This is a genomic window from Pseudomonas sp. SDO52101_S400, from assembly GCF_054071635.1.
On the sequence record NZ_JBSVWF010000031.1, the window covers coordinates 1 to 54,150 of the forward strand.

The following is a 54,150-nucleotide window of genomic DNA, read 5'->3' on the forward strand; positions in this document are numbered from 1 at the left end:
CTCCACGCTGACTGGCGGCGACGACTCCACGCTGACTGGCGGCTACGACTCCACGCTGACTGGCGGCGAAAAAGCCGAATTGCGCGTCCGCAAGTGGTGCAGCAAAACAGAACGCTACCGAACTTACAACGCCTATGTTGGCGAGGATGGAATCGAGCCAGAAATCGCCTACCGCCTGGACGAGAACAACAAATTCGTGAAGGCCTAACTCTCCGTCGTCCGCCGTACGCAACGGCCCGATATCTCTCTGGGGAAACTCGTTTAGAGAGGGTATTGGGTTGTGATCTGAATGCGCAGGCTGATGCGTTGATAGCGGCTACAGCAGCCCCAGTTGCTTGGGAAACTCTTGAAAAGACGCCGTTTAAAAGTCTGTAAAGCAACCAGACTAAAAAGTCGGAGATCAGCACCGGCTAGATCACAACCCAATACCCACCCCGCAACGCAAGGAGAAGAGCATGAAGCGATGTCGCCAATCTAAATCTGATATCTGAATCCAGGACGCCGGGCGTTGAGCCACTGAAGTTTTAAACCAGCTGATGGGTATACCGCCCCAGCCTTGGAACCATACACGGAGGATTTTCAGCCATGTAACAGACAGCCAAGCCCTCCATCAGGAGGCAAACATCCCCTGACGTAGGGAGGTCTACTTCAGGAATAAAGCCCGGTCAGTGATCGGGATTTTTATTGCGTCATTGCTGGAGATAATCGCCATGGAAAAGCTTCAGGTCAGAACTGAGTCAGGATGGGCGTACGTGATGTGTGCAATCGGCAAAGCTCGGGTTGAAACGACGGAGCTCAGAAAAAATGCGCTACCTCGCAACTGTCCAGAACTTGCCTATGCAATCTTGAGTGAGTTTGAGAAAACTTTCCCTGATCGCCAATTCAGGCTGGTATCGCAGCCATGAAACGCACAGCCCCACCCCTCCCCCGAAAGCCCCGCCCCGACGTCCACGACTGCGCCAAAGGTCGGATGCATGATGCACCGAGGAAAATAGTTACCACTATGCCGGGCGGGTATATCGCCTAACCCTAAACACTGGAGGTCGCCATGAGCGATTCAAGCAGGACTGTCATCTGTCCAGATTGCTCAGGTGACGGAAAAGAAACGTGTCACAACCCTGACCACGGTTTTCTCGGTGCCCTCGGCTTCCACGAAATCGGGCGCATTGGCTGCCCATGCTGCGGCCATGACCCGCAGCACAAAGTGGTTAAAGGGGGCTGTTGCGATACCTGTTCTGGATCTGGTCGAGCCACTGTTGACCAAGCGCAAGAATTCTGCGGTGACGAGTTCGAAGATCGCATGTTTCTGCTTGCATACCCATAACCCGCCACTCTGGAGGCGATCATGAACGCATTTGCTGCAGCGCAGTCCCGCTGGGACAACATGAGTCCTGCTGACACATCAGCCCGCGACGAGGCCGCTGATGAGTGGGCCTACAACGCAGCAGAACAATTGGTACTTGGCTGTGATGTTGTAATTCGTACTCGCCGCCAGACGAAGGTGATCAGTTATGCCGACTTTCTAGGCGCGGTCCAAGCGCAGCTGAATCAGCGCCAGATCAATGGAGAGGACGACGAAGACAGCTTCGCGCAACTAGTGATAGCCGCACTCCATGGTGGCAGTGGCAAAGAATTCGCGCAGAGGCTGCTCGGCCCGAAAGATCCTCATGAGATAGCGCTTGAGATGACCGCACCATGGTTCGACCTCGCCATGGAACAGGCCGCAGAGGAGTTCTACTAGTGAGCCCGTACATCGCCATCGACGAAGACCTAGACGAACTCAGCCACGCCGGCTGCCCGGACAAGTACGAGATCCTGGTACTGCGCAACATCACGGCCTTCTTCACCGCCAAGGCCATAACCGAAGAAGAATTCGACCACTACTGCAAACGGCTGAACGCGATCGTCGCGAACCGGCCAAGGAGTGCGGCATGACGATCATCGCCACCGATTACAAAGCAATGAACAGAGCCCTGACGAATCAGGGCTTTTTTCTGGTCGCCGATCTGCCACGGCGCATTCAAATTCAGACCAGGCGCGGCATGCTGGTTGCGAGAATCTCATGAAAACACTTATCGCCTTACTCGCATTACTGGCCATCGCCGGCTGCGAGCCAACGGAAGACAGTATTCAGCGCAGCAAGGCTGAACCGATCACCTACAAAAGTAGTGGGCGGTTCAAGGTTGATCGTGTCGGGGTCTTTTATGACGCGCTGTCCTACAACGAAAAGCGCGGCATCTACGTCATCACTGATACCGAAACGAATCAGGAATTCGTCGGCGTGAGCGGTGTTGGAATATCTGAACTGGCAGCTCATCAGGTTGGCAAGACTCGCCGATCTGACGAGCGTTAAAGGTGAAGTCATGAAACGCCTAGCCACCCGCGTCTACACCTTCCGCGAACTCATGAAGCGACTGGACTCCGATGTTTTCTACGTTGTCGAGTCTGAAGAAGAACCAGATCAGCACTTCACCTTCGTGCCGATCCAGTACAAGGGGAAATGAGATGAAGCCAATCTTCTGGATTCTCGCCTTCGGCCTCTGCGTCCTGATGCTTCAGTACAGCCTGTTCAAGGAGAACGGCGAACCTCGAAGCCTTCCTGCTATGGCGGTGGCGAAATGAGCCGCTATCAGCGCGCTCGCCGCCTGTATGTGTGGCGCGGCTCAGCCATCGTCCTCCTCGGCACAACTTTCGTAATGCTGGCCAGCGCATACGTCGGTCAGCTCACTCAATAACCCGAACTCACACGCCGCCTGCATGGCGGGGAGAGCCGTCATGTCCGATAAAAACATGAGCATCTGGGAGAAGGTCGAGAAGACCGATACCCGATATACCAAAGACGCCAAAGTCGGCGGCCAACAGATCACCAGTCTGAACGGCACGGCGATGATCATGAAGGCCACCGAGGTATTCGGCCCGGCTGGCATCGGCTTCGGCTGGAAGGTGCTGGAAGAACGCTTCGACAAGGGCGCTGAAATCTTCGTCGGCGAGGGCGAAAAGCGAGCAAGCCTTGGTTTCGAGCTCAACCACACCGTGAAAATCTTGTTTTGGATCAAGCAGGACGGCGAGCGCGGCGAGTTCGAACAGTACGGCTGCACGCCATACCTCTACAAGTCGAAGTACGGCACCACGACGGACGGAGAAGCACCGAAAAAGTCCCTCACCGATGCCATCAAGAAATCCCTGTCGATGCTTGGCTTCAGCGCCGACGTGTTCCTTGGCCTGTTCGACGACAAAGATTACGTAAGTGCACTGGTCGACGAGCAGACGATTGAACAGGCCGAGGACAAGGCGGTCGAAGAAGAGCGCCAGAAGCAAGAGCGCCTTGACTACATCGCCTCGGTCATCCAGTCGCTGAAAGACGCCAAGACACCTAAAGAACTCAAGGCCTTCCATGACGTCGCCGTCCGCCGGCTGACGCTGCGCAATGACACCAAGGCTGTCACCCGCATCGTCCGCGAGTACGACGAACAAAAAGCCCGTTTTGAGGAGCAAGCAGCATGACACAGCTCTATCACATCACCGAGCAGTACAAGGAGCTTTCAGCGCTCGCCGAGACTGCTGACGAAGATCTGGCCGTCGCCCTGCGCGACACCATGGAAGGAATCGAAGGCGAGTTCCAGGAAAAGGGCAAGGCCATTGCCATGGTTGCTCTGAACATCGACGGCGACCTTGAAGCAATTCAGTCTCAGATTGATCGTCTGACTGAGCGCAAGCGGGTCATCACCAACCGCCGGGAAAGCCTGAAAGAGTACCTGCGCACGAACATGGAAGCCTCGGGGATCACCAAGATCACCCACCCGCTGTTCACCATCACCTGCGGCAAGGGCAAGCCCATCGTTGTCATCGACGATGAGAAGGCCATTCCGGACGACTACGTCAATGTCAAGGTGACCAGCGCTCCGGACAAAGCCGCGATTGCCAAGGCGATCAAGGACGGCATTGAAGTGCCGGGCGCCCATACCGAAATCGGCAAAAGCTCAATCAGCATCAAGTGAGGCCGCCATGAACGCCTACATCAGCAACGATCTGAACATGATCAAGGAGCTAGACCCAATGCGTCATGAGCTGGCCCTGCTGCAAGCGGACTGGCTTGAAAAAGGAGGGACTATTGAGGTGCTGGCCGGGCCGAGCTTTCAGCCACTGCCGAAGCGACATGAGCCGCCGCCACGGAAGAAGGTGGCCCAGCCGCAGCAAAAGCCGGCAGAACCCTGGTTCGACAAGTTCGCACGCCGAGAAATTGAACGAGAAGAACGCGCCAAAGCACGCGCCGCCGAAAAACAGGCCGAGATAGACCGTATTCGCGAAATTGCAGCAAAATCGACCATGGCCGAAGCCGTCGAGCGAACCGGAATGAATCGAGGCACTCTGTTCCGGATCGCCAAGAAAGGCGGCTTCAACTTCATACCGGTCAGCAGTGCCGACTACAAGAACTTCAGAAGCAGAACGCCGGACGATGCCAAGGACGCGAAAGACGCCGAGCGAATTCTCGCATTCAAGGAGTTGGGCCTGACGCGAAATCAGGCACGCGAGAAAGTCGGATCGACCTACCGCAACTTCATCCGCCTACTCGACAAGTTCAACATCGACTATCCAAAGGCTTTTTCTAAGCCGGCTTTCTTCCCGAAAGCGCCGAAGCAGTAACCCATCCAACCTGCTGCATCCGGTTTCGGATGGCGGCGCCTGACTGGAAATAAACAATGACTCTCATCCGAATCGGGCGGATCGACTTATCTCGTCCGCGAATCAGAAAGCGCCGATTGAGCGCGATCAAGAAAAGCTTCCGGCTCGATGGTGGGCCAATCTCTCGCGCATGGCTCTGCACCCCTGGAACTCTTGTTTTTCAGCTCGGCGAGTGGCGCGGCTTCTACAACAGCAAAAACGAATGGGTGGCGATATGACGCCTTTTGAGTTCATCGAAAAAAACGTTCACGACGAGTTGCGCAAGCTGAAGTATCCGTAAGGTATTTGCTTCAGCGTGGCAAGGGACTCGATCGACTACTACAAGCAGCGCAGTGTTTTCAGCAAAAGCGCGGTGCTTGACGTGATCGCTTGGTCGAAGAGGCGCGCAAAGACTCTATCCAAATAATCCATTCCCTGGAGGCCTCATGTCATCCAAAGGAAAGCTCAAGGCTGGCTATTTGGAGCTGAACTACAGCTGCAGCATCTGTGGCCGACCGCGAAACAAGTGTCGCAACGATAAATGTTCGAAAGCCAGGCAGCAGGAACACGCTCGGAGGAATAGCCATGACAGCGAAACTGTCGCCTGACTCGATCGGGCTGATCTTCACCATGCACGCCGCCGGCCATGAGGTCGATGCAATCGCAGATGCGGCGGGATGCTCCTACCCAACCGTGGTGCGCTATCTGAACAACGCCGGGATTGTACTCGGCAACAAGGGTCGCAAGCGTGAACTCACCGACGACTACCTGAATATGGCGCTGGACATGCGCGCCCAGGGTAAAAAGTGGGACGACATCGAGGCGCACATTGGATTCTGCCGGCAGACATTCCAGACATGGATCAGGGCCTCGAGGGCTTCGGCATGATTACTCAATGCGTGATGTTCTGCGTCATGTTCGTTTGGCTACCACTCGGATGGTGGCTGACATGATCCCTCAAACCCTCTTCGCCATCTTCCTCGGCCTGGCCAACACTGGCCTTCCGCAACTTATTCAATGGGGTATTGAAAAATGGATGATGTGAAACAGTGCAAGCACGGTCGTAATTTCTGTGTTGATTGCCATATGTCTAGCGATCAGATGTACACGGCAGCTGAAGCACTTAAGCCTGAAAACCAACGCGTCTATCCAATCGGAACCGAACGCGACTGGCAGGCTGAACTCGACACCCAACGCCTGCGCGCCGATACGGCTGAGGCTGAGAACCGTATTCTGCGCCACAGCAACTCGTCGTTTCTTGAGACGGTTGCCAAGGTGTGTGACCTGCTCGGGATCGACCTTGACGACGCCAAGCATGCAGACGGCCAGCCTAGCGACGTTCTGTTCAGTCATGCAAAAGATCAGGCAGAGAAACTCGCCGCCGCCGAGCAGCGCATTTCGGGTCTGAAAGCGCGTTACAACTTCCTGAGCAAGGTTACGCCGTACAAATTCAGAAAGATGCAAGAGGCTGCATCAACGGACGGCGGCGACGTTATCTATTTTCATGCTGATCGATTTGACGCGCAGATTGACGCCGCCCTCAACCCCAACCCCGAGGCAGAAAGTCATGAGTAAGGAAAAACTGCGCGAAGGTCATGTACTGGTCGAGGTGGTTCGAGGCGTAGAAGGGAATTGTCTTTGCATCGGGGACTTCGATACAGGTGAGCGTGTTGCAGGGCCAAAGCCATGGGGCGGCGGCACGACAATCCATAAATTCCAAGTCAAGGCGTCAGATTTGATCCGTCTTGCAAAAGAGTACGAGGCAAAGCCATGACCAATAACCCAACGATTGACGGCGTGCCGCGCTGGTTACCTGGATGCGATGAGCCAAAAACGTTCAGCGATGCTAAAGGACAGCTTGCTGATGCTATGCGAATGGTAGCCCAGCTACAGGCGCGGGTTGCTCAACTTGAGGGCGAGAAAGAACTGATGTTGCGCGGAGCTGAGGTCTACAAAGAGCGCATCGCTGAGCTGGAGAATCTGCACGCAGAGGTGTATCAGGTTCTCGGCGCTCTCGATGCCTCTGAACAGGTTCTCGACAAGGTATCAGCCGCAGCAAATTCTGAACCAATTCCGGAAATCGAGCTGCTCCCGTACACCGCACCGCCAGCGCCGGTATCCGCCGAAATGGTTCGCCTGCTCACCCGGGCCGGGAAATACGCCCAAGGTGAATTCCGCGCCGAGATTGCTGCATGCCTGGAGAAGGTCAAGGATGCGCCGGTCGCGGTGGTGCCTGACGGTTGGAAACTGGTTCCAGTTGAACCAACCACAGCAATGATCGAAGCAGCCATTAATACCCCGGTCGAAGACACTGGTGATGACGAGGTCGACCAATCGCAAGATTACAAAAATATGTGGTGCTCCATGCTGAACTCCTGCCTCGACGCCACCGCTGCGCTGAATGGGCCAGCCAAATGATCGCCCTCACCTGGTTCTACCTCGTCTACGTCCGCTGATTCATCCCTTCTGTTGTAAACCCCCCCCTACTCAACAGCCTGCCGGTGTACGGCGGGCGAGGAATTCGTATGTCTGAGAAAAATATCAAAGCCATCATGGACCAGGCCCAAGTGTTCGCCAGCAGTTGGTCAATGGTCGGCGGGCCATTCGCCGCCGACGATCAGCTCGAACGCGCTGAAGAGGAGAAAGCGGAACTGAAGAAACTCGTCACCGGCGCACTGGAGGGGTCGGTGAATGCCCCGCAGGACGTGGGCGAAATGATCCAGTCGTTACTGGCTTGGCACAAGCGGCAGGCCGACCAGGTACAGATGATCATCGATAACGCAAAGGAGGGTGTGACGCTGCAGCTCGGCATCGACGACCCTGTCGAGATTGCCCTAACAAAAGACATGGCCAAGGGATTGCGGATCGGTCTAGTGCTGGCCATCGAACGCCTCGGCAAGCTCCCGATCAGCGTCAGTCAGGACGACGATGACGAAATCGATCAGGGCGAAGACGAGTAGCCCACAACCACCTTCTGCCGACCCGCGCGGCACCGCCCAACCGGGCAAGGAAGTGCGTCATGTCTCATATCGAAGAAAGAGAGGGCCGGCTGTACGCGGCCGAAATGCTTGCGTCTGCCGTCTATATGCCGCGCTGCATGTTCGACGAGCGCGGGCCGGTGGAAACGATGGCCTGCAATCTTGAGCTGACGGCTCAGGTCAGGCCGGCGGACTACGCCAAGGGGATCAAGCAGGTTTTGGAGGTGGTTCGCCATGGCAACTGCTGAGCTGCACGGCCAGAAGATCAACCCGTTCGAGCAGGGTTACGCAGCATTCCTGCGCGGCGTCGACTTGAAGCAGAACCCGTTCGATGCAGAGAACGACCCTACCCCATATTCAAAGACACGCTGGGCCCAAGGCTGGAACAAGGCGCAACGTGAAGCGCGGAGGAAGATGGTATGAGCGAACACAAGCTACTTTCATGCCCATTCTGCGGCAGCTCCGAAGTAAGCATAGCGCTTTGGGTCGAATGCAATGGGTGCGGGGCATTTGGGCCCACTGCAAATGATGCCGGTCTGGATGCCTGGAACAAGCGCGCATCGCTTCCGCAGGTTATCCAGGCCATGCAAAACAACGGCGACCTGATTGCCTTGGAAGCCACGGTGGCCCAGCAGGCCAAGATGATCGAACACCTGCGCGGCGGTCTTGGCAACGAGCCACAACTGGTCAGCTACGCCGAAGATATGTCGACCTGCACGCTGACCACAGGCGACGGCACCGGTTACTTCTACGACCGCGTCGATCCTGACCAGCCAGCGCAGTACACCGCCGTAGACATGGCCAATGCGGCGCGGGACGAGCGGCGCGGCATCGCGGAAAACCTGATTGAGCGCCTCGCCACAGAATTTCCAGACAGCGAAACGATGATGACCGTGGAATGCTTCGCCGACTGGCTCGGCAAGGAGATGAAGTCATGACCGACCGCAGCGAATTGAAGCGACTGGCCGAGGCATTCCCAGACGATCTGGATTACGACAGCAACATCGAACCGTTCTTTAACGGGCCGTCAGGCGAGTCACTTGGCGGGGGCTCAACGGGGTTCTACTGCGTATACGGAGCGCCATTTGAAATTGATGGTGAACTGTACGATGGCCACACGTATGTCGAAACCTGCAAAGCCGACTTTGCGAAGTTCATGGTTGCGGCGCGCGGTGGAGTTCTTGAGCTGTTAGCTGAGAACGAGGTGCTGCGCAGAGCGCTGACCTACATCCGTAACACAACAGATGACTGGCACGTCGCCGAAAAGGCTGCCGACGCACTGGTCGATAGCGCGCGTAGGGAGTCGATGCCATGACAGACCACGAAGACCTCATGAAACGCTGCCAGCGCGGCGCCACGAACCTCAACGATGCCAACAACCTGCTGGCTGAGTGCTATGGGAAGCTGGGGAAGTTGGGGGCTGAGAACGAGGCGCTGCGCAAGGAGGTTTTAGAGCTTGAGGCCCAAAGGATTTATGAAAGCTGGGCACTTCACCCTGAATACGTTCCATGGGTAAAAAACGGGAATTCACTAAAACAGGACGAGGCTAGACGTTTGACTCGCGCAGCCATGAGCAAGGAGGGTTGAGATGAGTGCAGAACTTGCTCTTCTTCCGCGCTTCATCCGAGCCAAGAAGGCTCCGGCTTACCTGGGCATGTGCCGTGCGGTATTCGACGCCGAAGTGCGCCCGTACGTTCACGAATTCCCGATCGGCGAGCGCGGCGTCGGGTTCGACCGGCAGGAACTGGACGACTGGGCATCAGCATACGTCGAAGCCAAGTCGATTGATAAAAAGCGTGCGCCGGAGCAACAATTGCCCCGCAGCGAGCGCCAGGAAGGAGATAAACCATGGCGCGAAAATCGATCACAGGCCTCTCCCAAAGGAAAGGTATCTGGCATATCGACAAGAAGATCAACGGCGAAAGACTTTACGAAACTACTGGAACAACTGACCGGCAAGAAGCCGAGCGCTATCTGATTTTTAGGATGGAGCAGATTAGGCAGCAAAAGGTGTATGGCGTCAGGGAGGTAAAAACGTGGCGTGATGCGGCGATGAAGTTCCTCGTTGCGATCAAGGACCAGCCATCTTTCAAGCTTTCCGCGCACCATATTGCGCAGCTCGACCCATTCATTGGCGACATACCGCTCAATCATATTGATGACCAGGCCTTGGCGCCTTTCATCAAGGACAGGTTGGCGACTAAAAAGCTGGAGGACGGGACCATACAGAAGGGGGTCAGCAACAGGACGGTGAACATCTCGATAGAGCGTGTGGTTCGGGTGTTATCGTTGTGTGCCAGGAAGTGGCGAGATGATGAGCGAAGGCCTTGGCTGGATAACGTGCCGATGCTCACAAAGCTTGAAGAGAAGAAGTCGAGCCGCAAACCATACCCGATGTCATGGGAGGAGCAGTCGATCCTCTTTGGAGAGTTACCGGCTCACCTGCAAACGATGGCGCTGTTCAAGGTGAACACCGGCACGCGTGAGCAGGAAGTCTGCAAGCTGCGATGGGATTGGGAGATTTCGGTTCCGGAACTCGGGACCAGCGTGTTTCTGATCCCGGCGGACTTTGGTGGCAGACACGAACGGTCTGGAGTGAAGAACGGTGATGAGCGACTGGTCGTACTTAACAACGTGGCCAAGTCGATCATCGAAAAGCAGCGAGGCCTGAGTAAGGATTGGGTTTTCCCTTATAACGGAAACGCCATGCATCGGATGAATGACTCGGCTTGGAAGAAGGCGCGGGTGAGAGCGGCGAAACTCTGGCAGGAGGAAAACCTTCGCCCCGCTCACCAAGGTTATGCATCCATCAGGATTCATGACCTCAAGCACACATTTGGCCGGCGGCTTCGCGCAGCAGGCGTAACCGAGGAAGACCGTAAGGCACTTCTGGGTCACAAGAACGGCAGCATCACCAGTCACTACTCGGCCGCCGAGCTCGGGAATCTGATTGAAGCTGCAAACATGGTATCAGCAACCGATTCTCGCGGACCGGTACTTACAATATTGAAGAGGAAACAGGCTTGAAAAATCGAGTAGTCACGCAAATCTCACGCACATGAAAAAGGCCAATGCTGCGAACACTGGCCTAAGTCATTGAATTATATGGTCGGGACGGAGTGATTCGAACACTCGACCCCTAGCACCCCATGCTAGTGCGCTACCGGACTGCGCTACGCCCCGACTAGGCGTGAAACTCGTTCTCCGTCTCGAAGAACGCTCAAGAATATATCGCAAGCTTTTGAAAACTGGAAGTATTTAAAAGCAGGAAATTATTTCTTGAGAACCACCAGAACATCTTCGAGCTCGGCGATCATCTGGCGGATCATTTGCTTGTATTGGGTTGTGTCGTCTTTGGCTTCATCACCGGACAGTCGCAGACGTGCGCCGCCGATGGTGAACCCTTGATCGTAAAGGAGCGCGCGGATCTGCCGGATCATCAGCACGTCCTGTCGCTGATAATACCGGCGGTTTCCGCGGCGTTTGACGGGGTTGAGTTGAGGAAACTCCTGCTCCCAGTAGCGCAGCACGTGTGGTTTTACCGCACACAGCTCGCTGACTTCACCGATGGTGAAGTAGCGCTTGCCCGGGATGACGGGTAGTTCGTCGTTATGACTTGGTTCCAGCATAAGCCTCAACTCGGGCTTTCAACTTCTGCCCTGGACGAAAGGTGACCACACGGCGAGCCGTGATCGGGATTTCTTCCCCCGTTTTCGGGTTGCGGCCAGGCCGCTGGCGCTTGTCCCGAAGGTCGAAATTGCCGAAACCCGACAATTTGACCTGCTCGTTGTCTTCAAGAGCGTGCCTGATTTCCTCGAAAAACAGTTCGACCAATTCCTTGGCTTCCCGCTTGTTCAGGCCCAGCTCTTCATACAGACGTTCCGCCATCTCAGCTTTCGTCAAAGCCCCCATACGTCACTTCCTTAACGTGGCGTTCAACCTTTGTTCGAGCGAGGTGAGGATATTTTGCGTCGTCGAATTCACCTCATCGTCATTAAGAGTGCGCGATGGATGCTGCCAGGTCAAGCCAACTGCAAGGCTTTTTCTATCAGGATCAATACCTTTACCCTGATACACGTCAAATAGCCTGAGGTCTGTCAGCCATTCGCCTGCATTTTCACGGATTACGTCCAGTACAGCCGAGGCTGCAACGTCTTTGTGCGCAATCAGTGCAAGGTCACGACGCACTTCAGGAAAGCGCGACAACTCGTGGAATTTAGGCATTTTGCCCAACGCCACTTCAGCCAGAACCAGCTCGAAAACGAAGACCGGACGGTCGAGACCCAAGGACTTCGACAGTTCAGGGTGAATCGCACCGATAAAGCCGACCTCACGCCCTTCACGCTCGATGCGCGCGGTTTGACCCGGGTGCAGCGCCGGGTGCTTGCCCGGAGTGAAAGTGAACGAATCCAGCGCACCGGCAAAACCCAGCACCGCTTCCACGTCAGCCTTGACGTCGAAGAAGTCCACGGTATCGCGACCTTGCGCCCAGCCTTCCGGCAGACGGCTACCGCAGACCACACCGGCCAGCATCGGCTCTTGCTTCAGGCCATCCAGCTGACCAACGAAGCGCAGACCGCTCTCGAACAGACGGACGCGATCCTGCTGACGGTTGAGGTTATGCTGCAACGCCTTGACCAGACCCGGCCACAGCGACGAGCGCATGGCAGCCATGTCATTGGAGATCGGGTTCGCCAACAGCAGTGGTTCAACACCTGGGTTGAACAGCTCGAACTGTTTTGGATCGATGAAGCTGTAAGTGATCGCTTCCTGATAACCACGAGCGACCAGCAGACGGCGCAGCTCCGGCAGATCACTACGAGCTTCAGCCTTGGCTTGCGGCGCCAGACGAGCTTGCGGGTAACGAACCGGCAGACGGTTGTAACCGTACAGACGCGCCAGCTCTTCAATCAGATCGACTTCCAGACTGATATCGAAACGATGGCTTGGCACTTCTACGCGCCACTGCCCTGCTCCCTCGGCAGAAACTTTCAGACCCAAAGCGTTGAGCAGACGCTCGACTTCGGCCGAATCCATTTCCATGCCCAGCATCTGGGTGATGCGCTGGGCACGCAGGGTGATCGGCGCAATCGACGGCAGGTGCTGTTCGCTGACCGTTTCGATGATCGGGCCGGCTTCGCCACCGGTGATTTCCAGCAGCAGGCCAGTGGCGCGCTCCATGGCTTCACGGGCCAGTTGCCAGTCCACACCGCGCTCGTAGCGGTGCGAAGCATCAGTGTGCAGACCGTAAGAGCGAGCCTTACCCGCCACAGCGATCTGGTCGAAGAACGCACTTTCAAGGAATACGTCGCGAGTGGTCGCGGATACACCGCTGTGCTCGCCACCCATCACGCCGGCAATGGCCAGAGCGCGAGTGTGGTCGGCGATCACCAGCGTATCGCTACGCAGACTGACTTCCTGACCATCAAGCAGCACGAGCTTCTCGCCCTCTTCCGCCATGCGCACACGGATGCCACCATTGATTTCGGCGAGGTCGAAAGCGTGCAGCGGCTGACCCAGTTCGAGCATCACATAGTTGGTGATGTCGACCGCAGCATCAATGCTGCGCACTTCGGCACGACGCAGACGTTCAACCATCCACAGCGGCGTAGGTTTGGACAGGTCAACGTTGCGGATGACACGGCCCAGATAACGCGGGCAGGCGGCAGGTGCCAACACTTCGACCGAGCGCACTTCGTCGTGCACCGCAGGAACGGTCATCACCACCGGGCGAGTGACCGGAGCGTCGTACAACGCACCGACTTCGCGAGCCAGACCCGCCAGGGACAGGCAGTCGCCGCGGTTCGGGGTCAGGTCGACCTCGATGCTGGCGTCTTCCAGTTCCAGGTAAACACGGAAATCTTCACCCACCGGCGCATCGGCCGGCAGCTCCATCAGACCGTCATTGCCTTCACCAACCTGCAGCTCGGTTTGCGAGCACAGCATGCCGTTGGACTCGACGCCACGCAGCTTGGCTTTCTTGATCTTGAAATCGCCCGGTAGCTCGGCGCCGATCATTGCGAACGGAATCTTCAGGCCCGGACGCACGTTTGGCGCACCGCACACGACCTGGAAAGTTTCCGTGCCATTGCTCACTTGGCACACACGCAGCTTGTCGGCGTCAGGGTGTTGCTCGGTACTCAGTACCTCGCCCACTACCACACCACTGAATGCACCGGCGGCCGGCGTAACGCTATCGACCTCAAGACCGGCCATCGACAGACGGGCAACCAGCTCGTCGCGATTTACCTGCGGGCTAACCCAGCCACGCAGCCATTGTTCACTGAATTTCATCCTGCTCTCCTAAGAATTCGTTACGACTAGCGAAATTGCGCGAGGAACCGCAAGTCGTTGTCGAAGAACAGACGCAAGTCGTTCACGCCGTAACGCAGCATGGCCAGACGTTCGACACCCATGCCGAAAGCAAAGCCCGAGAACTCTTCCGGATCGATCCCGGACATGCGCAGCACATTCGGGTGAACCATGCCGCAGCCCATCACTTCCAGCCAGCCGGTCTGCTTGCAGACGCGGCAGCCTTTACCGCTGCACATCACGCATTCCATGTCGACTTCAGCGGATGGTTCGGTGAACGGGAAGTAGGAAGGACGGAAACGCACCGCCAATTCTTTTTCGAAGAACACCCGCAGGAACTCTTCGATAGTCCCTTTCAGGTCGGCAAAATTGATGTCGCGATCAACCAGCAGGCCTTCGACCTGGTGGAACATCGGCGAGTGGGTGATATCGGAGTCGCTGCGATACACACGGCCTGGGCAGACGATGCGGATTGGCGGCTGCTGCGATTCCATGGTGCGGACCTGTACCGGCGAGGTATGGGTGCGCAACAGCATGTTCGCGTTGAAATAGAAGGTGTCGTGCATCGACCGGGCCGGGTGATGGCCTGGGATGTTGAGCGCCTCGAAGTTGTGATAATCGTCTTCGACCTCAGGACCTTCGGCAATACCGTAGCCGATGTGGGTGAAGAACTGTTCGATACGTTCCAGAGTCCGGGTTACCGGATGCAGACCACCGGAGGTCTGACCACGGCCCGGCAGGGTTACGTCAATGGATTCGGCGGACAGTTTGGCAGCCAGTTGGGCTTCCTCAAACAGAGCCATGCGCGCATTGAGAACGCCTGTGACACGTTCCTTGGCAACGTTGATCAGGGCGCCGACTTGCGGACGCTCCTCTGCCGGCAAATTCCCCAGGGTCTTCATCACCTGAGTCAATTCACCCTTTTTGCCAAGGTATTGAACCCGGATTTGCTCCAGGGCATTGATATCTTCAGCGCTTTGCACAGCCTCTAGTGCTTGAGAGACCAGCGCATCCAGGTTTTCCATGTACAGACTCCAGATACAAAATAGGGGAAGAGCTTGAAGGCTCTTCCCCTATTTATGACGTTTACCACCTGACCCCACAGAGGTGAGGCCGGGTGACTGTCGGGGGTACTTAAGCCAAGGTGGCTTTAGCTTTCTCGACAATCGCGGCAAACACCGCTTTTTCGTTCACTGCCAGATCAGCCAGAACCTTACGGTCGATCTCGATGGACGCTTTTTTCAGGCCAGCGATGAAACGGCTGTAGGACAGACCGTTAACACGAGCACCAGCGTTGATACGAGCGATCCACAGAGCGCGGAACTGACGTTTTTTCTGACGACGGTCACGGTAGGCGTATTGGCCTGCCTTGATTACCGCTTGCTTGGCAACACGGAATACGCGCGAACGTGCACCGTAGTAGCCTTTAGCAAGTTTCAGAATTTTTTTGTGACGCTTACGGGCAATGACGCCACGCTTTACACGAGCCATGAGTTACTTCCTCTATTCTTGACTAAAATTAACGAAGGCGCAGCATGCGCTCGACTTTTGCCACGTCAGACGGATGCAGCAAGCTGCTACCGCGCAGTTGACGCTTACGCTTGGTCGACATTTTAGTCAGGATGTGGCTCTTGAAAGCGTGCTTGTGCTTGATACCGTTAGCAGTTTTCAGAAACCGCTTAGCAGCACCACTTTTCGTTTTCATCTTTGGCATGTTCGGATACTCCGCATTCAGTTGATAAACATAATCAGAAGGCCTGCCGTGCCCTGTTGATTACTTCTTCTTTTTCGGGGCGATGACCATGATCAGCTGGCGTCCTTCCATCTTAGGATGCTGTTCGACCGAACCGTACTCGAGCAGGTCAGCTTCAACCCGCTTGAGGAGTTCCATCCCCAGCTCCTGGTGGGCCATCTCACGGCCGCGGAATCGCAAGGATACCTTGGCCCTGTCCCCATCACTCAGGAAACGTACCAGGTTGCGCAGTTTTACCTGGTAATCCCCTTCCTCCGTCCCTGGACGAAACTTGATTTCTTTTACCTGAATCTGCTTCTGGTTCTTCTTCGCCGCAGCAATCTGCTTCTTCTTTTCGAAGATCGACTTGCCGTAGTCCATCACACGGCAAACCGGTGGGACTGCGTCTGCAGAGATTTCTACCAGATCAAGCTTTGCTTCTTCAGCAATACGAAGCGCTTCATCAATCGAGACGATGCCAATCTGCTCGCCATCAGCGCCAATTAACCGAACCTCGCGTGCCGAGATATTCTCGTTGATCGGGGCTTTCGGTGCAGCTCGTTTATCTTGTCTCATTTCACGCTTAATAATAATTACTCCGAATCTGGGCGACCACGCCGGGAAACCGCTTGCGCGAGAAACTCAGCGAACTGGGCGACGGGCATCGAGCCCAGGTCAGCACCTTCACGAGTACGCACAGCGACAGTCTGCATCTCGACTTCCTTATCCCCAATAACCAAGAGATATGGAACCTTGAGCAAAGTATGCTCGCGGATTTTAAAGCCGATCTTTTCATTTCTCAAGTCAGACTTGGCACGAAACCCGCTTTCGTTGAGAGTTTTTTCGACCTGAGCAACAAAATCTGCCTGTTTATCAGTGATATTCATGATCACTGCCTGGGTCGGCGCCAGCCACGCAGGGAATGCACCTTCATAGTGCTCGATCAAAATCCCGACGAAACGCTCGAACGAACCGAGGATCGCACGGTGCAACATGACCGGATGCTTGCGGCTGTTGTCTTCGGAGACGTATTCGGCACCGAGACGCACTGGCAGGTTGAAATCGAGCTGCAAAGTACCACATTGCCACACGCGACCGAGGCAATCTTTCAGTGAGAATTCAATCTTCGGACCATAGAAAGCGCCCTCGCCCGGCTGCAGATCGTACGGAAGGCCCGCACTATCAAGCGCCGCGGCCAAAGCAGCTTCGGCGCGATCCCACAGCTCGTCGGAGCCAACACGTTTTTCCGGACGAGTGGACAGCTTCATCTCGACATCGGTGAAGCCGAAGTCGCGGTAAACATCCATGGTCAGCTTGATGAACGCGGCGGATTCGGCCTGCATCTGTTCTTCGGTGCAGAAAATGTGGGCGTCGTCCTGGGTGAATGCACGTACACGCATGATGCCGTGCAGCGCACCCGACGGCTCGTTACGGTGGCAGGCACCGAATTCGGCCAGACGCATCGGCAGTTCGCGGTAGCTCTTCAGGCCCTGATTGAACACCTGCACGTGGCATGGGCAGTTCATCGGCTTGATGGCGTAGTCGCGGCTTTCCGACTCAGTGGTGAACATGTTGTCGGCGTAGTTGGCCCAGTGCCCGGACTTCTCCCAGAGGCTACGGTCAACGACTTGCGGCGTCTTGATCTCGAGATAGCCGTTGTCGCGCTGCACCTTGCGCATGTACTGCTCGAGTACCTGATACAGCGTCCAGCCATTCGGGTGCCAGAACACCATGCCCGGCGCTTCTTCCTGGGTGTGGAACAGGCCCAGGCGCTTGCCGATCTTGCGGTGATCGCGCTTTTCAGCTTCTTCGATTCGCTGGATGTACGCAGCCAACTGCTTCTTGTCAGCCCAGGCAGTGCCGTAAACGCGCTGCAATTGCTCGTTCTTGGCATCACCGCGCCAGTAGGCACCGGACAGCTTGGTCAACTTGAAGGATTTCAGGAAGCGAGTGTTCGGCACGTGCGGACCACGGCACATGTCGACGTATTCTTCGTGGTAGTACAGGCCCATGGCCTGCTCGTTCGGCATGTCTTCGACCAGGCGCAGCTTGTAGTCTTCGCCGCGAGCCTTGAACACTTCGATCACTTCGGCACGCGGAGTGACTTTCTTGATGACGTCGTAATCGGTATCGATCAGCTGTTGCATGCGCTGTTCGATGGCTGCCATGTCGTCCGGAGTAAAAGGACGCTCGAAGGCGATGTCGTAATAGAAGCCTTCGTCAATGACCGGACCAATGACCATTTTGGCCGTCGGGTACAACTGTTTGACCGCATGGCCAACCAGGTGGGCGCAAGAGTGGCGAATGATCTCCAGCCCCTCTTCATCCTTTGGCGTGATGATTTGCAGCGTCGCGTCGCTGTCGATGATGTCACAGGCGTCGACCAGCTTGCCGTTGACCTTGCCGGCCAGGGTGGCCTTGGCCAGGCCTGCACCGATAGATGCGGCGACCTCGGCTACGGAAACCGGATGATCGAATGAACGTTGACTGCCGTCGGGAAGAGTAATAGTTGGCATGGCGCCTCCTCTCCTAGTGGTGACCCCTACCAAAGGTCACGTGGGTTGGGATGAGCCAGTACAAGATCCGATCCAGGCCATTCAATGACGAACGCCTGCCTTACAGCGGCAGGAGCCTTGCGGCCAACCGGAAAACCGAACCAGAGTGACTGGGATTCAAATCAGAGTATTCGTACGTCGCCGCTACCGGGACTGAAGGTCGTCCGGAGCCTGCGAACGCCCGAGTCGGGCATCCTAGCACAGATGAACGGTCACAGAGGCGAACGAATTGAGCCAGCCCCTGATTGCTCATTTTAACGGTGCGCGGTGAACTTGAGATGTACGGCTAACCTCAAATGGGCTGAGAATTACCCCGAATTACTCAAACCAAGGAGTTTCAGACATGCGCCTTATCCGACTTTTTGCCTTCGCGGCTCCCCTGGCAATGCTGCTGCCACTGAGCGCTCAGGCGGCCTGGCCTGCGGGCGTGAAAGAGCAATACATGAATGACTGCACCAAAGCCGCCAGCCAAAGCGTCAACCCGACCGTAGCCAAGCAACACTGCACCTGCGGAGCCGACGTCCTTGAGAAGAAATTCACCACTCAGGAAATCGCACAACTGATGGACAAGAACACCCCGCCAAGCGGCGAACTGGGCCAACGCGCACTGAAAGAAATCTCGGTTTGCCGAGTGCAGAAATAATCTGTGATGAAGGGATTTGCGGGCGTTCCACAGGCCGGAATCGGTCAAAATGACCCTGAATCCGATATTTTACGCAGGTTTTATAGCTTTTTTTACACCCCTTCGTTTCGGCTGAAAGCCTCTGAAACCGGGGGCTCTAGCCATTCATAATGTCGAAACATCCGCAATATGAAAGCAAACAGCACGTCCGGGGGGCTACCAAAGCGAACATTTCGACTATGATACTCCGGTGTGCCCAGTTGGCCTGAGCAGCACAGTACTACTGAAAATATATGTTTCTTGGAGATACACCATGTCTAATCGCCAAACCGGCACCGTTAAATGGTTCAACGATGAAAAAGGCTTCGGCTTCATCACTCCTCAAGGTGGCGGTGACGACCTGTTCGTACACTTCAAAGCTATCGAATCCGACGGTTTCAAAAGCCTGAAAGAAGGCCAGACCGTTTCCTTCGTGGCTGAGAAAGGCCAAAAGGGTATGCAAGCTGCACAAGTTCGCCCAGAGTAATTTCTCGGCGCACTAAAAAAACCCCGTCCATGTGACGGGGTTTTTTATGGGCGTGACAAAAGTCTTTGCAACTCAGCCGCAGTTGACCCGAGTGATCACCAGATTGCTGTCGGTATTGAGGTTCAGCCGATCAGAGCGGTATTCCAGGGTGATCATGTCGTCAGGCTTGAGGAACCGGGCATTCTGCGCGCCAGCCTTTTTGCGTGCCTGCTCGAGCAATTCCGGCGAAGCCTTTTTGCCGACGGTGAACTCTGCAGCTGTTGCCTCGCAACGGCTGTGACCGGTTTCGGCCGCCACGGGCTGCTTCTGCGATTCGCTGGAAGTTGTAGTGCAGCCAGCCAGCATGGCAACCGCCATCAGAGTACCCAGTGACGCGAGCTTCCAAGGCATGAAGCCTCCTTTTTCAATAGTTGAGCGAACATCGTGCGACCGCCGATACAGCGTTTGGTTTCATGACTTGCGCCACTACCCTGCCCCACGATCAGAAAAACGGCGAGTTTGCCTGAGCTACGCCTGATACTTCATCACACAATCGTCACTGAATATGAACGGCGCTCAGTAGACGTCAATGTAGTCATAGGGCGGGTTCGGCCAGTTGTCCTTGAGCGCGTTGAATATCTGCATCACCCAGACCTCGTCGCTCGCCGCAACGTTGCCCACATAGCCCGAACCCTTGGCCCAGGTTTCCAGGCGAAACGACAAGCCATCGATGTCCTGACCGCCGGTAACGCCCGAAGAGATATACGCAATACCAGCCTTGGTCACGCGTAACTGGGTGTGCTCATCGTCACTGGCTGAAGCCAGCATCAGACGCACAGCATCCAGCGTCAGGCCGCCGGGGGAATTCAAATCGATCTGCACAGCTCGGTCCTTGGTTTTACGGAGACGACCAAGTGTCGCATAGCCCTGCGTTCATGCCTAAGTCGCAGTGCCAAACGCCAGACAAAGTGTTTAACTCAGAACTTCGATCCCGCGCTTCCCGAGCCCCATCATGACGACCGTAAGCATCTCAGCCGACATCAAGGCCCATTGGCCACAAGGGCACAGCTCTTACAGTCCGGGCAGTCCGGAAGAATTGGCATTGATCAGCATCGACCTGCTGGTCAAGACATTGGGCACGCAAGCCGCGCAATCATTTATCGCACAGTTGTTCGAGAAGTATCCGGATGACTTCAAAGGCACATCGGACATCGAGAAAGAATAATGGCCCGCAGACTGGCACCTGCGGGCCTGTCGCTTACTTCAGACGCTTCAGGCGTTCGGTCAACAGATCGAAGAAGCCCTGAGCATCACCGTTTTCCACCCAGAAGGCATTTTTCGGGGCTTTCAGGCCGTCATACCAGTCGACGATGGTCTGCCCGAAGGTCGGACCTTCACGGCTGTCGACCACCACGTTCACCGAACGACCGGTGAACAGCTCTGGTTTGAGCAGGTAAGCCACGACCGTAGCGTCATGCACCGGGCCACCCGGAATACCGTAGTGTTCCATATCGCCCTTGATGTACTCGTTGAGGATGTCGCCGACAATCTTGCTCGCATTGTTGTTCAGCGCCGCGATCTGCTTCAGGCGTGCGTCGCTTGTGAGAATCTTGTGGGTCACATCCAGCGGCAGATAAGTCAGTTTCACACCGCTTTTGAGCACGACTTCAGCTGCCTGCGGATCGGCATACAGGTTGAACTCGGCCACGGGCGTGATGTTGCCGCCGTTGAAGTGGGCGCCGCCCATGATGACCACTTCCTTGATGCCCTGGACAATCTCAGGCTCCTGGATCAGTGCCAGCGCCAGGTTGGTTTGTGGCCCAAGCATGGCAATGGTGATGCTGTGCGGCTTGGCTTTTTTCAAGGTATCGATCAGGTAGTTGACCGCATTGCCTTCAGCCAGGCCTTTTTTCGGCTCGTGCACGGTGACGCCCGACAGGCCTTCCTTGCCGTGGATGTTTTCGGCATAGATCGGCGTGCGCATCAACGGTTTCGGCGCACCAGCGTAGACCGGCACTTCTTCGCGCCCCGCCCATTCACGGGCCAGTCGCGCATTGCGAGAGGTCTTGTCGAGACGCACATTGCCAGCCACGGTGGTCAGCGCACGAATGTTCAGTTCCTCCGGCGACGCCAGAGCAAACAACAGGGCCACCACATCATCGGCACCCGGATCGGTGTCGATGATCAGATCAATCTTTCCCGCCGCCTGGGCGCCGGTCGCGGTTATCACGGACAAAAGCAGCAGACTCCGGATCAGTTGGTGCATTTTTTGAGCATAGCGGTGCATGGCGCATTCCTTGTGCATTTGAAATTGAAAGGGATTGAACCCCGTTAAAACGTAACCCCGGCCACCAGCACGATGTTGCAGTACGGCTGACATTCGCCTGTACGAACAATCGCTCGCGCCTGTCGGCTGAGAACCTTGAATTGCTCGTGACTGAGCAGATCGCGCCGCCCAAGCGCACCTTCTTCATTCAATGCGTCCAGCGAAGCCAGCGCAGTGGGTTGCTTGTCGAAGATTTCCTGGGCGAGCACATGACTCTCCACCTGCATTTCGCTGAGCACGACTTTCAAGGTGCTGACGAAATCCGGAACACCGTGGGTCAGCGCGATATCGATCAACTCGACACCAGGCGGAACGGGCAAGCCAGCGTCACCGATCACGACCATGTCGCCATGACCAAGAGAGGCAATCAGCCGAGACAGCGCAATGTTGAGCAAAGGAGTCTTTTTCATGCGGGTTTGAACGCCTGTACATCGGATGAAGTGGGAATGGACGGCTGGGCACCCGCTCGAGTAACCGACAACGCTGCGGCTATCTGACCAAAACGAATGGCCTCGACTTCGGTTTTGCCAGCAGCAAGCGCCGCTGCAAATCCGCCGACGAAGGTATCCCCGGCAGCCGTGGTATCGACCGCCTTAACTTTGGGAGCAGGAAAATGCTGGCAACCCGAACCGTTGGCAAACAATGCTCCCTTGGCACCCAGCGTAACGATCACGTTGCCGGCACCCATGGAAATCAGCTGGACAGCCGCTTTTTCAGCGCTTTCCAGCGAGTCAACCGGCAAACCGCTGAGGGCAGCGGCCTCGCTTTCATTGGGGATCAGGTAGTCGATGGAGACAAACCAGCCTGCAGGCAGCGGACGGCTGGCCGGGGCCGGGTTCAAGATGACTGTCTTGCCCAGTTCACGAGCGCGCTTGAGCGCATGACCGACAGTGGCATCGGGAATTTCCAGCTGACAAATGATCACATCCGCCGCCTGCAACACCGCGTCGAACCGATCGATTACCGCTGGCGTCATCGAACCGTTGGCCCCGGCGACGATGACGATTGCGTTCTGACTATTGTCATCGACCACAATCAGCGCTACGCCACTGGAGTCCTCGACTACGCTGACCGCCTGACAATCGATCCGCTCAGCCAGCAACGCCTCGCGCAACTGCACACCATAGTCGTCATTGCCGACACAGCCGACCATCGACACCTTCGCGCCCAACCGGGCGGCAGCCACCGCCTGGTTGGCACCCTTGCCACCGGACACAGTAGCGAACGAATGTCCGATCAGCGTCTCACCTCCTCGAGGCAAACGAGGCGCCCGGGTGACCAGGTCCATGTTCAGACTGCCTATTACCACTACATTTGCGGGCATACATCACTACTCATCAATTCGGTTTCAGCGATATTCGGTAAACACGCCAGCCATTGGCGCGGTCGACTCTCGCAAGACAATACTCGGGGTCACGATCCGCTGATCAGTGGCCAGATCCGGGGTAGCAATTCTTCGTAGCAGCACCTCCGCCGCCATCTCTCCCAGTTGCAGAATCGACTGGCCAACGGTTGTCAGCGCCGGATATACGTAGCGACTCATCTGAATATCGTCGAAACCGATCACCGACAGCTGCGCGGGCACGCGCACATTGCGCTCGGCGGCAGCTCGCAGGACACCAATGCCAATCATGTCATTGCCGGCGAAGATTGCACTGGGAGGATTGCTTTCAAGCAGAACCACAGCTGCGTTATAACCGCCCGTGCTGGTGAAATCGCTTTCCAGCATCCGCGATGGCGGCACTTCAATACCCGCCTCTTTCAACGCGCGGCAAAATCCTGCCTGACGCATTTGCGCAACACTGGTGCTCACCGGGCCGCCAATGGTGGCGATATCACGATGTCCAAGCTCGATCAGATGCCTTGTTGCCAGATAGGCGCCATATTCATGGTCGATGCGCACGAGATCGGCGTCCACACCTTCAAGACCGCGGTCAACGATCACCATTGGCGTCTTGACCCCGGCCAGGCCTTGCACCAGGCCACTGTCACCGCCAGCGGAGGCGACGATCAAGCCATCGATACGCTTCTCCAGCAACACCCGCAGATAGCTGCGCTGTTTTTCCGGATTGTCGTCGGAGTTGCAGAGAATTACGCAGTAGCCATTACGCTCACAGTAATCCTCGATTCCCCGTGCCAGCTCGGCAAAGTACGGGTTGAGGCTGTTGGGCACCAACAAGCCAATGGTGGCAGTTGTCTTGGCCTTCAGCGATCGGGCGACGGCGCTCGGCACGTAGTCGAGGCTTTTGATCGCCGCCTCGACTTTCAGCCGCACCTCCTGACTCACCGGCCGGGTATTGTTCACAACATGGGAGACGGTCGTGTAGGAAATCCCCGCAAGCGCTGCCACATCCTTGATCGTCGCCATGTCTCAGCCCCGCCGGCTTGCGCGCTGACTACGATACGTATCGAGGACTACCGCGATGACGATCACTGCACCGGTGATGATGCGCTTGGTCGGCTCGGTTGCGCCGATCTGCGCCAGACCGGCCGCCAACACGGAGATGATCAATACGCCGAAGAACGTACTGATGACCGAACCACGTCCCCCCATCAGGCTGGTACCGCCGATCACAACGGCAGCGATGACTTGCAACTCAAGGCCTGAACCGGCGTTCGGATCGGCGGCTTCCAGACGGGAAATCTGGAACAGCGCCGCGATGCCGGCCAGCAGCCCCATCAGGCTGAACACCAGAATCTTGTAGGGCTTGGGATTGATGCCCGCCAGCCGCACAGCTTCCTCATTGGTACCGATACCGATCAGGTAGCGACCGAACACGGTCCGGGTCAACACTGCTTGAGCAATGAAAATCACCAGCAAGGCGATGATGAACGACGGCGAAATACCAAAAGCGATCGGGTTCGACAGCCAGGCGAATGAATCACCGATGTAGGCTGTGCGCGAACCGGTCATCTGATAGGCCAGACCCCGTGCCATCTCCAGCACACCGAGCGAAACGATGAACGACGGGATTCGCCACGCAACCGTGATCGAGCCGGTCACCGTGCCGGCCAGTGCCGCCACTGCCATGCCAAGCAGCGCAGCCGGCAGGACACTCCAGCCCCAGCCCAGGATCGCCACACTGACAGTCGATGCCGCAAGCGCCAGCACCGAACCCACCGAAAGGTCGATCCCGCCGATAATCAGAACGAAGGTCATGCCCACCGCCAGCACCATCAGGTCGGGAATCTGGTTGGCCAGGGTGCTGAAAGTGTTATACGACAGGAAGTGGCTGCTCATGACCGAGAACAGCGCAACCATCGCCAGCAAGGCACCGGCCAGGCCCAGGTAAGTACCCAGGCCGTAGAAGTTGCCACTACGTTTACCGGCAGAAGATGCAGTTTTCATGGGAGATCCCTAGGCGCTGCTTCATTGAGCAACGCATCACGTTTTTGGTAGCCGGCGAACGCGGCGGCAAGCAAGTCATCCTGGGTCCAGCTTTCACGCTCGAACGTGTCGATCAGACGCCCCGCTGACAGCACGCCGATACGGTCGCAGATCAGCATCAACTCGCGCAGGTCACTGGAGACCACCACCAGAGCCTTGCCCTGGCGGGTCAATTCGCCGAGCAGGTTATAAATGTCGAACTTGGCACCGACGTCGATACCGCGAGTTGGCTCATCGAACAACAACACAGAACAGTCACGCTCCAGCCAGCGGCCGATCACGACTTTTTGCTGGTTGCCGCCGGACAGCTCGGACACCAGCTGAGTCGGGCTCGAACTGCGGATGCGCATGGCATCGATCTGCCGTTTGGCCAGAGAGATTTCGTCGCCATTGTTGACGAAACCGCCGCTGGAAATTTCCGGCATATTGCCCAGAGCAATGTTGGCGCTGATCGACTGGCTCAGTAGCAGGCCTTCACCCTTTCGGTCTTCCGTGATCAATGCAATGCCATTGCGCACTGCGTCGACCGGCGAGCGGATACTCACCACCTGCGCCGGCGAACCGAGGGCAACGCTGCCGCTGTCGGCCAGATCGGCGCCGAAGATCAGGCGCAACAGTTCCGTGCGCCCTGCCCCGATCAATCCGGAAATACCGAAAATCTCACCGGCGCGCACTTCGAAGGACACATCGCGCACCTTGTCGGAGCGAGTGAGGCCTTTGACCGTCAGCGCTGGGGCACCGATATTGCGCGAGCCCATGTCCATGTGCTCGCCCAGCTCGCGACCGACCATCAGGGTGACCAGTTGCTCGCTGTTGTAATTGGCCATCGGCTCGACGCAAACAAGATTGCCGTCACGCAGCACGGCAATGCGCTGCGCGACGCGGGCCAGTTCTTCGAGTCGGTGGGAGATATAGATGATCGCGACGCCGCGCGCCTGCAGCCGGGTGATCTGTTCAAAGAGCATTTCGACTTCGCGAGCGGTGAGCATCGCGGTCGGCTCGTCGAGGATCAGCACATGGCAATCACCGATCAGGTTGCGCGCGATTTCGACCATTTGCTGGTGACCGATGCCCAGTTCGCCGACCAGTGTGTCGGGATCGATGGCATCCAGGCCGACTTGAGCCATGGCTTCGATGGCCGCCTTGCGCAACTGCTTGCGGCTGATCCAGCCGCCGTTGCTCGGCAGGTTGTCGAGAAACAGGTTCTCCGCCACTGATAGGGTCGGCAGCAGATTGAGTTCTTGCATGACCATGCGCACGCCAAGCTCTTCGGCCTGGGTACGACTGCCGGGGCGATATTCCTTGCCCTGAAACTGCATCTGCCCGGTGGTCGGGGTCACCAGGCCACCAATGATCTTCGACAGGGTACTTTTACCGGCACCGTTCTCGCCGGTCAGCGCCAGCACTTCACCGCGCATCAGCGTCAAGTCGATGCCGGTGAGCACCGGTTGCGCATAGGTCTTGCCGATACCGCTGACCGAGAGGACAGCGTTCGGGGCGGAAACTGACATAAAAACTCTCCATGCGCTCGCCCGGACGGACGAGCGCCATTGTGTCGCCGAAGGACTACTTCTTGGTGACCAGCTCGACCGGGGTTTCGATGACGCCGTTGGCGCCACTGTCGACTTTCTCGCCCTTGATGATTTTCAGCGCGGTCTCAATGCCGAACACTGCCTGTTTGGCAGCAAACTGATCAGCGGTTGCAAGTACACGACCATCCTGCAGCATCGGTTTGATGGCATTGATGTTGTCGTAGCCAACGACCTGCACCTGCCCGGCCTTGCCGGCAGCACGCACAGCGGAAACAGCGCCGACGGCCATGCTGTCGTTACCGGCCAGCAGTGCCTTGACGTCCGGGTACTCGCTGAGAATCGAAGCGGCTACCTTGTTGCCCTTGTCGATTTCCCAATCGCCGGACTGCAGGGAAACAACCTTGATCTGCGCGGCCTCCATCGCATCCTTGAAGCCAGCCGTACGCTGCTGGGCGTTGGTCGTCGTGGAGACGCCTTCGATGATGCCGACTTCGTCACCGGCCTTCAGCTGCTTGGCCAGGTACTCGCCTACCAGACGTGCGCCCTTGCGGTTGTCCGGGCCTACGAACGGAACGGTGATGTTCTTGCTTTTGATGACAGCCGGATCGAGCTGGTTATCAATGTTGATCACGGTGATGCCGGCATCGACGGCTTTCTTGATCACCGGCACCATGGCCTTGGAGTCAGAAGGCGCGATGACCAGTGCATTGACCTTCGCCAGAATCATCTGCTCGACGATGCGGGTCTGGCCTGCCGTGTCGGTTTCGTCCTTGATGCCGTTGGAGATCAGGTCGAATTCGGCGGAGTGTTCTTTCTGATATGCCTTGGCGCCATCTTCCATGGTGAGGAAGAATTCGTTGGCCAGGGACTTCATGACCAGTGCGACTTTTGGTTTTTCCGGGGACTCGGCGAAAGCCGAAGAGACAGGCAGTGCGGCGGATGCGGCAGCCAACATGGCGACAGCGAGAACACGTCCAGCGAATGGCAGCTTCATGGGTTCACTCCGATCTTATGATTATTGTGAGCAACGCTTGCGCTGGCGTAAGCTTCACTGCACTCCATGACGAGTTCTACTCATCGCGAGGGCCGCGCAAACGTTTGCGTAGATCGAACTATGCGAATCCTGCCTACGTTTGTCAACAATCAGAGATCGGTTTTGATTGTAGGGCGAATCTGCAGATTCGCCCCTTGAATGCTCAAGCCGTGGTGTTGACCAGATTGCCGCCAGAGGAACCCTTGGACATTTCCTTGACCAGAGCAGCGGAGACTTCCAACAGCGCACCGCTGGTTTGAGCGATCTCCCCCTGAACGGCCATGACCGCCTGCGACTTCGCTTCCGGAGTCGGATAACTCGCTGCTTGCGCCGCGGCCAGTCGCTGTTGCTGCTCTTGCAATTGCTTCTGCAATTCCTGCATCCGCTTCAGCAGCATCTTGACGGTGAGGCTCAGGTTATCGCCATCCCCCTCCGCCTTGCTGTCTTCTTGTGCGGGACCGCCAGTCTTGACCTGATTGCTCTCTGGTTTTTCTGCGCCCAGCGCCTCGGTTGAAGCATCCGCTTGCGCTTCACTCATCGCGCTGATCGTTGCTGCAGTTTTGCCGCCGATGGTGACGGCACCGGGGTTTGAAAAACCGATCGTCAGTGACATGTGAACTCCCTCAATTCCAGTTTCCTTGAACATCCATCGGCCCGGGGGAAGTTTTCTTTAGCAGAGAATCCAAATCCGGCAACCTCACTTGTCCTGCAAAAGACGTAGTCCTTTTCGGAGAGCCGAACACGAAAGCCTCCAATGTTCGGAATACCGGATCAGCGATTCGGCCCGGGACTCACCAACCCATAAAATGTTGATATAAATCATCAGGTTAAACATTTCTCTAACGCAAAGTACGGCTGGTACAGATCCTGCTCCCTCCCTGCACCCCAGGCATTCAGATCGGCCCGGGGCGTATCTAGATGAACCTGCACCAGCACCGTCTCACTACTAGAGAGAAAAATAATGAAATCTGCTTTCAAGACATTGGTTCCGGGCGCTTTGGCCCTAATGCTGCTCCTGCCCTCTGCCCTTCAGGCAAAAGAAGTCGAAACCCAGACCAAACTGGCCAACGTGGTGGTCCTTGCCACAGGCGGCACCATTGCCGGCGCTGGCGCCAGTGCGGCCAACAGCGCTACCTATCAGGCCGCCAAGGTCGGTATCGAACAATTGATAGCCGGCATTCCTGAACTGAGCAAACTGGCGAATGTGCGTGGCGAGCAAGTCATGCAGATCGCGTCGGAAAGCATCACCAATGAAAATCTGCTGCAACTGGGTCGCCGCGTATCCGAGCTGGCCGACAGCAAAGACGTCGATGGCATCGTCATCACCCACGGCACCGACACCCTGGAAGAAACCGCTTACTTCCTGAACCTGGTAGAGAAAACCGACAAGCCGATCATCGTTGTCGGCTCGATGCGCCCAGGCACCGCCATGTCGGCGGACGGCATGCTCAACCTGTACAACGCGGTCGCCGTCGCCAGCAGCAAAGAAGCCCACGGCAAGGGTGTACTGGTGACCATGAATGATGAAATCCAGTCCGGCCGCGATGTCAGCAAAATGATCAACATCAAGACCGAAGCATTCAAAAGCCCATGGGGCCCGTTGGGTATGGTGGTCGAAGGCAAGTCCTACTGGTTCCGCTTGCCAGCCAAGCGCCACACCATGGATTCGGAATTTGATATCAAGAACATCAAGAGTCTTCCTGACGTAGAAATCGCCTATTCCTATGGCAATGTCGGCGACACCGCCTACAAGGCCCTGGCTCAATCCGGCGCCAAAGCCATCATCCACGCCGGCACCGGCAACGGCTCGGTGTCTTCCCGCGTCGTCCCGGCCCTGCAGGCCCTGCGCAAGGATGGCGTTCAGATCATTCGCTCCTCCCACGTCAATGCCGGCGGCTTCGTTCTGCGTAACGCCGAACAGCCTGACGACAAGTACGACTGGGTCGTGGCTCACGACCTGAACCCGCAAAAAGCCCGCATCCTGGCGATGGTCGCCCTGACCAAAACCAACGACAGTAAAGAGCTGCAACGGATGTTCTGGGAGTACTGATTCACCCTCGCCCGGTCTCATCTCGACCGGGCACCTGACTCACCACTCGCCGTCCTGGTGAGTGGTGCAATTACCTACACCGCCCTCACACCTTTCCTGCACAAATAATTCAGATGAGCCACATCAAAACCGGAAAACCGCTGTCAGAGGATTTTCTTGATTTTTAAGCAGTTGCGAAAATGCTTACAGTTAAATACTGTATGCACGTACAGCTTAATAAGGATAACTTCGTGGCCACTTCCTCTGATGCTCCCGATGCTTACGAACGCATGGGCATGCGTGTTCAAAAGATCATCAACTCCCCCACCGCACAAAAAGCCAAAGCGGCTCTGATCTTCCGTCTTCCGGATGAACCGATGGATGAGTGGGAGCGCCTGCTGGAAGAGATCGACGAGAACGACAACGTCACACTCGCCTATCGAGACGATGGTGGCGTGCAGATTTTCTGGGTTGTACCGAAGGAAGATTGACTCAATGATTGTCCGTTTTTTTGCTTTGCTTTTACTGTTCATTTCCCTGGGCGCCCAGGCCGGCGCGCCCCGCACGTTCTCCGAGGCCAAGAAGGTCGCCTGGAAGCTGTACGCGCCACAATCCACCGAGTTTTATTGCGGGTGCAAATACACGGGCAACAAGGTCGACCTGGCGGCTTGCGGTTATGTACCGCGCAAAAATGCCAAGCGCGCCTCCCGCATTGAGTGGGAACACATTGTCCCGGCCTGGGAGTTCGGCCATCAGCGCCAGTGCTGGCAGGAAGGCGGACGCAAGAATTGCACGCGCTATGACCCAGGCTATCAGAAAGCCGAGGCTGATCTGCACAACCTGGTACCCAGCATCGGCGAGGTCAACGGTGATCGCAGCAACTTCAGCTACGGTTGGCTACCGGTCGAAAAGGGTCAATATGGCTCCTGCCTGACCCAGGTCGACTTCAAGGCGAAAAAGGTCATGCCCCGCCCTTCGATTCGCGGCATGATCGCACGAACCTATTTCTACATGAGCAAGCAATACGGCTTGCGCCTGTCGAAACAGGATCGCCAATTGTATGAAGCGTGGGACAAGACATACCCGGTGCAAGACTGGGAGCGCCAGCGCAATCAGAGCGTGGCGTGCGTAATGGGGCGCGGCAACGAGTTTGTCGGGCCGGTGAACATGAAAGCCTGCGGCTGATCGTTCGCGCAAAAGAAAAGGCCTCGCGCTTCAAGCCCGAGGCCTTTTTTGTGGTCAACTACCAGGCTTGTTGTAACGCCAGTAACCCATCAGGTTAAGTGACTCGCGAGGAATACCGCGCTCCTTGATCAGGTATCGGCGCAGATTCATGACCGCGGCGGATTCACCGGCGATCCAGCCATAGAAACCGTCAGTGGCGGTTTCGGCGATTTCCCAGAGGATCTCCTGATCGATATCGACGTCGGCCAACTCTACAGCCTGATTGACCATCGATGCGTCTACAGGTAGCGCAGCCTTTCGCACCGCCTCCACCATCAGCGTCCCGGCAACCGCCGCTCCTGCCTGCTCCCGAACCAACCACTGCACCGACAGGCCACGCCAGTCCGGGACCGCAAGCATGTCGTGCACACTGTCGACCTCAAAGAACACTTGAGCCTGGGGCGGTTCAGCGAGTGCGGCCAGTTCATCGAGAATCCCCATAGCGGCGGGCAATGCCGTTGAATCGGCGACCAGCAAAAGCTGCTGGAGGGTTTGCGGAGGCTTCCATTCAAAGCCTCCGGCCTCTTCGGCCGAGAACCGGCTATCGGGCGCCAGGATTTGCATCGATTCGCCTGGTTGCGCCCGAAGAGCCCAACGGGAAGCAGGCCCGGTTTCACCATGCAGCACAAAATCGATATCAACTTCACCCTGGTCTGCACGCAAATGACGAATGGTGTAGGTACGCATCGCCGGGCGGCGATCAGCCCGCATGGCGCGGAAACGAGCGTACCAACCCTCCACCTGAGAAAGCCTGGCTGGCGAACCGTCCGCCGCCGGAAAAAACAGTTTGACGCGCTGATCGGGCGCCCAGGTTGCCATCTCGACAACAGCAGGACTGGCGAGCGTAGTCCGCATGAGATGCGGGCTAAGTTGATGCTTGTGACGTAAAACAACGTCGAACAACTTGTAGGGACTGGCGGAGGCCATACGGAGCTCCTTCTGAGAATCTTCGGTGACTCCTTTAACAACGAATCACACCGGACACCCTTTAGTCAGCTCCGCTGAAAGGAACATTTACTGTGCCGCAGTACGCTCGATTACCAGTGTCTCGATGTTCTGCTTTTTCGCCTTGATCAGCGCCGCGTTCACATCGGCCTGCTTCACTTCGGCTTCGGCTTTGGAATTGAATGGCCCCAGCAGGATCCGGGTCTTTCCGCTGGCGTCCTTGATGACATTGGCGATAAACGCATGCTCGATCAACCACCCGCTAAGGTCACTCACAGCCTGAGGCGTTTCGCCGCGCACCTCCAGATCCCACTGCGGTCCGGACACGACTGCCGGCGCTGCCACCGCTACCGATTTTGGCTTTTGCGCATCCACGCCCTTGCCTTCACCACATCCTGCCAATGCCAGTGCCGCGACTACCCAGACCAATTTGCGCACAACGCTTCCCTCTGAATTCTCGAAATGGGGATCTTAACATTCACGAATACTTTCAGAGCCCAGCAAAATGGGCACAAAACAACGAGATTGATGATTGCAGCACCTGTATAGTTACGCGCTGGGAATTAATGCCGCATCTGCGCGTCAGAAAGAGGCACCCAAACCGTGAGACTTCGCACTAATCTATACGTACCACCGACCTCTGCACTGTCTGAATCAGGTGCCCTACAAAGCAATCAAGGAGAAGACCATGCTGATACTCACCCGCAAAGTCGGTGAAAGCATAAACATTGGTGATGACATTACGATCACCATCCTCGGCGTAAGCGGCCAGCAGGTTCGCATCGGCATCAACGCTCCAAAGAACGTTGCCGTACACCGCGAAGAGATTTACCAGCGTATTCAGGCCGGCCTGACCGCGCCGGACAAGCCACAAACCCCCTGAGCCCTGCCGCAGTCAGTAGCCAGTCCGTTCACCTTCGCGTAATGACTGGCTAAAGATCCGAGCGCCGTATTGCCATCCCCCCACCTCATTGGTGACGGCGCAGGCTATTTCCCTCCTGCTGCAACTCCCTCTCCCCCTCTTCGCAACCGATACTAACCATCATTTCAATGGCTGGCTGTCGGACGTTTCCGAATAAAAGCAGGGAATCGCGCCCGCCTAGCCGAACGTCACCCCACGCGCCATCCCGGTGGCCGCTATCACCATCAGAACCAGCAACAACGCTTCGGCATGACTGATTCGTGCAAACACCTTTGCGCGCCCGGTGTCCAGGGGAGTGCCGCGCGCCTGGCCGACGCGCCATTTGATCAATGTAATCATCGGCGCGAGCTCCAGAAGCAGAATCAGCACAAACAGCGTCATCTTCAAATGGAACAGCGGCTGATGCAGATAGTAATCGGCGCCCTTCTCATAACTGCCGAAAGCTCGCATGCCACCCGTGACCAGCAGTACCAGCGCAGATATCCCCCATAGATTGTCAGCGAGCAGAACCCGCCGAACGTCGCCAGCTCCGGCAGCCAGGCGGCTGAATGCCGTTCCGCGTGTCAGCACAGCCCAGAAACCCAGGGCAAATGCGAGCAGATGAACCGCAGCAAGAAACCAATGAACCAGCATCGATGAACCCCCGTCAGGCAGAGATGGAAATCGGCCAGACAGTAGTAGTCGAAAAACTGTGGATTTGCCCGATGCCGCGCCGGAAAGGCACGCCGGTTGAGAGAGTTGGCAGAACGAAAGCCTGGGGAGAGGTAAATCGCAGGCAAAAAAAATCCCAAGCAGCTGATGGAAGCTTGGGATTTAAAAATGCATAAACCGTGGTGGTGAACGCGGGGCGAATATTACTGATTTTTTAAGTGTGTAACAACGTATTTTTGATAACCGGTTGGTTAAATAAAACCGTAACCCTTTAAATATCCACACTATTTACATGGCGGCTTACTTTTTCCGAGATGATCCTCCAGAAATTGCTCACTGAACGGCCGAACAGGATTCGCCAGCCGATCCTGGATGACCGCCCACGCCTGCCTGCGGAGAACATCGAGCCCCTCATCCGTGAGAGGTAGCTGTCCACTGAAATATTCATCGACGATGGCGAGCAACTCATCCCGTCGGGGCCCTGGCTCCATACGCTCTAGAGCGAAGGTGTCGAGTTCTTTGACCATCTTCCATTTCCCAAATAGCAACAAGTGACCTTTTTTAAACCAGATCACCTAACACTTATGTAGGACTATTCCGAATTGGCTGGCAGAGAACTCTCAATATCTTCCTGGAGATTTTCATCTCATCCATCAACCCCATCATCGAATGAGGCTCAAGATTTCAAAAGCCGACCGAAGCGAACATCGAGCCGGCGCAGAGAACAAAGGAAGGAGATCACAAATTACAGACAACAAAAAAGGGCCCACCTTTCGGTGAGCCCTTCTAGACCGCCCAGCAGAGCGGATTTTGTTTGGTAGGCGCGATTGGACTCGAACCAACGACCCCCACCATGTCAAGGTGGTGCTCTAACCAACTGAGCTACGTGCCTGCTGTGAGGCGGCATTCTACGGAATTCCGGAGGGGTGTCAACACCTTTTTTTCACCTAACCCTATGAATATGCAAAATATTTAATTTCGACCCGCCGCAAGAAGATTTCCCGGTGGCTGGCGGAGGTTTTTCAACTCGGGTAGGATCGTCGCACTCGTAAAATATATTAAACAGAGGCTGCAGGATGGCGAACCCCCCTTACCCAGAGTCTTATTACGCGGCGTCGGCCAACGCCGTACCACCACGCCCTGCCCTGCAAGATGATGTGGAGACGGATGTCTGCGTGATTGGCGCTGGTTATACGGGACTTTCCTCGGCCCTGTTCCTGCTGGAAAACGGTTTTCGCGTGACCGTGCTGGAAGCCGCCAAGGTCGGCTTTGGTGCCTCGGGGCGCAACGGCGGGCAAATCGTCAACAGCTATAGCCGTGACATTGATGTGATCGAGCGCAGCGTCGGCCCGAAGCAGGCTCAACTGCTCGGGCAAATGGCATTCGAGGGCGGCCGGATCATTCGTGATCGCGTCAGCGAGTACAACATCCAGTGCGACCTGAAGGACGGCGGTGTATTCGCTGCCATTACTGCCAAGCAGATGGGGCATCTGGAATCGCAGAAACGCTTGTGGGAACGCTTCGGCCATACCCAACTGGAATTGCTGGATCAACGGCGCATTCGTGAAGTGGTGGCTTGCGATCAATACGTCGGCGGCATGCTCGACATGAGCGGCGGCCACATCCACCCGCTTAACCTGGCACTCGGCGAAGCGGCCGCCGTGGAATCTTTGGGCGGCACCATCTATGAACAGTCGCCGGCCGTGCGCATCGAACGCGGCGCCAACCCGGTCGTGCACACACCGCAGGGCAAGGTCAGAGCCAAATTCATCATCGTCGCGGGCAATGCCTACCTCGGCAATCTGGTGCCGGAACTGGCAGCCAAATCGATGCCATGCGGCACCCAGGTCATCACCACCGAGCCTCTCGGTGATGAACTGGCAAAATCCCTGCTGCCGCAGGATTACTGCGTCGAAGACTGCAATTATCTGCTCGACTACTACCGCCTTACCGGCGACAAGCGCCTGATCTTCGGCGGTGGCGTGGTGTATGGCGCGCGCGATCCAGCGAACATCGAAGCGATCATCCGTCCGAAAATGCTCAAGGCCTTCCCGCAACTCAAGGACGTGAAAATCGACTACGCCTGGACCGGCAACTTCCTGCTAACGCTGTCGCGCCTGCCTCAGGTCGGGCGCCTGGGCGACAACATCTATTACTCCCAGGGCTGCAGCGGCCACGGCGTGACCTACACGCACCTGGCTGGCAAGGTGCTGGCAGAGGCACTACGCGGACAGGCCGAGCGTTTCGATGCGTTTGCCGATCTGCCGCACTACCCGTTCCCCGGCGGGCAACTGCTGCGCACGCCGTTTGCTGCGCTGGGCGCGTGGTATTACGGACTGCGCGACAAGCTCGGTTTCTGACGCGCAAAAAAAGGGCCGCTGAAAAGCGGCCCTTTTTACATTCAGCTCAAATCACAACTGATCCCGCGCAATCCCGCTGCGAATCCGCAGAATATCCGCCAGTACCGCCAAAGCAATTTCCGCCGGAGTCTTACTGCCCAGGTTAAGGCCGATCGGCGCATGAATCCGCGCCAACTCGCCCTCCCCCAGACCGCCAATCCGACGTAGACGCTCGAAGCGCTTCTGCGATGTCTGCTGCGAGCCCATCACACCGATGTAGAACGCTTCGGTGCGAACGGCCTCCATCATCGCCAGATCGTCGATACGCGGATCGTGGGTCAACGCCACCACCGCCGTATCACGGTGACAGCCGCCATCGGCGATGAACACCGACGGCAGTTGCCGGCGAATCTCCACGCCATTGAGCACTACGCCTTCCAGCACCTCATCACGCGGGTCACAGAGAATCACTTCGAAGCCGAGACCGACCGCGAACTCCGCGCAGGCCTGCGCCACGCTGGAATACCCCGCCAGCAGCAAACGCTGGGCAGCGCCGATGCGAATCCGCACGCGATCGATTTCACGCTCGATCCGCGCACCCTGTTCACGATCCGCAAACAGGCTACGCGCGCCCGTGGCCAGATCGACCTCGCGAATCAAACGGCGCTGCCCAAGCAACGCCGATTCGAGTTCACGCAGGTGAGCCTGCACATCGCAGTCGGCGTCAAATTTCTCTACCAGCACATCGAGAATGCCGCCACAGGGCAGGCTGACCCGCGAACGCGGATCGTCACCTTCGCCATAACGCACGACGTTGATTGCATCGAGAAACGCATCTTCAGCGACGCGCTCGAGAAAATCCTCCTCGACGCAACCACCGGACAGCGACCCGATCCACTGCCCGTCGTCGTTCACCGCCAACAGCGAACCCGGCGCGCGCGGCGCCGAGCCGTAGGTCGCCAGCACGGTGCAAAGCCAGATGCGCTGCCCCGCTGTCGACCACTCCAGCGCCCGCCGCACAACCTGCAGATCGAGATACTGCATGATCAGTGCGCCTTGTGCTCGATTGACGGTGCGTCAGCCTTGAGCTTCTGCACATCACTGACCGCCAACTCGGCCGACTGACCACCCCAACCCTGACGCAGGTAATTCAGCAGATCGGTCAGTTGATCGGCACTGAGCTTGTCGGCAAAACCCGGCATCGGCTGCATGTGTTCGAACCCGGCAAATTTCTGCTCGCCGATGCCATCCTCAATCACTCGCAACAGGTTGCGCGGGTCTTCCAGGCGCAGCGTGGTGTTGCCGCGCATGGCCACCGCGATGTGCGGCTTGCCCTCGCCGCCGGCCGCGTGACAGCCGGCGCAGACGTTCAAGTATTCCTGACGGCCGCGCTGAGCGCTGGCACTGAGTTTTTCCACCGGCACGTCGGCAAGCTCTTTCGCCGCTGGCGGCTTATCGCCGAGCAGGAAAGTCGCCATCGCCGCCAGATCCGGATCATTCAGACCCTGAGTGCTGTTGTGGAACACCGGGAACATCTCGTTGAACATCGTGCCCTGGGCGCTCATGCCGTGCTTGAGGAACGTGCTCAGATCCTGATGGTTCCAGCCGCGGGCCGCCAGGTCCGTCGCCAGCAGGCTCGGTGCCAGGTAGCCGTTGAGGATGCCGCCGGTCAGGCGTTTGTCCAACTGCATCGCGCCCGGCAAGCCGCGTGGCGTGTGGCATTCACCGCAGTGGCCAAGCACTTCGACCATGTATTGGCCGCGCTTCCAGGCGTCGCTTTTGCCTTCGACCGGCTCCAGTTTCAAAGCTTGGCCGTACATCATGTTCCAGCCAATCAGGCCCGGACGCACGTTGAACGGGAAGCTCAGGCTCGTCACCGGCGCTGCACGCTCGATCGGCTCGACGGTTTTCAGATACGCGTGAATCGCATCCGAATCCGCACGCGGCATCAAGTGATACGAGGTGTACGGCATCGCCGGGTACAGATTGGCGCCGTCGCGCCGCTTGCCTTCGGTGAGCGCAGCGAAGAATTCGTCATCGCTGTACAGGCCGATGCCGTGCTCTTTGCTCGGGGTGATGTTGGTGCCGTAGATCGTGCCGAATGGCGACACGATCGGCAGGCCACCGGCAAACGGTGCGCCGCCCGGAGCTGTGTGGCAAGCCATGCAGTCGGCGGCGCGGGCGAGGTATTCGCCGCGCTTGACCTGATCATCCGCATGAGCCGCCAGAACAGGCACGGCAAACCCGACCGCCAGGGTCAGGCGGGTCAATAAACGCTTCATGCTTAACCCTCCTTGACCAGGCCGAGATCGGTCAGCACATTGCGAGTGGCGTTGTAATAACGCACGTACCCGGTGCAACGGCAGATGTGATGGCCGAGGCTGTCCTCGATGACTTGCTCCAGTTTGCTTTTGACGATCGGCTGGCGTTGCAGCTTTTCCACCAGCACGGTCGCGGCGTTGACGAAGCCCGGTGCGCAGTAGCTGCACTGGAAGGCAAATTCGTCGACGAAACGCTGCTGGATCGGGTTCAGCTCGGTGACCTGGCCTTGCTCGTCACGCTTGGCATGGCCTTCGATGGTGCGGACTTTCTTGCCCTCGAAGTAATGCGCGCCGGTGATGCAGGTGCGCACTTCTTCGCTGGTGCCGTCCGGATTGTCGACGATCACCACACAGGCGTGGCAGATGCCCTGGCCGCAGCCCAGACGCGAGCCGGTGAGGTTCTTGTATTCGTGCAGGTAGTCGATCATTGGCAGGTCATCAGGGATGTCCGCCGGGCCGACGGTTTGACCGTTGAGGGTCAGTTGAAGCGGACGGTTAGCCATTGAGGGCCTCCTTGATGCGCGCAGCAGTGATTGGAAGATCGCGAACACGTTTACCGATGGCGTGGGCCACGGCGTTACCGATGGCACCGACCACCGGGATCATCACCACTTCGGCGATGCCTTTGGACGGGTCGCTTGGCGACAGCGGCGGAAGGATCTCCGATGTCTGCTTCCACACCGCCACGTGGCGCGCCATCGGCAGGCGATAACGGTTGAAGTTCCAGTCACCCTCCCCCGGCCCACCTTCGTACAGCGGCATTTCTTCCATCAAGGCGTGGCCGATGCCCATGGCGATCCCGCCTTCGAGCTGGCCACGAACCAGTTCTTCAACCAGCACCCGGCCGCATTCCAGCCACGAGTGATGGTTGAGCACTTCGACTTCTGCCGAACCTTTGTTGACCTTCAACTCGACCAGCGTCGCCACCGGGCTGTAGTAGGTCACGGCGGCGTTGTTCAGTTGAACCACTGGATAGGCGATGTTCTGCCGATCCAGCAGGTGGAAACCGTCGCTGGTCATCTGCGCCTTCTTCGCCTTAGGGGCGCCGTCGCCGTACTTCACCGCCAGACCGTCGAGCGGCAGACGCTCGCGCACGCCGTCGATGCTGTATTCGGCCTCGGCCCAGCTCCAGCGGTTGAAACCGTGAACCGTGGCGCCAGTGACCAGACCGCGCTCGTGAGCACGCTTGGCCAGTTCTTCGAAGCTCAGCGGCTGCATGCCGTTGGCAGTCAGTTTGCCGTCGACCCAATGCGCATCTTCGCGACGCACGACGTAAGGGTTGGCCTGGCCACCGTATGGGCCCTGACGCCAGATCTCCAGCGCCGCCGGCCACAGTCCGTGATTGAACAGCACGCGCGCCGCTTCACGGGTGGCGTGGCTGAAGTAGTAGGCGGAATTGGTCGCGGACGAGGCCGACGCTAGCTTGCCGACCCAGCGCGGGTTGCGCAGGAAGTTGTCCTGCTCGGCCTGACTCATGATGTAAGGGTTGCCGGCGGTGACCAGCTGCATTTCCTTCCATTCGGTCTCGCCGGTCTTCACGTCGTGAGCCGGGCTACCGAGGAAGTCGGCGACCACGAGGGCTTGCGAAGTGGACATGCCGGTGCCGATCTCGATGCCGATGTGACGCAGGGAAATGCGTCCTTCAGCGGTGAATTCGATGCTGGCCATCGGCGCTTCGGAACCGGTGCCGAAGTCTTTCTGGCAAATGGCGAAACCTACGCCATACCAGTTGTCCGGATCCGCCGCTTCGCGCTGTTTCTTGATCGCGTCGCGATTCTTCCAGACTTCGTGCAGCGAAGCCTTGTCGAGAATCTCGTGCAGGCGCAGCGCACCGGCCGGGATCGCGCCCTGGGTGTTTTTCATCCCGGAACGCAGCGCATTCTTGCGACGCAGGTCGATGGCGTCGACACCGAGGCGGTCGGCGATTTCGTCGACCATCATTTCGGTGGAAGCCATGCTCTGTAGCGTGCCGTAGCCGCGCATCGAACCCGCTTCAACCCCGCGGGAGTGGTAAGCGGTAACTTGCAGATCGTTCTGTGGCATGTAGTAGATCGACTGCGCCGCAGTGGCGCCAACCGCAGCCACCGACGGGCTGTAGTTGATCCGGCCGCCACCATCGACGCTCATCTCGGCACGGAAAATCTTGAAGCTGTGGTCGGTCTTGTCCACTGCCAACTGGTAGCGAATGTCGAACGGGTGACGCTTGATGCCGCTCTGGAACTGCTCGTAGCGATCGTTGGCCAGGCGAATCGGCACACCCGCGCCATACAACGCCGCCAGGGCCGCGTAGTAGACGAAAATGTTGTGGTCCTTGGAACCGTAACCGACGGTGTAACCCGGGTGCATGTTCAGGTTGGCCAGGCCGAAGCGCGACGGCGAGATCATCTTCGCGGTCTCGGTGGCAGCTTCCAGCGGGCACTGAGTGGCGACGACGAAATGCAGGGTCTTGGTCGCTGGGTCGTACCAGCCGTTGCCGTTGTCCGGCTCCATCGCAGCCGGCTCGATCGATGGGGTCTTGTAACGCTCGTCGAACACCAGCCAATTGTCCGGTGGCGTGTCGATCTCTTTCTTCATGCGGTCGGCGTAGAACAGGCCGCGCTCGGTCAGGTTACCGTGCAGGTTTGGCTGGGAATTCCACACCGGGCGACGGTTTTTCAGCATCGGGAACAGGATCGAATCCTTGAGGCTGGCGAACTCGTCTTCGTCTGCCGAGGTCGGTCCACCGACACGCACGTAGCGGAAACTGCCATAGGGATCGCCTTCGTAGAACGGCACTTTGGCACCGTAACGAATCGCTTTGTCATTGAATTTGAGTTTGTTCTTCGCCTGACGGAAACGCTCGAAATCGTTCCAGATCAGGATGGCCACCGGATGGCCGATGAACATCGGCACTTTGCCTTCCGGCAGCAATGGATCCGGCGCGTGCTCTTCCGGGAACACGATGCCGTCCTTGTCCAGGTCGGCAGCGGTGACGATACGGTCAGGCTGCAGATCGGCGCCGAGCCACGAAAGGTCGTAGCCACCGTAGATTCGGTCGGCCTTGATGGTTTTCAGCAACATGGCGTGGCCTTGCTGCTGGGGCCAGCCCGGCATGTCCTTGGAACGGATGTCGCGGGCAAACACTTTGCTGCCGCAGACCTTGGACAGGGCATCGTTACGCTGGCGTGCCTTGCCGTTGTTGCCGAGCCACTGCTCGGACGGCACGGTCACGCTGTTTTCCATCAAGGCAGCCAGCGCCTGACTGCTGAGCGGCGTGAGCGTAACGCTCACACCCGCCACCAGCCCGCCCTGAAGGAACGAGCGCCGGGATATTTCACGGTTGGACATGGATCATCCTCTGGGCGGTTATGGATCCGCCCTTCTGGTTATCTACTGGGAATCTCGAGTCTTGCAGAAGCCCTTTTTGGCTAAACAAAGGGCGTGATGACAGTGCAAAGCTGACCGAAAGGTTAACTTTAAAGGTTTCTGCGCTCGCAGCAAACAACCAGTTACAAAAATCTGACTAAAGAATCAAAAATCAATGTGGCACTGCATCGCAGTGACCCGATGACGCAGAGGATATTGCCGCGCGGACTACTTGCATTCATCACGAGACAAGAGAGGAGGAATTTGGAAAAGGTCAAATTTCAGACACAAAAAACCCCGGTCTTTCGACCAGGGTCTTTGCTATCGATGCCGAATCAACCAGAGGTTGCTTCCGGTGTTTCAAGGCGTTCAGTGGTCCTTGAAACAGATATGGCGCAGCGGACGGGACTCGAACCCGCGACCCCCGGCGTGACAGGCCGGTATTCTAACCGACTGAACTACCGCTGCGTATCGCTTTGAGCTGACGCTCAAGTAACTCGTTTGACTGAAAGCTTCGGTGCTTTTCAATCGCGAACCAGACATTGCCTGACTCGTTAAATATGGCGCAGCGGACGGGACTCGAACCCGCGACCCCCGGCGTGACAGGCCGGTATTCTAACCGACTGAACTACCGCTGCGCGTCGGTGCAGGCACTTTCAGCCTACGCTCTTGCTTACGCAAGTATCTCGGGAGTGGTGGGTGATGACGGGATCGAACCGCCGACATTCTGCTTGTAAGGCAGACGCTCTCCCAGCTGAGCTAATCACCCGTTTGCATCTCCGAGGCCGCGAAATTTACGCAGGTAGCGAACCTAAGTCAATAGCAGGATTGAAGTTTTTCTCAAAAAGACAAAAACATGTCATTCCGAGTAGATCATCTTCTTGGTCATACCGCCGTCGACCACGAATTCCTGCCCCGTCACAAACCCGGCATTCTTCGACAGCAGCCAGGCCACCATCGCCGCCACATCCTCGACCGTACCTACCCTGCCCGCCGGATGCTGGGCATGGTCGATATCGGTCAGAGGCTCGGCGCGGCGCGCAGAGGGATCCCGCGCATCGATCCAGCCCGGACTGACCGCATTGACGCGAATCTCCGGCCCGAGACTGATTGCCAGTGCGTGAGTCAACGCCAGCAAGCCACCCTTGCTCGCCGCATAGGCTTCGGTATCAGGTTCTGACTGCGCCGCTCGGGTAGAGGCCAGATTGACGATCGCCCCGTTGTGCGCCCGCAGATACGGCGCACAGTGCTTGGCCAGCAACATCGGCCCACTGAGATTCACCGCCAGCACCCGATTCCAGTAAGCCAGATCCAGGCTTTCCAGGGTGATGTTGTGCGGATCGGCCACCGCCGCATTGCACACCAACGCATCCAGACGACCGAACTGCCCCAGCACTTCCGCGACGCCGAGCGCCACCTGGCTTTCGTCCGCCACGTCCATCGCGATGAACCAGGCGTTTTCGCCGAGCACCTTCGCCACCCTGGAGCCACGCGCCCGGTCCAGGTCCGTCAGCACCACTTGCCAGCCTTCGCTGATCAGCCACGCTGCAATTCCCAGACCGATGCCGCGAGCGGCCCCAGTGACCAGCGCAACGCGGCCATGGGTGCCCGTCTTCGGAGTGGACAACTCGATCACAATGCCGCCAGACCGCGCGCCAGGTCGGCTTGCAGGTCAGCGACATCTTCCAGACCGACCGCGATGCGGATCAGGCTGTCACGAATCCCCGCCGCTTCACGCTCCTGCGGCGCCAGACGGCCGTGGGAAGTGGTGCTCGGATGAGTGATGGTGGTCTTGCTGTCACCCAGGTTGGCGGTGATCGAGATCAAACGGGTCGCATCGATGAAGCGCCACGCGCCTTCTTTGCCGCCCTTCACCTCAAAGCTCACCACCGCACCGAAGCCCTTCTGCTGACGTTGGGCCAGTTCGTGCTGCGGATGGCTCTTGAGACCGGCGTAATGCACTTTCTCGATGCCGTCCTGCTGCTCCAGCCACTCAGCCAGTTGCTGGGCGTTGGCACAGTGCGCCTTCATCCGCAGGTTCAGGGTTTCCAGACCCTTGAGGAAGATCCAGGCGTTGAACGGGCTCAGGGTTGGCCCGGCGGTACGCAGGAAGCCGACGACTTCTTTCATCTGCTCGCCGCGACCGGCCACCACGCCGCCCATGCAACGGCCCTGGCCATCGATAAATTTGGTGGCCGAGTGCACAACAATGTCTGCGCCCAACTTCAGCGGCTGCTGCAACGCTGGCGTGCAGAAGCAGTTGTCGACCACCAGCATCGCGCCCTTGGCGTGCGCGATTTCCGAAAGTGCGGTGATATCCACCAGCTCAGCCAGCGGGTTGGATGGCGATTCAACGAACAGCAATTTGGTGTTGGACTTGATCGCTGCGTCCCAGGCCGACAGATCGGCCAGCGGCACGTAATCGACTTCCACGCCAAAACGCTTGAAATACTTCTCGAACAGACTGATGGTCGAACCGAACACGCTGCGCGACACCAGCACATGATCACCGGCACTGCACAGGCTCATCACCACCGCCATGATCGCAGCCATGCCAGTCGCCGTGGCTACGGCTTGTTCGGCGCCTTCCAGCGCAGCAATGCGCTCTTCGAAGGAGCGAACGGTCGGGTTGGTGTAACGCGAGTAAACGTTGCCCGGCACTTCCCCGGCAAACCGTGCAGCGGCGTCGGCGGCGGTACGGAACACGTAGCTGGAAGTGAAGAACATCGGATCACCGTGCTCGCCTTCCGGCGTACGGTGCTGACCGGCACGTACGGCCAGGGTATCGAACGCTACGCCTTCGAGGTCGCTGTCCAGCCGACCGGCATCCCATTCCTGACTCATGCTGTCACTCCTTGCCCTGTTCTCGATAAATAAAAGTCTTTTGCCAGATACAAAACCGGCCCCTAAGGGCCGGTTGAAACTCAGTTGTTGTACAGATCGATGATCGCACTGACCGCCTGGGTCTTGACCTTCGAGGCATCGTTGCGTGCCTGTTCGATCTTGTTCAGGTAAGCCTCGTCGACGTCGCCGGTGACGTACTTGCCGTCGAACACCGCGCAATCGAAGTTTTCGATCTTGATCTTGCCGCCACCGACCGCTTCGATCAAGTCAGGCAGGTCCTGATAGATGAGCCAGTCAGCGCCGATCAGATCAGCCACATCCTGAGTCGAACGATTGTGCGCGATCAGTTCATGAGCGCTCGGCATGTCGATGCCGTATACGTTCGGGAAGCGCACAGCCGGAGCTGCCGAGCAGAAGTAGACGTTTTTCGCGCCGGCTTCGCGGGCCATCTGGATGATCTGCTTGCAGGTGGTGCCGCGAACGATCGAGTCGTCCACCAGCATCACGTTCTTGCCACGGAATTCCAGTTCGATGGCGTTGAGCTTCTGGCGTACCGATTTCTTGCGCGCAGCCTGGCCGGGCATGATGAAGGTGCGGCCGATGTAACGGTTCTTCACGAAGCCTTCGCGGAATTTCACGCCCAGATGGTTCGCCAGCTCCAGCGCGGCAGTACGGCTGGTGTCCGGAATCGGGATGACCACGTCGATGTCGTGCTCTGGACGCTCGCGCAGGATCTTCTCGGCCAGCTTCTCACCCATGCGCAGACGGGCCTTGTAGACCGACACGCCGTCGATGATCGAGTCCGGACGCGCCAGGTAGACGTGTTCGAAGATGCACGGGGTCAGGGACGGGTTGGTCGCGCACTGACGGGTGTGCAGCTTGCCGTCTTCAGTGATGTAGACCGCTTCGCCCGGTGCCAGGTCGCGGATCAGGGTGAAGCCGAGCACGTCCAGCGAAACGCTTTCGGACGCGATCATGTACTCGACGCCTTCGTCGGTGTGACGCTGGCCGAACACGATCGGACGGATGCCGTGCGGGTCACGGAAACCGACGATGCCGTAACCGGTCACCATCGCCACGACGGCGTAGCCACCGACACAACGGTTGTGCACGTCGGTCACGGCGGCAAACACGTCTTCTTCGGTTGGCTGCAGCTTGCCGCGCTGGGCCAGCTCGTGAGCGAACACGTTGAGCAACACTTCCGAGTCGGAGCTGGTGTTGACGTGACGCAGATCGGATTCGTAGATCTCTTTGGCCAACTGCTCAACGTTGGTCAGGTTGCCGTTGTGCGCCAGGGTGATGCCGTACGGCGAGTTGACGTAGAACGGCTGAGCCTCGGCCGAGGTCGAGCTGCCGGCAGTCGGATAACGGACATGACCGATACCCATATGGCCGACCAGACGCTGCATGTGACGCTGTTGAAACACGTCACGCACCAGGCCATTGTCCTTGCGCAAGAACAACCGGCCATCATGGCTGGTCACGATACCGGCAGCGTCCTGGCCGCGGTGCTGGAGCACGGTTAGCGCGTCATACAGCGCCTGATTGACGTTCGACTTACCGACGATACCGACGATGCCACACATGCGACGCAACCCCTACTTAATGGATCTGAACTGAACAACACTCACTGAGGCGTTTTGGCCGACGGCAAGAGTTGCTCCTTGAACGGAATATCAGCGGGTACGCTGATTCCGCTGGCAAGCCACTGACTGCTCCACCCGAGAATCAGGTTCTTGGACCAGTCTGCGACCAATAAAAACTTTGGCACGAGCTGTGATTCTTTCCACCACCCGTCCTGCTGTACCGGCCCCAGGCTCAACAGCCCGACCGCCACGACCACCAGCAACACGCCACGCGCAGCGCCGAAGGCCATGCCGAGGAATCGATCGGTCCCGGACAACCCGGTGACGCGAACCAACTCGCCGATAAGATAATTGATCATTGCGCCCACGATCAGTGTGGCGACAAACATGATGGCACAGCCCGTGATCACACGAGCTGACGGCGTTTGAATGTATCCGGCGAGGTACTCGGACAGTGAGCCACCGAACATCCAGGCAACGGCTCCTGCGATGATCCAGGTCACCAGCGATAATGCTTCCTTGACGAAGCCGCGGCTCAAACTGATCAATGCGGAGATGGCGATGATTGCAACGATCGCCCAGTCAACCCAGGTAAATGGCACAGTGCAGCCTACAGACGGATAAGGCGGCGCATTTTAGCAGAGCGCATGGCTGTCGGTAAGCTGCGATTGTCAGTGCATTTCAATCGAGGTGATAGTTTTCAGCCGCGCTCGGGCTGAAAGCGCACCACAAACCCCTTGAGGTTCTGCTGGCGACCCAGCAGATCGCGCAAGCGATCGGCTTCGGCGCGCTCGATCAGCGGACCGACGAATACCCGATTCTTGCCATCGGCAGAGCGGATATAAGCGTTGTAGCCCTGGCTGCGCAGGGTCTTTTGCAGGCTTTCGGCGCTGGCGCGACTCGACAGGCTGGCCAGTTGCACAGACCAGCTCACCGACAGGCCATTGGCGTCGACGCGACTCTGGGTGGTATCCGGTTTGGCGGACAGCGCGGTGATCGGCTGGGCCGGAGCTGTAGCAGGCTTGGCCACGGGAGCAGGCGCCGGAGCAACTGCGACTGGTTTGACTACCGGCGCAGGAGCCGGAGCCGGAGCTGCTGGCGCAATCGGTGCCGCTGGCGCCGTTTGCTCGGCAACTTCGTAATCGCTCGGCACTGGCTCTTGCGGCAGAACCTGCGGCTCAGGCACCGCTACCGTCTCCATCTGGATCTGCGCCACGGCTGGCGCCTGCGGAGCAGCCGGCGCATCGACGGTCACCTGACGCTGTTCGTCCTGACGCGAAAACAGCATTGGCAGGAAAATCACCGCCAGCGCCACCAGCACCAGGGCACCGACCATGCGTTGCTTGTACGCCTTATCCAGCAAAGCCATTTGCCGCTTCCTCCGTGGAGCGCCGAGACAGCCATTCAAGGGCCTCGGCGACACAATAAAATGATCCGAACAGCAAGATCTCGTCGTCGCTGGTGGCCACTGCACACTGCCCTTCCAGAGCGGCCGCCACACTGTCATAAGACGTGACCGACGCGCCAAGGTTCTGCAATGCAACATTCAATTCAGCCACCGGACGCGCGCGCGGCGAATCCAGTGGCGCCACTGCCCAATGCTGGACACTGGTTTTCAACTCGCTGATGACACCGTCCAGATCCTTGTCCGCCAGCAGGCCGAACACCGCCAGGCGCTTGCCGACTGGAGGGCGAGAAGCCAGACGCCGGGCCAGATACTCCGCCGCATGCGGGTTATGACCGACATCCAGCAGCAGGTTCAGGCGCTTGCCGTTCCATTCAAACGAGCGACGATCCAGACGACCGACCACGCGAGTCGCCTGCAAGGCCGCAACAATCTGTTGAGCATCCCAAGGCAGACCGAGCAGCAGATAAGCCTGCAACGCCAAGGCAGCGTTTTCCATCGGCAGGTCGAGCAGCGGCAAATCATGCAGCTCTACGACTTGACCGCCAGCATCGGTGCCGCGCCACTGCCAGAATTGATCAGTGATACCGAGATCGAAATCGCGCCCACGCAGGAAGAACGGACAAGCAAGCTCGCGCGCCTTGTCCAGCAAGGGTTGTGGAGGATTCAGATCGCCGCACAGCGCAGGTTTGCCCTGACGGAAAATCCCGGCCTTTTCGAAGGCCACGGATTCGCGGGTATTGCCCAGGTAATCGGCATGATCGACACCGATGCTGGTGACCAGTGCGATGTCCGCATCGACCACGTTGACCGTGTCCAGACGCCCGCCCAGACCGACTTCCAGCACCACCGCATCGAGCCCGGCCTGCTGAAACAGCCAGAACGCCGCCAGGGTGCCCATTTCGAAGTAAGTCAGGGAAGTCTCGCCACGCCCGGCCTCGACCGCTGCGAAGGCTTCGCACAGCTGCGCATCAGTGGCTTCGACGCCATTGAGCTGCACCCGCTCGTTGTAACGCAGCAGGTGCGGGGAATTGTAGACACCAACGCTCAGGCCCTGCGCCCGCAGCAGCGAAGCCACGAAAGCGCAGGTCGAACCCTTGCCGTTGGTGCCGGTGACCGTGATCACCCGAGGCGCCGGCTGGCCCAGCCCCATACGGGACGCTACCTGTTGCGAACGCTCCAGCCCCATGTCGATGGCTGACGGATGCAACTGTTCAAGGTAGGCGAGCCACTCGCCAAGGGTGCGCTCGGTCATACGTTCGCAGGCACCGGCGGAACGACGATCGGCTCGATCGGCGCAGCAACGAAGGTCGGCGTCGGCTTGCCGGTCAGTTGCGCCAGCAGGTTGCCCAGACGCGGACGCAGCTCGCGACGGTCGATGATCAGGTCGATTGCACCGTGCTCCAGCAGGAATTCGCTGCGCTGGAAGCCTTCCGGCAGTTTTTCGCGAACGGTCTGCTCGATCACACGCGGACCTGCGAAGCCGATCAGGGCTTTAGGCTCGCCGACGATCACGTCGCCCAGCATCGCCAGACTGGCGGAAACGCCGCCGTAGACCGGGTCGGTCAGTACCGAGATGAACGGAATGCCTTCTTCACGCAGACGCGCCAGCACGGCCGAGGTCTTGGCCATCTGCATCAGCGAGATCAGCGCTTCCTGCATCCGCGCACCACCGGAGGCGGAGAAGCAGACCATCGGGCAACGGTTTTCCAGCGCGTAGTTGGCGGCGCGCACGAAGCGCTCACCGACGATGGCGCCCATGGAGCCGCCCATGAAGCTGAATTCGAACGCCGAAACCACGACAGGCATGCCCAGCAGGGTGCCACTCATGGAAACCAGTGCGTCTTTCTCGCCGGTCTGCTTCTGGGCAGCGACCAGACGGTCCTTGTACTTCTTGCCGTCGCGAAACTTCAGACGGTCAACCGGCTCCAGGTCGGCACCCAGTTCAACACGGCCTTCTGCATCCAGGAAAATATCGATGCGCGCACGTGCGCCGATGCGCATGTGGTGGTTGCATTTAGGGCAAACGTCCAGGGTCTTTTCCAGCTCCGGACGATACAGCACAGCCTCGCAGGACGGGCATTTGTGCCACAGACCTTCAGGCACCGAGCTCTTCTTGACCTCCGAACGCATGATCGAAGGGATCAGCTTGTCTACCAACCAGTTGCTCATGCTTTCTTTCTCCAGTACCGGCGGCCCGAACGCTCTGGTTCGCGGCCCCGCGTATGCCCTTCAGCTAAATTCATGTGTGGCGATGATCGTCCGGACTGCCGGGTCAGCGGAACTGACCTGCGTACACCCCTGAAAGACCCTCAGCCTCTTTTCTACAGAGCTGTGGACGGCGGCAGTCTGCCAGCCGTCACATCAACGTACGGCGTTGATGAACGCCCGAATCTTTGCGTGATCCTTGATGCCCTTGCTCGCCTCCACCCCACCACTGACATCCACCGCGTATGGCCGCACCCGGGCAACGGCATCGGCGACGTTCTCCGGTGTCAGGCCGCCGGCCAGAATCAACGGCTTGCTCAAGCCTTGCGGAATCAATGACCAGTCGAACGCCTCCCCGGTTCCGCCGGGCACGCCTTCGACATAAGTGTCGAGCAGCACACCGCTGGCGCTCGGGTAGGTATCGCAGGCAGCGGCAATGTCATCGCCCGCCTTGACCCGCAAAGCCTTGATGTACGGCCGGTGCCAGCCTTCGCAGTCGGCGGCGGTTTCATCGCCGTGAAATTGCAACAGATCCAGCGGCACGGCATCGAGGATTTCCCCGAGCTCGCAGCGACTGGCATTGACGAACAGCCCCACGGTGGTCACGAACGGCGGCAATGCGGCGATGATCGCGCGCGCCTGCTGCACGGTCACCGCACGCGGACTTTTAGCGTAGAACACAAAACCGATGGCATCGGCCCCGGCCTCGACGGCTGCCAACGCATCTTCTATGCGGGTAATCCCGCAAATCTTGCTGCGAACGGCCGACATGTCGATAAAAACCTCAAGGCAAATCCGGGAAAGTCCCGGATGGTAACAAATGCATTCGAGGGCGTCAGCCGTCAAGTTCCGAGAAACCGGTAAGGAAATGTGGCCCGATGAAGCGCTCGGGCAACGGGAACTCGTCGTGGTACTCGACCTGCACCAGGTACAGCCCGAACGGATGCGCCGTGACCCCGCCGGAACGCCGCTCGCGACTCTCCAGCACTTCTTTCATCCACTCAGGCGACCGTTCGCCGGCACCGATCGTCATCAACACCCCGGCGATGTTGCGCACCATGTGGTGCAGGAAGGCGTTGGCGCGGATGTCCAGCACGATCATTTTGCCGTGACGGGTCACACGCAAATGATGCATCTGCTTGATCGGCGACTTGGCCTGGCACTGGCCGGCACGGAAAGCGCTGAAATCATGGGTACCGATCAGGTACTGCGCAGCCTCGGCCATACGCTCCACATCCAGCGGACGGTGGTTCCAGGTGATCTCTTCATTGAGATGCGCCGGGCGGATCTGATCGTTGTAGATCACATAGCGATAGCGCCGGGCAATTGCCTTGAATCGCGCATGAAAGTGCGCAGGCATGACCTTCGCCCAACTGACACTGATGTCGTGGGGCAGATTGATGTTGGCGCCCATGACCCAGGCCTTCAGCGAGCGATCCACCTGAGTGTCGAAATGCACGACTTGCCCACAGGCATGCACACCAGCGTCAGTGCGCCCGGCGCATTGCAGCGAGATCGGCGAGTTGGCGACCTTCGACAAGGCTTTTTCCAGGGTTTCCTGCACGGTGAGCACACCCGTGGACTGGCGCTGCCAGCCGCTGTATCGCGAGCCCTTGTACTCAACGCCGAGGGCGACGCGGAAAAAGCCTTCGGGGGCCATTTCGGCGGCCGGGTTATCTATGTTTGCCAAGTCGGTACAGCCTGTTGATCTACAAAGGCGGGCATTATAAGGCTGCGCACCGGGGATACCAGACCCAAACAAAAACGGCAGCCTCGAAGGGCTGCCGCTTTATTTACCGCTGAACGCTGACTCAGGCCAGGTGCGAAAGCATTTCCTTGGCTTCGTTCTTCTGCTTGTCGTCACCCTCGCTGAGCACTTCGTTGAGAATGTCGCGTGCGCCGTCGTTGTCGCCCATGTCGATGTAGGCCTGAGCCAGGTCGAGTTTGGTGGCGGCTTCGTCAGTGCCAGCGAGGAAATCGAAGTCATCCTCACCCAGATCGCCCCCCAACGCGGCATCGGCCTCAGTGAAGCTTGGCTCGTTGATGCTGCCCGACAGACGATCCAGCTCAGCGTTGACGTCATCCAGCTCGGCAGCGAATGCATCCGGCTCGGCCGGGGCCGCATCCATCTCGTCAGCCAGGGACAGGTCGAAATCGGCTGGCAACTCCAGATCATCCAGTGGAGGCTCGACCACAACCGGCGGCTCCACCGGCGCAAGATCCTTCACGCCCTCGTCCAGATCCAACAGGAAGTCGTCGTCAGCCAACTCAACCGGCACAGGCGCAGGATCGGCACCCAGATCCAGATCCAGGTCGAAGTCAGACAGATCGTCGAGGTTTTCCTTGATCTCGGTCTGCTGTTGCAGAACCGACTCGAAGCTCAGGTCGTCATCCGCCGGGAACTCGTCCAGTTCTACCGGCGCTTCAGGCTCGACTGCAGCCACCGATGCAACAGGCTCCACCGGTTTGATGTTGTCGAGATCATCCAGGCTCAGGTCGAAAGCACTGTCCAGATCATCTTGTGCAGCAACTGGCGCTTCAGGCTCGTCGAGCAGCAATTCCTTGACGTATTCCGCGTCCAGCTCGGCGGCAATGGCAGCGGCAGCCAGACCACTCGCCGCGACGACCGCCATGGCCGGGAAGCGGCTTTTCAGCTCTTCGACCTTGGCGAAGTTGTCGCCATTGGCAACCAGCTGGCGCTCCTGACCGACGAAGGCATCACGATCACCCTGGCGACCGTAGACCTCCATCAGTTTCAGCCGCAGGTCACTGCGCTGCGGCTCCAGGCTGACGCCCTCCTCCAGCAACGCGGCAGCTTGATTCAGGCGACCGCCGTCGATGTGCGACTGCGCCTTGTCCAGCACGTCGTCGGAACGCTCGGCAGCCGGGGCTACCAGCGGCGCGGCGATCGGTTCAGCCATGACGACTGGAGCAACGACCGCGGCGGCAACAGACGCTGGAGCCGGAGCCGGAGCCGGAGCCGGAGCCGGAGCCGGAGCCGGCGTGAGCTTGACGCTTGCGGCAGGCACTTCTAGGCCTTCGAAGCTGCTTTCCGGCAGATCGAGCTCGGGTTCGAACGATTGCTCCTCCAGCGCCCGGGCCATACGCAGGTGCTTCTCGGCTTCCTGCTGAGCCTTGCGGCGACGAGCCAGCAGCAGCAACAGGAGCAACAGCACCACCGCACCGCCACCAACCAGCCCCAGCAGGATCGGGTTGGTCAGCAGTTCGTTGAAGGTTTTCTCGTCATCGGCGGCTGGCTTCGGCTCGACCACCGGTTCAACCGGTGCTGGCGCAACGGCTTCCGGCGCAGGCGCGGCAGGTGCAGCTTCTGCCGGGGTGGCAGGTGGCGTTGCCGCCAGTTCGGCGGTAATCGCCGGAACCGGTGCAACCGCTGGTGCGGCGGCGGCGGCTGCGGGAGCTGGCGCAGAGGCATTACCTTCGGCCTGCAACTTCGCCAGTTGATTGTTCTTCAGTTCGATCAGGCGTTGCAGCTTGTCCAGCTGACTTTGCAGATCGGTCATGCGGCTTTTCAGTTCCGCATTGTCACGACGGGTCGTGTCGAGGCTTTCCTGGGTCACCGCCAGTTTGTTGCTCAAGGCCTTGGCGTCGCCGGCCGGGCCTTTGCCGCGACCCTTGGCACCTTCAGCGGAGACCAGACTCAGGTTGTCCTTGGCATTCTTGGCAGGACCGGTGTTGGCGCGGCCACGATTGGTCGCATCGAGCTGCTGCTGACCTGTGCCCGGCTTGGCCACATAACGACGACCCTGACGCCAGGCCTCGTTCTGCGCCGCCACTTCGGCAATGGCTTTGGACTGCGGCAGCGCGGTGCTTTGCACTTCATCCGGCAGACGCAGCACCTGACCGGTTTTCAAGCGGTTGATGTTGCCGCCGATGAACGCATCCGGGTTCAAAGCCTGAATCGCCAGCATGGTCTGCTGGACCGAACCGCCGGTACGCGCCTTCGCTGCGATTTCCCACAAGGTGTCGCGTGGCGTGGTGGTATGGGTCGAATGCGTTGCACCGGTGGTCGGCGCGGTGATGGTTTGCGCCGGCGCCGGTTGAGCAGCAGCATCAGCGGTCTGCGGAGAGAATTTCGACGGATCCAGCAGCACGCTGTAATCGCGCAGAAGTCGGCCGTTCGGCCACATCACCTGCACCAGGAATTTCACCATCGGTTCCGATAGCGGCTTGCTCGACGTCACGCGCAGCACGCTTTTGCCGCTGGCGTTGAGCACCGGGGTGAAGGTCAGATCATTGAGGAAGGCCTGGCGATCGACGCCGGCCTTGGCGAAATCTTCCGGCGAGGCCAGGCTCGGCACCACTTCGGCAGCGGTCAGGTCCTTGACATCGAGCAGCTCGATTTCCGCCACCAGCGGCTGGTTCAGGGTCGACTTCAGGGTCAGCTCCCCGAGCCCGAGGGCATGCGCCATACCGGAGGACAGCGCCGAGGCGGCCGCTATTGCTAACACCAGTTTGCGAACTTGAACCATAGCCTCTTCCTTTGTTTGAACGTTCCTCGGCCAGCGAGAAGATGTTGATTGTCGCTGCCGTAAGGCATTGCGCGCGACGACGACAGCATGCCGCGCGCGATCATTTCTTTGATGCCCCGGAAAGTCCCGGAGGGTGACACGTTATCAAGCGATCTGGCCAAGCATAGCGCCCGGCTAGAATCAGTCGACAAATTGT

General features: G+C 58.2%; 66 protein-coding genes, 5 tRNA genes and 1 pseudogene. 31 read left to right on the forward strand and 41 right to left on the reverse strand.

All coding sequences use genetic code 11. The features are described from left to right. The 23 genes and pseudogenes from ACW9HX_RS16635 to ACW9HX_RS16745 form a co-directional block, all read left to right on the forward strand. Positions 1–208, forward strand: a pseudogene (locus tag ACW9HX_RS16635) (hypothetical protein); the annotation flags it as partial. A gap of 1,137 nt (positions 209–1,345) precedes the next feature. After that, positions 1,346–1,741, forward strand: coding sequence for a hypothetical protein (locus ACW9HX_RS16640; RefSeq protein WP_457381431.1), 396 nt, complete (start codon positions 1,346–1,348; stop codon positions 1,739–1,741). Continuing rightward, entirely contained in the window at positions 1,741–1,935 is a 195-nt protein-coding gene (locus ACW9HX_RS16645; RefSeq protein WP_457381432.1) for a hypothetical protein, read from the forward strand. The genes ACW9HX_RS16640 and ACW9HX_RS16645 overlap by 1 nt, the downstream gene beginning before the upstream one ends. Then, the gene (locus tag ACW9HX_RS16650; RefSeq protein ID WP_457381433.1) at positions 1,932–2,066 is read left to right on the forward strand and encodes a hypothetical protein; all 135 of its coding nucleotides are present in this window, start codon (positions 1,932–1,934) and stop codon (positions 2,064–2,066) included. Before ACW9HX_RS16645 ends, ACW9HX_RS16650 begins: the two co-directional genes overlap by 4 nt. Beyond that, a complete protein-coding gene (locus ACW9HX_RS16655) occupies positions 2,063–2,353 on the forward strand; it encodes a hypothetical protein (RefSeq protein WP_457381434.1) in 291 nt (96 codons plus the stop codon). Before ACW9HX_RS16650 ends, ACW9HX_RS16655 begins: the two co-directional genes overlap by 4 nt. Positions 2,354–2,363: 10 nt before the next feature. Continuing rightward, a complete protein-coding gene (locus ACW9HX_RS16660) occupies positions 2,364–2,504 on the forward strand; it encodes a hypothetical protein (protein WP_213941224.1) in 141 nt (46 codons plus the stop codon). 271 nt (positions 2,505–2,775) lie between these two features. Continuing rightward, positions 2,776–3,504, forward strand: coding sequence for a hypothetical protein (locus tag ACW9HX_RS16665; RefSeq protein ID WP_457381435.1), 729 nt, complete (start codon positions 2,776–2,778; stop codon positions 3,502–3,504). Next, on the forward strand, positions 3,501–3,998 hold the full coding sequence (locus ACW9HX_RS16670) for a siphovirus Gp157 family protein (protein WP_457381436.1): 498 nt from the start codon (positions 3,501–3,503) through the stop codon (positions 3,996–3,998). Before ACW9HX_RS16665 ends, ACW9HX_RS16670 begins: the two co-directional genes overlap by 4 nt. Positions 3,999–4,005: 7 nt before the next feature. Further along, a complete protein-coding gene (locus ACW9HX_RS16675; RefSeq protein WP_457381437.1) occupies positions 4,006–4,644 on the forward strand; it encodes a hypothetical protein in 639 nt (212 codons plus the stop codon). 56 nt (positions 4,645–4,700) lie between these two features. Then, a complete protein-coding gene (locus ACW9HX_RS16680) occupies positions 4,701–4,901 on the forward strand; it encodes a hypothetical protein (protein ID WP_457381438.1) in 201 nt (66 codons plus the stop codon). Between the two features lie 346 nt (positions 4,902–5,247). Next, positions 5,248–5,550, forward strand: coding sequence for a helix-turn-helix domain-containing protein (locus ACW9HX_RS16685; RefSeq protein ID WP_457381439.1), 303 nt, complete (start codon positions 5,248–5,250; stop codon positions 5,548–5,550). A gap of 7 nt (positions 5,551–5,557) precedes the next feature. Further along, positions 5,558–5,707 (forward strand): hypothetical protein, encoded by a 150-nt coding sequence (locus ACW9HX_RS16690; RefSeq protein ID WP_457381440.1) that lies wholly within the window; start codon positions 5,558–5,560, stop codon positions 5,705–5,707. Further along, positions 5,695–6,237: a hypothetical protein gene (locus tag ACW9HX_RS16695; RefSeq protein ID WP_457381441.1), complete on the forward strand. Its 543-nt coding sequence runs from the start codon at positions 5,695–5,697 to the stop codon at positions 6,235–6,237. Before ACW9HX_RS16690 ends, ACW9HX_RS16695 begins: the two co-directional genes overlap by 13 nt. After that, a complete protein-coding gene (locus ACW9HX_RS16700; protein WP_457381442.1) occupies positions 6,230–6,436 on the forward strand; it encodes a hypothetical protein in 207 nt (68 codons plus the stop codon). The genes ACW9HX_RS16695 and ACW9HX_RS16700 overlap by 8 nt, the downstream gene beginning before the upstream one ends. After that, positions 6,433–7,080 carry a hypothetical protein gene (locus ACW9HX_RS16705; RefSeq protein ID WP_457381443.1) on the forward strand — a complete coding sequence of 216 codons (648 nt, stop codon included), beginning with the start codon at positions 6,433–6,435 and terminating at the stop codon, positions 7,078–7,080. Before ACW9HX_RS16700 ends, ACW9HX_RS16705 begins: the two co-directional genes overlap by 4 nt. A gap of 107 nt (positions 7,081–7,187) precedes the next feature. Continuing rightward, positions 7,188–7,622 carry a hypothetical protein gene (locus tag ACW9HX_RS16710; protein ID WP_457381444.1) on the forward strand — a complete coding sequence of 145 codons (435 nt, stop codon included), beginning with the start codon at positions 7,188–7,190 and terminating at the stop codon, positions 7,620–7,622. Positions 7,623–7,681: 59 nt separating this feature from the next. Then, positions 7,682–7,888 (forward strand): hypothetical protein, encoded by a 207-nt coding sequence (locus tag ACW9HX_RS16715; RefSeq protein WP_457381445.1) that lies wholly within the window; start codon positions 7,682–7,684, stop codon positions 7,886–7,888. Further along, a complete protein-coding gene (locus tag ACW9HX_RS16720; RefSeq protein WP_457381446.1) occupies positions 7,875–8,063 on the forward strand; it encodes a hypothetical protein in 189 nt (62 codons plus the stop codon). The genes ACW9HX_RS16715 and ACW9HX_RS16720 overlap by 14 nt, the downstream gene beginning before the upstream one ends. After that, positions 8,060–8,578: a hypothetical protein gene (locus tag ACW9HX_RS16725; RefSeq protein ID WP_457381447.1), complete on the forward strand. Its 519-nt coding sequence runs from the start codon at positions 8,060–8,062 to the stop codon at positions 8,576–8,578. The genes ACW9HX_RS16720 and ACW9HX_RS16725 overlap by 4 nt, the downstream gene beginning before the upstream one ends. After that, positions 8,575–8,955 (forward strand): hypothetical protein, encoded by a 381-nt coding sequence (locus ACW9HX_RS16730; RefSeq protein ID WP_457381448.1) that lies wholly within the window; start codon positions 8,575–8,577, stop codon positions 8,953–8,955. The genes ACW9HX_RS16725 and ACW9HX_RS16730 overlap by 4 nt, the downstream gene beginning before the upstream one ends. Next, positions 8,952–9,227: a hypothetical protein gene (locus ACW9HX_RS16735; protein WP_457381449.1), complete on the forward strand. Its 276-nt coding sequence runs from the start codon at positions 8,952–8,954 to the stop codon at positions 9,225–9,227. The genes ACW9HX_RS16730 and ACW9HX_RS16735 overlap by 4 nt, the downstream gene beginning before the upstream one ends. 1 nt (position 9,228) lies before the next feature. Continuing rightward, a complete protein-coding gene (locus ACW9HX_RS16740) occupies positions 9,229–9,618 on the forward strand; it encodes a hypothetical protein (protein ID WP_457381450.1) in 390 nt (129 codons plus the stop codon). Continuing rightward, on the forward strand, positions 9,504–10,667 hold the full coding sequence (locus ACW9HX_RS16745) for a tyrosine-type recombinase/integrase (protein WP_457381489.1): 1,164 nt from the start codon (positions 9,504–9,506) through the stop codon (positions 10,665–10,667). The genes ACW9HX_RS16740 and ACW9HX_RS16745 overlap by 115 nt, the downstream gene beginning before the upstream one ends. Before the next feature lie 79 nt (positions 10,668–10,746). Here ACW9HX_RS16745 and ACW9HX_RS16750 read toward each other — a convergent pair. The 9 genes from ACW9HX_RS16750 to thrS all read right to left on the reverse strand — a co-directional run bounded on the left by ACW9HX_RS16750 (position 10,747) and on the right by thrS (position 18,200). Beyond that, a tRNA-Pro gene (locus ACW9HX_RS16750) sits at positions 10,747–10,823 on the reverse strand. A gap of 89 nt (positions 10,824–10,912) precedes the next feature. Continuing rightward, positions 10,913–11,269 carry a MerR family transcriptional regulator gene (locus ACW9HX_RS16755; RefSeq protein WP_003179985.1) on the reverse strand — a complete coding sequence of 119 codons (357 nt, stop codon included), beginning with the start codon at positions 11,267–11,269 and terminating at the stop codon, positions 10,913–10,915. Then, positions 11,250–11,552 carry an integration host factor subunit alpha gene (ihfA, locus tag ACW9HX_RS16760; RefSeq protein WP_002553164.1) on the reverse strand — a complete coding sequence of 101 codons (303 nt, stop codon included), beginning with the start codon at positions 11,550–11,552 and terminating at the stop codon, positions 11,250–11,252. Before ihfA ends, ACW9HX_RS16755 begins: the two co-directional genes overlap by 20 nt. 3 nt (positions 11,553–11,555) lie before the next feature. Then, positions 11,556–13,934: a phenylalanine--tRNA ligase subunit beta gene (pheT, locus tag ACW9HX_RS16765; RefSeq protein ID WP_457381451.1), complete on the reverse strand. Its 2,379-nt coding sequence runs from the start codon at positions 13,932–13,934 to the stop codon at positions 11,556–11,558. 26 nt (positions 13,935–13,960) lie between these two features. Continuing rightward, a complete protein-coding gene (pheS, locus tag ACW9HX_RS16770) occupies positions 13,961–14,977 on the reverse strand; it encodes a phenylalanine--tRNA ligase subunit alpha (protein WP_457381452.1) in 1,017 nt (338 codons plus the stop codon). Positions 14,978–15,086: 109 nt separating this feature from the next. After that, positions 15,087–15,443 carry a 50S ribosomal protein L20 gene (rplT, locus tag ACW9HX_RS16775; RefSeq protein WP_007913489.1) on the reverse strand — a complete coding sequence of 119 codons (357 nt, stop codon included), beginning with the start codon at positions 15,441–15,443 and terminating at the stop codon, positions 15,087–15,089. Positions 15,444–15,471: 28 nt separating this feature from the next. Further along, a complete protein-coding gene (rpmI, locus tag ACW9HX_RS16780) occupies positions 15,472–15,666 on the reverse strand; it encodes a 50S ribosomal protein L35 (protein WP_002553160.1) in 195 nt (64 codons plus the stop codon). 60 nt (positions 15,667–15,726) lie between these two features. Continuing rightward, positions 15,727–16,278 (reverse strand): translation initiation factor IF-3, encoded by a 552-nt coding sequence (gene infC, locus ACW9HX_RS16785; protein ID WP_170929410.1) that lies wholly within the window; start codon positions 16,276–16,278, stop codon positions 15,727–15,729. Beyond that, positions 16,278–18,200, reverse strand: coding sequence for a threonine--tRNA ligase (gene thrS / locus ACW9HX_RS16790; RefSeq protein WP_096821278.1), 1,923 nt, complete (start codon positions 18,198–18,200; stop codon positions 16,278–16,280). The genes infC and thrS overlap by 1 nt, the downstream gene beginning before the upstream one ends. A 382-nt stretch (positions 18,201–18,582) precedes the next feature. On the opposite strand from thrS, the gene ACW9HX_RS16795 reads away from it, so the two are divergent. Continuing rightward, complete coding sequence (locus ACW9HX_RS16795; RefSeq protein ID WP_249484009.1) at positions 18,583–18,882, forward strand: hypothetical protein; 300 nt, start codon at positions 18,583–18,585, stop codon at positions 18,880–18,882. A gap of 292 nt (positions 18,883–19,174) precedes the next feature. Continuing rightward, entirely contained in the window at positions 19,175–19,387 is a 213-nt protein-coding gene (locus ACW9HX_RS16800) for a cold-shock protein (protein ID WP_003179963.1), read from the forward strand. Between the two features lie 72 nt (positions 19,388–19,459). On the opposite strand, the gene ACW9HX_RS16805 is transcribed toward ACW9HX_RS16800, so the two are convergent. Together ACW9HX_RS16805 and ACW9HX_RS16810 are read right to left on the reverse strand one after the other, a co-directional pair. Beyond that, positions 19,460–19,777 carry an I78 family peptidase inhibitor gene (locus tag ACW9HX_RS16805; RefSeq protein ID WP_457381453.1) on the reverse strand — a complete coding sequence of 106 codons (318 nt, stop codon included), beginning with the start codon at positions 19,775–19,777 and terminating at the stop codon, positions 19,460–19,462. A gap of 165 nt (positions 19,778–19,942) precedes the next feature. After that, on the reverse strand, positions 19,943–20,248 hold the full coding sequence (locus ACW9HX_RS16810) for a hypothetical protein (protein WP_457381454.1): 306 nt from the start codon (positions 20,246–20,248) through the stop codon (positions 19,943–19,945). A 130-nt stretch (positions 20,249–20,378) separates the two neighbouring features. Between ACW9HX_RS16810 and ACW9HX_RS16815 the strand changes: the two genes are divergently transcribed. Next, a complete protein-coding gene (locus tag ACW9HX_RS16815; RefSeq protein ID WP_085712027.1) occupies positions 20,379–20,591 on the forward strand; it encodes a hypothetical protein in 213 nt (70 codons plus the stop codon). Between the two features lie 33 nt (positions 20,592–20,624). Here the strand turns inward: ACW9HX_RS16815 and ACW9HX_RS16820 are convergent, their stop codons facing one another. The 8 genes from ACW9HX_RS16820 to ACW9HX_RS16855 form a co-directional block, all read right to left on the reverse strand. Then, positions 20,625–21,653, reverse strand: a complete 1,029-nt coding sequence (locus tag ACW9HX_RS16820; RefSeq protein WP_457381455.1) for a nucleoside hydrolase — start codon at positions 21,651–21,653, stop codon at positions 20,625–20,627. Positions 21,654–21,697: 44 nt separating this feature from the next. Further along, positions 21,698–22,102 (reverse strand): D-ribose pyranase, encoded by a 405-nt coding sequence (rbsD, locus tag ACW9HX_RS16825; protein ID WP_457381456.1) that lies wholly within the window; start codon positions 22,100–22,102, stop codon positions 21,698–21,700. Beyond that, positions 22,099–23,016 carry a ribokinase gene (gene rbsK / locus ACW9HX_RS16830; protein WP_457381457.1) on the reverse strand — a complete coding sequence of 306 codons (918 nt, stop codon included), beginning with the start codon at positions 23,014–23,016 and terminating at the stop codon, positions 22,099–22,101. The genes rbsD and rbsK overlap by 4 nt, the downstream gene beginning before the upstream one ends. Positions 23,017–23,040: 24 nt before the next feature. After that, complete coding sequence (locus ACW9HX_RS16835) at positions 23,041–24,060, reverse strand: LacI family DNA-binding transcriptional regulator (RefSeq protein WP_457381458.1); 1,020 nt, start codon at positions 24,058–24,060, stop codon at positions 23,041–23,043. A gap of 3 nt (positions 24,061–24,063) precedes the next feature. Then, entirely contained in the window at positions 24,064–25,041 is a 978-nt protein-coding gene (locus ACW9HX_RS16840) for an ABC transporter permease (protein WP_025111208.1), read from the reverse strand. Further along, on the reverse strand, positions 25,038–26,591 hold the full coding sequence (locus ACW9HX_RS16845) for a sugar ABC transporter ATP-binding protein (RefSeq protein ID WP_457381459.1): 1,554 nt from the start codon (positions 26,589–26,591) through the stop codon (positions 25,038–25,040). Before ACW9HX_RS16845 ends, ACW9HX_RS16840 begins: the two co-directional genes overlap by 4 nt. Before the next feature lie 55 nt (positions 26,592–26,646). Beyond that, complete coding sequence (locus ACW9HX_RS16850; RefSeq protein ID WP_457381460.1) at positions 26,647–27,606, reverse strand: substrate-binding domain-containing protein; 960 nt, start codon at positions 27,604–27,606, stop codon at positions 26,647–26,649. Positions 27,607–27,808: 202 nt separating this feature from the next. Further along, entirely contained in the window at positions 27,809–28,258 is a 450-nt protein-coding gene (locus ACW9HX_RS16855) for a hypothetical protein (RefSeq protein ID WP_457381461.1), read from the reverse strand. Positions 28,259–28,606: 348 nt separating this feature from the next. On the opposite strand from ACW9HX_RS16855, the gene ACW9HX_RS16860 reads away from it, so the two are divergent. The 3 genes from ACW9HX_RS16860 to ACW9HX_RS16870 all read left to right on the forward strand — a co-directional run bounded on the left by ACW9HX_RS16860 (position 28,607) and on the right by ACW9HX_RS16870 (position 30,859). Further along, positions 28,607–29,695: an asparaginase gene (locus ACW9HX_RS16860; RefSeq protein ID WP_085732494.1), complete on the forward strand. Its 1,089-nt coding sequence runs from the start codon at positions 28,607–28,609 to the stop codon at positions 29,693–29,695. A 179-nt stretch (positions 29,696–29,874) separates the two neighbouring features. Then, positions 29,875–30,165: a DUF1654 domain-containing protein gene (locus ACW9HX_RS16865; protein WP_457381462.1), complete on the forward strand. Its 291-nt coding sequence runs from the start codon at positions 29,875–29,877 to the stop codon at positions 30,163–30,165. Between the two features lie 4 nt (positions 30,166–30,169). Then, on the forward strand, positions 30,170–30,859 hold the full coding sequence (locus ACW9HX_RS16870; RefSeq protein WP_457381463.1) for an endonuclease: 690 nt from the start codon (positions 30,170–30,172) through the stop codon (positions 30,857–30,859). Positions 30,860–30,913: 54 nt separating this feature from the next. Here ACW9HX_RS16870 and ACW9HX_RS16875 read toward each other — a convergent pair whose 3' ends face one another. Further along, positions 30,914–31,825 carry a siderophore-interacting protein gene (locus ACW9HX_RS16875; RefSeq protein ID WP_457381464.1) on the reverse strand — a complete coding sequence of 304 codons (912 nt, stop codon included), beginning with the start codon at positions 31,823–31,825 and terminating at the stop codon, positions 30,914–30,916. Between the two features lie 87 nt (positions 31,826–31,912). Continuing rightward, entirely contained in the window at positions 31,913–32,281 is a 369-nt protein-coding gene (locus ACW9HX_RS16880; protein ID WP_457381465.1) for an SPOR domain-containing protein, read from the reverse strand. 250 nt (positions 32,282–32,531) lie between these two features. Between ACW9HX_RS16880 and csrA the strand changes: the two genes are divergently transcribed. Next, a complete protein-coding gene (gene csrA, locus ACW9HX_RS16885; protein ID WP_003179932.1) occupies positions 32,532–32,726 on the forward strand; it encodes a carbon storage regulator CsrA in 195 nt (64 codons plus the stop codon). Positions 32,727–32,942: 216 nt separating this feature from the next. On the opposite strand, the gene ACW9HX_RS16890 is transcribed toward csrA, so the two are convergent. The 3 genes from ACW9HX_RS16890 to ACW9HX_RS16900 all read right to left on the reverse strand — a co-directional run bounded on the left by ACW9HX_RS16890 (position 32,943) and on the right by ACW9HX_RS16900 (position 34,308). After that, positions 32,943–33,398: a DUF2214 family protein gene (locus tag ACW9HX_RS16890; protein WP_457381466.1), complete on the reverse strand. Its 456-nt coding sequence runs from the start codon at positions 33,396–33,398 to the stop codon at positions 32,943–32,945. A gap of 302 nt (positions 33,399–33,700) precedes the next feature. Beyond that, positions 33,701–33,943, reverse strand: a complete 243-nt coding sequence (locus ACW9HX_RS16895; RefSeq protein WP_457381467.1) for a hypothetical protein — start codon at positions 33,941–33,943, stop codon at positions 33,701–33,703. 288 nt (positions 33,944–34,231) lie between these two features. After that, a tRNA-Val gene (locus ACW9HX_RS16900) sits at positions 34,232–34,308 on the reverse strand. Between the two features lie 184 nt (positions 34,309–34,492). Here ACW9HX_RS16900 and ACW9HX_RS16905 point away from each other — a divergent pair. Continuing rightward, positions 34,493–35,776, forward strand: coding sequence for an NAD(P)/FAD-dependent oxidoreductase (locus ACW9HX_RS16905; RefSeq protein ID WP_457381468.1), 1,284 nt, complete (start codon positions 34,493–34,495; stop codon positions 35,774–35,776). Between the two features lie 51 nt (positions 35,777–35,827). On the opposite strand, the gene ACW9HX_RS16910 is transcribed toward ACW9HX_RS16905, so the two are convergent. The 17 genes from ACW9HX_RS16910 to ACW9HX_RS16990 all read right to left on the reverse strand — a co-directional run bounded on the left by ACW9HX_RS16910 (position 35,828) and on the right by ACW9HX_RS16990 (position 53,954). Next, positions 35,828–36,799, reverse strand: coding sequence for an XdhC family protein (locus ACW9HX_RS16910; protein WP_457381469.1), 972 nt, complete (start codon positions 36,797–36,799; stop codon positions 35,828–35,830). Positions 36,800–36,801: 2 nt separating this feature from the next. After that, positions 36,802–38,037: a c-type cytochrome gene (locus tag ACW9HX_RS16915; RefSeq protein WP_457381470.1), complete on the reverse strand. Its 1,236-nt coding sequence runs from the start codon at positions 38,035–38,037 to the stop codon at positions 36,802–36,804. A 2-nt stretch (positions 38,038–38,039) separates the two neighbouring features. Next, a complete protein-coding gene (locus ACW9HX_RS16920; RefSeq protein ID WP_457381471.1) occupies positions 38,040–38,579 on the reverse strand; it encodes a (2Fe-2S)-binding protein in 540 nt (179 codons plus the stop codon). Then, positions 38,572–41,403: a xanthine dehydrogenase family protein molybdopterin-binding subunit gene (locus tag ACW9HX_RS16925; protein WP_457381472.1), complete on the reverse strand. Its 2,832-nt coding sequence runs from the start codon at positions 41,401–41,403 to the stop codon at positions 38,572–38,574. Before ACW9HX_RS16925 ends, ACW9HX_RS16920 begins: the two co-directional genes overlap by 8 nt. A 409-nt stretch (positions 41,404–41,812) precedes the next feature. Further along, positions 41,813–41,889: transfer RNA gene (locus ACW9HX_RS16930), tRNA-Asp, on the reverse strand. A 93-nt stretch (positions 41,890–41,982) separates the two neighbouring features. Continuing rightward, positions 41,983–42,059, reverse strand: a tRNA-Asp gene (locus ACW9HX_RS16935). Between the two features lie 55 nt (positions 42,060–42,114). Beyond that, positions 42,115–42,190, reverse strand: a tRNA-Val gene (locus ACW9HX_RS16940). Between the two features lie 90 nt (positions 42,191–42,280). Then, positions 42,281–43,057 carry an SDR family oxidoreductase gene (locus ACW9HX_RS16945; RefSeq protein ID WP_457381473.1) on the reverse strand — a complete coding sequence of 259 codons (777 nt, stop codon included), beginning with the start codon at positions 43,055–43,057 and terminating at the stop codon, positions 42,281–42,283. Next, entirely contained in the window at positions 43,054–44,265 is a 1,212-nt protein-coding gene (locus ACW9HX_RS16950) for an O-succinylhomoserine sulfhydrylase (protein WP_457381474.1), read from the reverse strand. Before ACW9HX_RS16950 ends, ACW9HX_RS16945 begins: the two co-directional genes overlap by 4 nt. 80 nt (positions 44,266–44,345) lie before the next feature. Next, positions 44,346–45,851, reverse strand: coding sequence for an amidophosphoribosyltransferase (gene purF, locus ACW9HX_RS16955; protein WP_007956466.1), 1,506 nt, complete (start codon positions 45,849–45,851; stop codon positions 44,346–44,348). Between the two features lie 41 nt (positions 45,852–45,892). Next, complete coding sequence (locus ACW9HX_RS16960) at positions 45,893–46,453, reverse strand: CvpA family protein (protein ID WP_007956464.1); 561 nt, start codon at positions 46,451–46,453, stop codon at positions 45,893–45,895. Positions 46,454–46,551: 98 nt separating this feature from the next. Beyond that, positions 46,552–47,220, reverse strand: coding sequence for an SPOR domain-containing protein (locus tag ACW9HX_RS16965; RefSeq protein WP_457381475.1), 669 nt, complete (start codon positions 47,218–47,220; stop codon positions 46,552–46,554). Next, positions 47,204–48,511 (reverse strand): bifunctional tetrahydrofolate synthase/dihydrofolate synthase, encoded by a 1,308-nt coding sequence (gene folC / locus ACW9HX_RS16970; RefSeq protein ID WP_457381476.1) that lies wholly within the window; start codon positions 48,509–48,511, stop codon positions 47,204–47,206. The genes ACW9HX_RS16965 and folC overlap by 17 nt, the downstream gene beginning before the upstream one ends. After that, positions 48,508–49,428: an acetyl-CoA carboxylase, carboxyltransferase subunit beta gene (gene accD, locus ACW9HX_RS16975; RefSeq protein ID WP_085712004.1), complete on the reverse strand. Its 921-nt coding sequence runs from the start codon at positions 49,426–49,428 to the stop codon at positions 48,508–48,510. The genes folC and accD overlap by 4 nt, the downstream gene beginning before the upstream one ends. Positions 49,429–49,620: 192 nt before the next feature. Beyond that, a complete protein-coding gene (locus ACW9HX_RS16980) occupies positions 49,621–50,235 on the reverse strand; it encodes a phosphoribosylanthranilate isomerase (protein ID WP_457381477.1) in 615 nt (204 codons plus the stop codon). Positions 50,236–50,299: 64 nt separating this feature from the next. Then, complete coding sequence (gene truA / locus ACW9HX_RS16985) at positions 50,300–51,124, reverse strand: tRNA pseudouridine(38-40) synthase TruA (RefSeq protein ID WP_457381490.1); 825 nt, start codon at positions 51,122–51,124, stop codon at positions 50,300–50,302. Positions 51,125–51,275: 151 nt separating this feature from the next. Beyond that, complete coding sequence (locus ACW9HX_RS16990; RefSeq protein ID WP_457381478.1) at positions 51,276–53,954, reverse strand: FimV/HubP family polar landmark protein; 2,679 nt, start codon at positions 53,952–53,954, stop codon at positions 51,276–51,278. Positions 53,955–54,150: the final 196 nt, after the last annotated feature.

Bases quoted from the DNA above. Each gene is read 5' to 3' on its own strand.
- ACW9HX_RS16640 (WP_457381431.1), top strand. From the start codon at position 1,346: ATGAACGCATTTGCTGCAGCGCAGTCCCGCTGGGACAACATGAGTCCT.
- ACW9HX_RS16650 (WP_457381433.1), top strand. From the start codon at position 1,932: ATGACGATCATCGCCACCGATTACAAAGCAATGAACAGAGCCCTGACG.
- ACW9HX_RS16655 (WP_457381434.1), top strand. From the start codon at position 2,063: ATGAAAACACTTATCGCCTTACTCGCATTACTGGCCATCGCCGGCTGC.
- ACW9HX_RS16660 (WP_213941224.1), top strand. From the start codon at position 2,364: ATGAAACGCCTAGCCACCCGCGTCTACACCTTCCGCGAACTCATGAAG.
- ACW9HX_RS16665 (WP_457381435.1), top strand. From the start codon at position 2,776: ATGTCCGATAAAAACATGAGCATCTGGGAGAAGGTCGAGAAGACCGAT.
- ACW9HX_RS16670 (WP_457381436.1), top strand. From the start codon at position 3,501: ATGACACAGCTCTATCACATCACCGAGCAGTACAAGGAGCTTTCAGCG.
- ACW9HX_RS16675 (WP_457381437.1), top strand. From the start codon at position 4,006: ATGAACGCCTACATCAGCAACGATCTGAACATGATCAAGGAGCTAGAC.
- ACW9HX_RS16680 (WP_457381438.1), top strand. From the start codon at position 4,701: ATGACTCTCATCCGAATCGGGCGGATCGACTTATCTCGTCCGCGAATC.
- ACW9HX_RS16685 (WP_457381439.1), top strand. From the start codon at position 5,248: ATGACAGCGAAACTGTCGCCTGACTCGATCGGGCTGATCTTCACCATG.
- ACW9HX_RS16690 (WP_457381440.1), top strand. From the start codon at position 5,558: ATGCGTGATGTTCTGCGTCATGTTCGTTTGGCTACCACTCGGATGGTG.
- ACW9HX_RS16695 (WP_457381441.1), top strand. From the start codon at position 5,695: ATGGATGATGTGAAACAGTGCAAGCACGGTCGTAATTTCTGTGTTGAT.
- ACW9HX_RS16700 (WP_457381442.1), top strand. From the start codon at position 6,230: ATGAGTAAGGAAAAACTGCGCGAAGGTCATGTACTGGTCGAGGTGGTT.
- ACW9HX_RS16705 (WP_457381443.1), top strand. From the start codon at position 6,433: ATGACCAATAACCCAACGATTGACGGCGTGCCGCGCTGGTTACCTGGA.
- ACW9HX_RS16710 (WP_457381444.1), top strand. From the start codon at position 7,188: ATGTCTGAGAAAAATATCAAAGCCATCATGGACCAGGCCCAAGTGTTC.
- ACW9HX_RS16715 (WP_457381445.1), top strand. From the start codon at position 7,682: ATGTCTCATATCGAAGAAAGAGAGGGCCGGCTGTACGCGGCCGAAATG.
- ACW9HX_RS16720 (WP_457381446.1), top strand. From the start codon at position 7,875: ATGGCAACTGCTGAGCTGCACGGCCAGAAGATCAACCCGTTCGAGCAG.
- ACW9HX_RS16725 (WP_457381447.1), top strand. From the start codon at position 8,060: ATGAGCGAACACAAGCTACTTTCATGCCCATTCTGCGGCAGCTCCGAA.
- ACW9HX_RS16730 (WP_457381448.1), top strand. From the start codon at position 8,575: ATGACCGACCGCAGCGAATTGAAGCGACTGGCCGAGGCATTCCCAGAC.
- ACW9HX_RS16735 (WP_457381449.1), top strand. From the start codon at position 8,952: ATGACAGACCACGAAGACCTCATGAAACGCTGCCAGCGCGGCGCCACG.
- ACW9HX_RS16740 (WP_457381450.1), top strand. From the start codon at position 9,229: ATGAGTGCAGAACTTGCTCTTCTTCCGCGCTTCATCCGAGCCAAGAAG.
- ACW9HX_RS16755 (WP_003179985.1), bottom strand. From the start codon at position 11,269: ATGCTGGAACCAAGTCATAACGACGAACTACCCGTCATCCCGGGCAAG.
- ihfA (WP_002553164.1), bottom strand. From the start codon at position 11,552: ATGGGGGCTTTGACGAAAGCTGAGATGGCGGAACGTCTGTATGAAGAG.
- pheT (WP_457381451.1), bottom strand. From the start codon at position 13,934: ATGAAATTCAGTGAACAATGGCTGCGTGGCTGGGTTAGCCCGCAGGTA.
- pheS (WP_457381452.1), bottom strand. From the start codon at position 14,977: ATGGAAAACCTGGATGCGCTGGTCTCTCAAGCACTAGAGGCTGTGCAA.
- rplT (WP_007913489.1), bottom strand. From the start codon at position 15,443: ATGGCTCGTGTAAAGCGTGGCGTCATTGCCCGTAAGCGTCACAAAAAA.
- rpmI (WP_002553160.1), bottom strand. From the start codon at position 15,666: ATGCCAAAGATGAAAACGAAAAGTGGTGCTGCTAAGCGGTTTCTGAAA.
- thrS (WP_096821278.1), bottom strand. From the start codon at position 18,200: ATGCCAACTATTACTCTTCCCGACGGCAGTCAACGTTCATTCGATCAT.
- ACW9HX_RS16795 (WP_249484009.1), top strand. From the start codon at position 18,583: ATGCGCCTTATCCGACTTTTTGCCTTCGCGGCTCCCCTGGCAATGCTG.
- ACW9HX_RS16800 (WP_003179963.1), top strand. From the start codon at position 19,175: ATGTCTAATCGCCAAACCGGCACCGTTAAATGGTTCAACGATGAAAAA.
- ACW9HX_RS16805 (WP_457381453.1), bottom strand. From the start codon at position 19,777: ATGCCTTGGAAGCTCGCGTCACTGGGTACTCTGATGGCGGTTGCCATG.
- ACW9HX_RS16815 (WP_085712027.1), top strand. From the start codon at position 20,379: ATGACGACCGTAAGCATCTCAGCCGACATCAAGGCCCATTGGCCACAA.
- ACW9HX_RS16820 (WP_457381455.1), bottom strand. From the start codon at position 21,653: ATGCACCGCTATGCTCAAAAAATGCACCAACTGATCCGGAGTCTGCTG.
- rbsD (WP_457381456.1), bottom strand. From the start codon at position 22,102: ATGAAAAAGACTCCTTTGCTCAACATTGCGCTGTCTCGGCTGATTGCC.
- rbsK (WP_457381457.1), bottom strand. From the start codon at position 23,016: ATGCCCGCAAATGTAGTGGTAATAGGCAGTCTGAACATGGACCTGGTC.
- ACW9HX_RS16835 (WP_457381458.1), bottom strand. From the start codon at position 24,060: ATGGCGACGATCAAGGATGTGGCAGCGCTTGCGGGGATTTCCTACACG.
- ACW9HX_RS16840 (WP_025111208.1), bottom strand. From the start codon at position 25,041: ATGAAAACTGCATCTTCTGCCGGTAAACGTAGTGGCAACTTCTACGGC.
- ACW9HX_RS16845 (WP_457381459.1), bottom strand. From the start codon at position 26,591: ATGTCAGTTTCCGCCCCGAACGCTGTCCTCTCGGTCAGCGGTATCGGC.
- ACW9HX_RS16850 (WP_457381460.1), bottom strand. From the start codon at position 27,606: ATGAAGCTGCCATTCGCTGGACGTGTTCTCGCTGTCGCCATGTTGGCT.
- ACW9HX_RS16855 (WP_457381461.1), bottom strand. From the start codon at position 28,258: ATGTCACTGACGATCGGTTTTTCAAACCCCGGTGCCGTCACCATCGGC.
- ACW9HX_RS16860 (WP_085732494.1), top strand. From the start codon at position 28,607: ATGAAATCTGCTTTCAAGACATTGGTTCCGGGCGCTTTGGCCCTAATG.
- ACW9HX_RS16865 (WP_457381462.1), top strand. From the start codon at position 29,875: ATGCTTACAGTTAAATACTGTATGCACGTACAGCTTAATAAGGATAAC.
- ACW9HX_RS16870 (WP_457381463.1), top strand. From the start codon at position 30,170: ATGATTGTCCGTTTTTTTGCTTTGCTTTTACTGTTCATTTCCCTGGGC.
- ACW9HX_RS16875 (WP_457381464.1), bottom strand. From the start codon at position 31,825: ATGGCCTCCGCCAGTCCCTACAAGTTGTTCGACGTTGTTTTACGTCAC.
- csrA (WP_003179932.1), top strand. From the start codon at position 32,532: ATGCTGATACTCACCCGCAAAGTCGGTGAAAGCATAAACATTGGTGAT.
- ACW9HX_RS16890 (WP_457381466.1), bottom strand. From the start codon at position 33,398: ATGCTGGTTCATTGGTTTCTTGCTGCGGTTCATCTGCTCGCATTTGCC.
- ACW9HX_RS16895 (WP_457381467.1), bottom strand. From the start codon at position 33,943: ATGGTCAAAGAACTCGACACCTTCGCTCTAGAGCGTATGGAGCCAGGG.
- ACW9HX_RS16905 (WP_457381468.1), top strand. From the start codon at position 34,493: ATGGCGAACCCCCCTTACCCAGAGTCTTATTACGCGGCGTCGGCCAAC.
- ACW9HX_RS16910 (WP_457381469.1), bottom strand. From the start codon at position 36,799: ATGCAGTATCTCGATCTGCAGGTTGTGCGGCGGGCGCTGGAGTGGTCG.
- ACW9HX_RS16915 (WP_457381470.1), bottom strand. From the start codon at position 38,037: ATGAAGCGTTTATTGACCCGCCTGACCCTGGCGGTCGGGTTTGCCGTG.
- ACW9HX_RS16920 (WP_457381471.1), bottom strand. From the start codon at position 38,579: ATGGCTAACCGTCCGCTTCAACTGACCCTCAACGGTCAAACCGTCGGC.
- ACW9HX_RS16925 (WP_457381472.1), bottom strand. From the start codon at position 41,403: ATGTCCAACCGTGAAATATCCCGGCGCTCGTTCCTTCAGGGCGGGCTG.
- ACW9HX_RS16950 (WP_457381474.1), bottom strand. From the start codon at position 44,265: ATGAGTCAGGAATGGGATGCCGGTCGGCTGGACAGCGACCTCGAAGGC.
- purF (WP_007956466.1), bottom strand. From the start codon at position 45,851: ATGTGTGGCATCGTCGGTATCGTCGGTAAGTCGAACGTCAATCAGGCG.
- ACW9HX_RS16965 (WP_457381475.1), bottom strand. From the start codon at position 47,220: ATGGCTTTGCTGGATAAGGCGTACAAGCAACGCATGGTCGGTGCCCTG.
- folC (WP_457381476.1), bottom strand. From the start codon at position 48,511: ATGACCGAGCGCACCCTTGGCGAGTGGCTCGCCTACCTTGAACAGTTG.
- accD (WP_085712004.1), bottom strand. From the start codon at position 49,428: ATGAGCAACTGGTTGGTAGACAAGCTGATCCCTTCGATCATGCGTTCG.
- ACW9HX_RS16980 (WP_457381477.1), bottom strand. From the start codon at position 50,235: ATGTCGGCCGTTCGCAGCAAGATTTGCGGGATTACCCGCATAGAAGAT.
- truA (WP_457381490.1), bottom strand. From the start codon at position 51,124: ATGGCCCCCGAAGGCTTTTTCCGCGTCGCCCTCGGCGTTGAGTACAAG.
- ACW9HX_RS16990 (WP_457381478.1), bottom strand. From the start codon at position 53,954: ATGGTTCAAGTTCGCAAACTGGTGTTAGCAATAGCGGCCGCCTCGGCG.